Genomic DNA, 56,644 nt, shown 5'->3' on the forward strand with positions numbered 1-56,644 from the left:
CTACCAGGAGCAAAAGAGCAGCCGACTAACAGTCGGCTCTACCAGGAGCAAAAGAGCAGCCGACTAACAGTCGGCTCTACCAGGAGCAAAAGAGCAGCCGACTAACAGTCGGCTCTACCAGGAGCAAAAGAGCAGCCGACTGACAGTCGGCTCTACCAGGAGCAAAAGAGCAGCCGACTGACAGTCGGCTCTACCAGCAGCACAGCGTTCTGTCGCCCGCCAGCACCGGAGCACCGCCAGCCAGCCTTCGCCCGCCAGCTGCTCCACCGCCCGCCAGCCGACAACGAAAAAGCCGGGGATTGCCCCGGCTTTTTCGTGTCTGATCCCCGGCAAGGCGTGTCAACCAAGGTTGACACCCACCAGGGGCAGGGCCCCAGCCCTTATTCCACCGACAACCCTTCGACCTTCTGCCAGCCGCGCGGCAGCAGGTGGCCGCGGGTGGCGCGTGCGCCGAGGTAGGCGTCGAGCTCGTTGAACTTCAGCCCCATCGTGCGCTGCCCGCTGCGTACCTGCAGGGTCTGCCCCGGGCTGATCGCCACGATGGCAACCACGCGTTCGGTGGCGAGCTTGGCCTTCGGGATCTCGATGATCTTGTTGCCCTTGCCCTTGTCCAGTTCCGGCAGGTCGTTGGCGGCGATCGCCAGCAGGTTGCCCGAGCTGGTCACCGCCACGATGCGGTCGGTGGCCACGTTGGCGAGCACCGACGGAGTGAGCACCGACGAGCCGGACGACAGGTTCAGCATCGCCTTGCCGGCCTTGTTGCGACCGATCAGGTTCTCGAAGCGGGTGACGAAGCCATAGCCATGACTGGAGGCCAGCACGAAGCGGGCATCCGGCTCGGCACTGGCCAGGGTCACGAAGCTGGTGCCCGGTGCCGGCGAGAAGCGGCCGGTCAGCGGTTCACCGTTGCCGCGGGCCGAAGGCAGGGTGTGCACCGGCGTCGAGTAGGCGCGACCCTCGCTGTCGAGGAACGCGACCTGCTGGGTGCTGCGTGCGCGCACCGCGCCCTGCAGGGCATCACCGTCGCGGTAGGAGAGGGCGGACGCATCGACGTCGTGGCCCTTGGCGGCGCGGATCCAGCCCTTCTCCGACAGCACCACGGTCATCGGCTCGCTCGGCACCAGCTCGGTCTCGTCGATGGCCTGCGCCGCCTGGCGTTGCACCAGCGGCGAGCGGCGTGCGTCGCCGAACTTCTTGGCATCGGCGGTCAGTTCGTCGCGGATCAGCTTCTTCAGCTTGGCCTTGCTGTCGAGGATGCCGAGGATCTTCTCGCGCTCCTTGGCCAGCTCGTCCTGCTCGCCGCGGATCTTCATCTCTTCCAGGCGGGCCAGCTGCTTCAGCTTGGTTTCCAGGATGTAGTCGGCCTGTTCCTCGGACAGGCCGAAACGCGCGATCAGCGCTGCCTTCGGTTCGTCCTCGGTACGGATGATGTGGATCACCTCGTCCAGGTTGAGGAAGGCGACCAGCAGGCCTTCCAGCAGGTGCAGGCGGCGCTCGACCTTCTGCAGCCGGTGCTGCAGGCGGCGGGTGACGGTGTTGCTGCGGAAGGTCAGCCATTCGCTGAGCAGCATCTTCAGGTTCTTCACCTGCGGACGGCCGTCCAGCCCGATCACGTTGAGGTTGACGCGGTAGCTGCGCTCCATGTCCGTGGTGGCGAACAGGTGGCCCATCAGCTGCTCGGCGTCGACGCGGTTGGAGCGCGGCACCAGCACCACACGCACCGGGTTGGCGTGGTCGGACTCATCGCGGATGTCTTCCAGCCACGGCAGCTTCTTGGCGCGCATCTGCGCGGCAATCTGCTCGATCACCTTCGACGGCGACACCTGGAACGGCAGCGCCGTGACCACGATGTTGTTGGCTTCCTTGGTGAAGGTCGCACGTGCACGCACGCTGCCGTTGCCGGTCTCGTACATGTTCCGCAGATCGTTGGCCGCGGTGATGATCTCGGCGCTGGACGGGTAGTCCGGGCCCTGCACGTGCTCGCACAGGTCGCGCACGGTGGCCTCGGGGTTGTCCAGCAGGTGCAGCAGCGCGCTGACGATCTCGTTGAGATTGTGCGGCGGCACGTCGGTGGCCATGCCCACGGCGATGCCGGTGGTGCCGTTCAGCAGCAGGTGCGGCAGCCGCGCCGGCATCCAGGTCGGCTCCTGCAGGGTGCCGTCGAAGTTCGGTGCCCAGTCGGTGGTGCCCTGGCCCAGTTCGCCCAGCAGCACTTCGGCGATCGGGGTCAGCTTGGATTCGGTGTAACGCATCGCCGCGAACGACTTCGGGTCGTCGCTGGAGCCGAAGTTGCCCTGGCCCTCGATCAGCGGATACCGGTACGAGAACGGCTGTGCCATCAGCACCAGCGCCTCGTAGCACGCGCTGTCACCGTGCGGATGGTACTTACCGATGACGTCACCGACGGTGCGCGCGGACTTCTTCGGCTTGGACGCGGCATTCAGGCCCAGCTCGCTCATCGAATAGATGATGCGGCGCTGCACCGGCTTCAGGCCGTCACCGATGAACGGCAGGGCGCGGTCCAGGACCACGTACATCGAGTAGTCGAGGTAGGCGCGTTCGGCGTACTCGCGCAGCGGCAGTTGTTCGAATCCGTGGAACACGGGGCGGGCAAGTTCGGTCATGCGGCGTTGTTACCTGTTGTCGGGAGGCGGCGACGGCGGTCGCCGCTCGCAATCCTGTGATTATCCGGATGCGGCGGGGGATGCCAAGCCGCGCGCAGGGTCCAGCCCGGTTTCCAGGCCATGTCCGGCCCGCGCCAGGTAGCGCCCCGGCGGCAGCCCGAAGTGGCGGCGGAACACGGTGACGAAGGCGCTGGCGCTGCTGAAGCCCAGTGCATGGGCGATGTCGGCGACGCTGCGGCCGTCGGTCAGCTGGCGCAGGGCTTCGGACAGCCGGGCCTGCTGCCGCCACTGGGCGAAGCTGAGCGTGGTCTCGTCGCGGAAGTGGCGGGTCAGGCTGCGCGGCGACAGACCGGCCCAGTGCGCCCACTCGGCCAGGCTGCGCTCGTCGGACGGGTCGGCCAGCAACTGCGAGGCGATCTTCAGCAGGCGCCGGTCATGCGGCATCGGCAGGTGCATGCGCTGGCGCGGCGCGGTACGGATCTCGTCCAGCAGCACGTCGATGATGTGCTGGCGCTCGGGCGTGGTGTCGTAGCCCAGCGGCCATTCGCAGATGCGGTCGGCCAGCGCCTGCGCCAGCTTGGACAGGCCCAGCACGCAGGGATCGGCGGGCAGGGTGGCGCAGGCCGGTGCGGCCAGTGCCATGCCCCAGCCCCGCAGCGGACCGTCCAGGGTCACCGTATGCGGCTCCAGCGGCGGCATCCAGCCGGCCGAGCCCGGCGCCAGCGACCACGTCCCGTGCGAGGTGCGGGTGGTCAGCAGGCCGCGTTCGACGCAGATCAGCTGGGCGCGCTGGTGGTGGTGCCAGTCCACTTCCCGGACCAGGCCGAGGGGGCTGTCGAAGCGGAAGGCGACCACCGGCGGGCCGTCGTTGCGCTCGAACCAGTCCAGTGCGTCGTCGCGCAGCAGGCGTTTCGGAGGGGGGATTTCTGCCTTGTTCATCATATCCGCTGGCTGAAATGTGTCATCCATTGGCTTAATTGTACTACCGGGCCAGCTGAGCTGGCCATTAAGGTGTGCGCCGTCACTGATCCAGCCCACTGCTGCAACACAGCATTCGATGCCAGATCGAATATTTCCATTGAGAAATATTTTTTTTGGAAGAGAATGCTCCCCCATGATCTGTCCTGCAACCACTCCCCCCAGCTTTGGCCTGCTGCTGCGCCAAGTGCGCGACGGCCTGGTCCGGCAACTCGACGCGTCCATGGCTGAAGAAGACCTGGGTATCGGCTTCACCCACTACATCGGGTTGAAGGTGCTCTCGCACATGGCCCCGTGCACGGCCAACGAACTGGCCCAGGCCATCGACCAGGTACCCAGCGCGGTCACTCGCCTGCTGGACAAGCTCGAGGCACTGGGCTGCGTCCGCCGCGAACCGCATGCACAGGACCGGCGTGCGCTGCAGATCGTGCTGACCGATGAAGGCCGCGCGCTGTGGGCGCGGCTGAAGCTGCGCGGCGACGCGGTGATGGATTACGCGCTGCGTGATCTTTCCGCCGACGAGCGCACGCTGCTGCTGTCCCTCCTTACCCGAATCCGCGATTCCCTGACGACCCCATGAACCCGATCCCGCATTCCACTCTCCGCCGGTCCGGGCGCGCGCTGCTGGTGTCAGCGCTGGCCCTGGCCCTGGCCGCCTGCGCCAGCAGCCGTGGCCTCAACCCCCAGGGCCACGTGCTCGATGTGGACAGCCTGCACAGCGAACGCACCCTGGCCGACACCGACCTGAGCGCCACCGGCTTCCCGGCGCAGGACTGGTGGAAGGCACTGGGCGATGCGCAGCTGGACGCGCTGGTTGCCGAAGGCCTTGCCGGTCATCCGAGCCTGGATGCCGCCGACGCGCGCCTGCGCCAGGCCCAGGCCCAGGTTGGCACTGCGCGTGCCGATGAGCTGCCCAGCCTGTCGGTGTCCGGTGGCTACACCGGCCTGCGCCTGCCCGAGTCGATGGTCGGCAGCGAGATGGGCGGCCGCTACGGCGGCAGCAGCCAGGTCGCCTTCGACTTCAGCTATGGCGTGGACCTGTGGGGCGGCAAGCGTGCCGCCTGGGAAGCCGCCGTGGATGGCGCGCATGCGGCCACCGTCGAGGCCCAGGCCGCACGCCTGAAGCTGTCCACCGGCATCACCCAGGCCTATGCCGACCTGGCCTACGCGTGGCAGCTCAACGACGTGGCCGAGGAAGAGCTGGCCCGTTCGCAGAAGTCGCTTCAGCTGACCCGCCAGCGCCGCAGCGCCGGTATCGACAGCGACTTGCAGGTGCGCCAGGCCGAAGCCCGCGTGCCGGCCGCGCAGCAGCAGGTGCAGGCTGCGCAGCAGCGCATCGATGCCGCCCGCACCGCACTGGCGGCACTGGTCGGCAAGGGCCCGGACCGTGGCCTGTCGATCCAGCGCCCGCAGCCGCTGAATCCGATGGCGCTGCAGCTGCCGGGCGTGCTGCCCAGCGAACTGCTTGGCCGTCGCCCCGACATCGTCGCCGCACGCTGGCGCGTGGAAGCGGCCGACAAGCAGATCAAGGTCGCCAGGACCAAGTTCTACCCGAGCTTCAACCTCACCGCGCTGGCCGGCGTGGTCGCCCCGAACGTGGGTGACCTGCTGAAGAGCAGCTCCACCTTCGCCTACATCGGCCCGGCGCTGAGCCTGCCGATCTTCGAGGGCGGCAAGCTGCGCGCCAACCTGGCCAACACCGATGCGCAGTACGACCTGGCGGTGGCCAACTACAACCAGGCCGTGCTCGACGCATTGCGCGACGTTGCCGACCAGGTCAACGCAGTGCGTTCGCTGGCGCAGCAGGCGCACTCGCAGCAGCAGGCGGTGGACACCGCGCGTTCGGCCTTCGATCTGGCCCAGCAGCGCTACCGCGCCGGCATCGGCAGCTACCTGGACGTGCTGACCGCGCAGTCCACGCTGTTGCAGTCGCAGCAGCAGCTGGCCGGGCTGCAGTCGCAGCAGGTGCAGTCCTCGGTGCGCCTGAGCAAGGCGCTGGGCGGTGGTTTCCAGCCCGCTGACGCCGACCGCGCACCGATCGCCTCCCATTCCAATTCCTCGCATTCCTGAAGACGCCCGCCATGAGCCAGACCCAAGACACCGCGGCCCCGGCCGCCCCCAACCGCCGCGGCAACCTGCTGCGCGGCCTGTTCGTGATCGTCGTGCTGCTGCTTGCCGCACTGGCGCTGTGGTACTTCATGTTCGGCCGCTGGTTCGAAGAGACCGACGACGCCTACGTGCAGGGCAACCAGGTGCAGATCACCCCGCTGGTGGCCGGCACCGTGGTCGCCATCAACGCCGATGACGGCATGCGCGTGGAGCGCGGCCAGCTGCTGGTGCAGCTGGACCCGTCCGACACCTCGGTGGCACTGCAGCAGGCCGAAGCCAACCTGGCCAAGACCGTGCGCCAGACCCGTGGCCTGTACCGCAGCGTGGAAGGCGCACAGGCGGACTTGAACGCGCGCCAGGTGACCCTGAAGCGCGTGCGTGATGACTTCGCCCGCCGCAAGGACCTGGCCGCCACCGGCGCCATCTCCAACGAAGAGCTGGCCCACGCCCGCGACGAGCTGGCTGCTGCCGAAGCGGCCGTGGCCGGTTCGCGCGAGACCGTCGAGCGCAACCGCGCACTGGTTGACGACACCGTGATCGCCACCCAGCCGGACGTGCAGGCGGCAGCCGCGCAGCTGCGCCAGGCCTTCCTCAACAACGCCCGCGCCGGCATCGTCGCGCCGGTCACCGGCTACGTCGCCCGCCGTTCGGTGCAGGTCGGCCAGCGCGTGCAGCCGGGCAACGCCCTGATGGCGGTGGTACCGACCGAACAGATGTGGGTCGAGGCCAACTTCAAGGAAACCCAGCTGCGCCACATGCGCCTCGGCCAGGAAGTGGAGCTGAAGTCGGACCTGTACGCCGGTGACGTGAAGTACAAGGGCCGCATCCAGAGCCTGGGCCTGGGTACCGGTTCGGCGTTCTCGCTGCTGCCTGCGCAGAACGCCAGCGGCAACTGGATCAAGATCGTGCAGCGCGTGCCGGTGCGCATCGCCATCGATGCCAAGCAGCTGGCCGAGCACCCGCTGCGCATCGGTCTGTCGATGAAGGCCGAAGTGAGCCTGCGCGACCAGAAGGGCGAAGTGCTGCCGAGCGCTGCCGCCAAGGGCACCGTGTTCGACACCGATGTGTATGCCAAGCAGCTGCATGATGCCGACGAGGTGATCCACACGATCATCCAGGGCAACCTGCCGCAGCAGCAGGCGAAGGCGGGCTGAGGTCGCCATGTCCGCACAAGCTCCAGCCGCGCCCGGCGCTCCGGCGGCGCCGGGTGCGGCCTCCGGGTTCCTGCCGCCCAGCGTCGCCCTGTGCACCGTGGGCCTGGCGATGGCCTCGTTCATGCAGGTGCTCGACACCACCATCGCCAACGTCTCGCTGCCAACCATCGCCGGCAATCTCGGCGCCAGCTCGCAGCAGGCGACCTGGGTCATCACCTCGTTCGCGGTCAGCACGGCCATCGCGCTGCCGCTGACCGGCTGGCTCAGCCGCCGCTTCGGCGAACGCAAGCTGTTCATCTGGGCCACGCTGGCCTTCGTCATCACCTCGCTGCTGTGCGGCCTGGCGCAGAGCATGGGCATGCTGGTGCTGTCGCGCGCACTGCAGGGTTTCGTGGCTGGCCCGATGTACCCGATCACGCAGTCACTGCTGGTCTCGATCTATCCAAGAGAGAAGCGCGGACAGGCGCTGGCGCTGCTGGCGATGATCACCGTGGTGGCGCCGATCTGCGGCCCGATCCTCGGTGGCTGGATCACCGACAACTACAGCTGGGAATGGATCTTCCTGATCAACGTGCCGCTGGGCATCTTCGCCGCGCTGGTGGTGGGCAACCAGCTGAAGGGGCGCCCGGAGCACATCGAGAAGCCGAAGATGGACTATGTCGGCCTGGTCACCCTGGTGATCGGTGTCGGTGCGCTGCAGTTGGTGCTCGATCTGGGCAATGACGAGGACTGGTTCTCGTCGATGAAGATCGTGGTGCTGGCCTGCGTGGCGGTGGTGACGCTGACGGTGTTCCTGATCTGGGAACTGACCGACAAGGATCCGATCGTCGACCTGAAGCTGTTCCGGCACCGCAACTTCCGCGCCGGTACGTTGGCGATGGTGGTGGCCTATGCGGCGTTCTTCAGCGTGGCCCTGCTGATTCCGCAGTGGCTGCAGCGTGACATGGGCTACACCGCGATCTGGGCAGGCCTGGCGACCGCGCCGATCGGCGTGCTGCCGGTGATCATGACGCCGTTCGTGGGCAAGTATGCATCGCGCTTCGACATGCGCATGCTGGCGACCATCGCCTTCGTGTTCCTGTCGATGACCAGCTTCCTGCGTTCGGGTTTCAATCTGCAGGTCGATTTCCAGCACGTGGCCGGCGTACAGCTGATCATGGGTATTGGTGTCGCACTGTTCTTCATGCCGGTGCTGCAGATCCTGCTGTCGGACCTGGATGGGCGCGAGATCGCGGCGGGCTCCGGCCTGGCCACCTTCCTGCGTACGCTGGGTGGCAGCTTCGCGGCGTCGCTGACGACGTGGCTGTGGGCACGGCGCACCCAGGTGCACCATGCCGACCTGACCGAGCACATCTCGGCCTATCAGCCGGGCATGCAGGACCAGGTGACGGCGATGGGGCAGGGCGACCTGCAACATGGCGCAGCGGTACTGAACAACATGATCAACCACCAGGCATCGCAGATGGGCTTCAACGACATCTTCTTCCTGCTGGGCTGGATCTTCCTGGCGATCATTACGTTCCTGTGGCTGGCTAAGCCGCCATTCGGCGCAGGCGCAGGTGCGGCCGCCGGTGGTGGACACTGAAACTCCCTGGAAACACCGTGCTGTATTTTGACCCCGCCGCGAGGCGGGGTTTTTGTTTGTGCACCGCGGGTCACACGTGCCCTGCCATTAGGGGCGTGCGGCGGCGCAGGTTCAGCGCGTGCGATAGACGCGCTTGAACACCACCCGATCGCAGAACAATCGGGAAATGGCCCACATTCCTGCCACAAGTACGGCGCCGCATGTGAGCCAGCCAGCAGTGGCCTGCAATCGGCTGCCGACCAGGGCGCCGCAGATGATGGCGGCGACAAAGACCAGCATTACAGCCTCCTTCGACGCGCCGTAGTGGACCTCGGCCTGGCATCCCACGCAAACGCGTACGCCGTGGTTCGAGCCGGTATGGCAGTGAGGGCAGATGATGCTGCGCTGCATTGGTGCGTCCTTTGGGGAAGGGGGAGGGTGCTGGTCAGGTCGTGGCGATAGACCTGCAACCGGCTCCCGTAAATCTGCCTCCCACCGAAAAGGAATCGGGTGGATCTCGACTAGGAAAAGTACGAATTGAACGGGGAACGTGAAATGCGCCCCAAAAGGGGGCCGTTCAAGGTCTGGTGACGACGCGCCGGGAGGAGGTATGCACCAGCAGGCGACGCCTGGGTGGTGCGAGATACGACAGTCCGAGTGGCGGTTGCGATGCCAGGATCGCCAAACCCCGGAAACGAAAAAACCCGCTTTCGCGGGTTCGATCATCTTGAGTCGTGGTGCCCAGGAGAGGACTCGAACCTCCACGGTTTTACCCGCTAGTACCTGAAACTAGTGCGTCTACCAATTCCGCCACCTGGGCGACTCAGGAGATGAATTGTGCGGTACGGCAGAGAGTGTGTCAACAACATTTCACACTTTTTTCTGAGGCTGCACGCCCAGGTGATGCAGCAGGCTGCGCATCGCCGGTGACAGCTGCGCCCACTCGGCGAAACAGGCGCACAGGCGGCGTTGTGCCCACGCATCTGCAAGCGGCACCGCAATGGTATGCGTACTGCGTCGATGCTGGCGAGCAATGGTACGCGGCACGATACCGACACCAATGCCGTGGCCGGCCATGATGCAAACGCCCTCGAAGGTCTTCATGCGGATGCGCACGTCCAGCCGGCGACCGATGGCGCGCGCCTGGTCTTCGATGTAGGTCTGCAGTGCATTGCCATCGGCCAGGGCAACGAAGGTCTCGCCGGCAACATCGGCGAAGGCCACGCTGCGCCGCGATGCGAAGCGGTGGCCTGCAGGCAGCAGCATCACCAGCGGGTCTTCCGCGACCACATGCTGCTGCAGGCCGGTGGCGTCGACCGCATCACTGATGATGCCGGCCTCGGCCTGGCCGGCGCGGATCGCGCGCACGACTTCGGGGCTGGTGCGCTCCAGCAGTTCCACGTGCAGGCGCGGGCGTTCGGCCAGCCACGGCGCGAGCCGCGAGGGCAGGTAGTTGGTCAGTGCTGCGGTGTTGGCATAAAGATGCAGGGTGCCGCGCGCGCCGTGCGCGAACGCCTGCAGTTCACCGCGCAGCTGCGCCTGCTGCTGCAGGATCAAACGTGCATGGTGGGCGAGGGCGGCGCCGGCTTCGGTCAGGCTGACGCCGCGCGGATGCCGGTTCAGCAACGCGGTGCCGGCGTCGGCTTCGATCGTGCGCAGGCGTTCGCTGGCCGAGGCCAGGGCCAGGTTCGCCTGGGCCGCGCCGGCAGTGATGCTGCCGGCTTCGGCAATGGCCAGGAACAGTCGCAGGTCGGCGATATCCATCCGCATGTGATGCCCTCATCGCAACGCCTGCGCCTTCGGATCAGCCGAAGGCGAGGCCGGGAAGACCGCATTGTGCGCCGAGCGGCCGACCGATCCAATGAAGGCATGAATGAATCGATGTACTTCTACGTGCTGCTGGTGGTGGTGTTCGTGCTGGCCGGCGTGGTCAAGGGCGTGACCGGCATGGGGTTGCCAACCGTGGCGATGGGGCTGCTCGGCAGTACGCTGTCGCCGGTGGCGGCGGCGTCGATGCTGTTCATTCCCACCTTCGTCACCAATGCATGGCAGCTGTTGTCCGGGCCGTCGCTGGGCCACACAGTGCGGCGGCTGTGGCCGATGATGCTGGCGGTGGTGGTGGTGACACTGGGTTCGGCAGCGCTGCTGGTGCGGGTCGATCGCACCTGGTCGCGCGTTGCACTGGGCCTGGCGCTGGTGGTCTATGCCCTCTATGCCCTGCTTGCACCGGTGTTCCGAGTGCCGCAGCGGCGCGAGCGTTGGCTGGGGCCGCTGGTGGGGGCATTGTCGGGCGTGGTGACCGGCGCCACCGGCGTGTTCGTAATGCCGGCGGTGCCATACCTGCAGTCGCTGGGATTGCAGCGCGAGGAGCTGGTGCAGGCGTTGGGGCTGGCCTTCACTGTGTCGACGATTTCGCTGACCACCGGCCTGGTGCTGCACGGCGCATTCGGCATCCAGCAGCTGGGCCTGAGCGCACTGGCGGTGTTGCCGGCGCTGCTGGGCATGTGGCTGGGGCAGGTGATCCGGCAGCGCATCAGTGCGCGCGTGTTCCGCGCCTGCTTCCTCGGGTTCCTGTTGCTGCTTGGGCTGGAGCTGGTGTTGCGGCCGCTGTTCTGATGCCGGATTCCGGGCATGAAAAAACCCGCTTTCGCGGGTTTTTCTCATTCTCGACGTGGTGCCCAGGAGAGGACTCGAACCTCCACGGTTTTACCCGCTAGTACCTGAAACTAGTGCGTCTACCAATTCCGCCACCTGGGCGTCGAGGAGCGAGATTATGGGGTGCTGTGACGGGGGTGTCAACACTTTTTACTGCGATGGGGGCAGAGCCCTTTCCTCGCGGAAAGGGATCCGACCCCGGCGCCGATCGAAGCCGGGGGCGGATCCTGCTTCGCTCGCGAAACGGGCTCTGACCCCAGGGGCCACAACGCCGAACTGCGGGCAAAAAAAATCCCCGCCGAAGCGAGGAGTTTTTTCGTTGGTGCCCAGGAGAGGACTCGAACCTCCACGGTTTTACCCGCTAGTACCTGAAACTAGTGCGTCTACCAATTCCGCCACCTGGGCGTTCCAGAGGCGCAATTGTGAAGATGAATCCGGGGACTGTCAACGACTTCATGAAATTATTTGATCCAACGCCTCCAGGGCGGGCGCTGACCCGTTCTGCACGCCATCAACGGCTACCATGTAGGGCGATGACTACCAAAAAACCAAGCAAGGGCGGGAGCAAGTCCCGCAGCCAGGCCCCGAAGAAGGGCGCCAAGGCGGGCGCAGCCCGCACCACCAAGCCGGGCAAGCCGTTGCCGGGCTGGTTCCCCGAATTGAATGAAGGCGGCGCACCACCGCGCGGCCGCAAGGTCCGCAATACCGATGCCACTGCCCCCGGCCCGGCGCCGGGCCGCAAGCTGCCGCCGACCGGCAAGGTGATCGACGATCCCTACGCCGCGCGCGAAGCGGAGAAATACGAACAACCCATCGCCAGCCGCGAGGCCATCCTGGCCCTGCTGGAACGCTGCGAAGGGCCGCAGACCGCCGAGGAACTGGGCGCACGCCTGGGACTGACCGCACCGGACCGTGCCGAGGCGCTGTCGCGGCGGCTCGGCGCCATGGTTCGTGATGGCCAGCTGGTGCAGAACCGCCGTGGCGGCTTCGCCCCGATCCAGACCCTGAACCTGGTGACCGGCGTGGTGATCGCCAACCCGGAAGGGTTCGGCTTCCTGCGCCCGGTCGAGGGTGGCGACGATCTGTTCCTGCCGCCCTATGAAATGCGCAAGGTGATGCACGGCGACAAGGTGCTGGCCCGCGTGACTGGCATCGACCACCGTGGCCGTCGCGAAGGCAGCATTGCACGCGTGCTCGAGCGCGGCATGACCCGCCTGATCGGTCGCTTCAGCATCGAGATGGGCATCAATTACGTGGTGCCCGACGACAAGCGCGTGCAGCGCAACGTGCAGGTGCCGCCGGACCAGACCGGTGGCGCGCGTGACGGCCAGCTGGTGGTCTGCGAGCTGACCCAGGCGCCGGACAGCCGCCGTCCGCCGATCGGCCGCATCATCGCCGTGCTCGGCGACAAGCTGACCGCCTCGCTGGTGGTGGAGACCGCCATCCACGGCCACGAGCTGCCGTTCGAGTTCCCGCAGGAGGTGCTGGACGAAGCCGCCTCGGTGCCGATGGTGGTCGAGCCGGCGATGATCGGCGACCGCGTGGACCTGCGCAGCACGCCGCTGGTCACCATTGACGGTGAGGATGCCAAGGACTTCGACGACGCGGTGTACTGCGAACCGAATGCCGATGGCTTCCGCCTGGTGGTGGCGATTGCCGATGTCTCCAACTACGTTCGCCCCGGTACGCCGCTGGACGAGGAAGCGCAGAAGCGCGCGACCTCGGTGTATTTCCCGGGCTTCGTGGTGCCGATGCTGCCGGAGACGCTGTCCAACGGCATCTGCTCGCTGATGCCGAAGGTCGACCGCATGTGCTTCGTCTGCGACATGCAGATCGACCGCGACGGCCTGGTCACGCATTCGCGCTTCTACGAAGCGGTGATGAACTCGCACGCGCGCCTGACCTACACCCAGGTGTGGAAGGCGGTGGGCGAGGACGATGCCGATACCAAGGCCTGGATGGGCGACCTGCTGCCGCAGGTGCAGCGCCTGCACCAACTGTACAAGGTGCTGTCCAAGGCACGCGCCAAGCGCGGTGCCATCGAGTTCGAAAGCAGCGAAGTGCGCTTCGTGCTGGACAACCGCGGTGAAGTCACCCAGGCCGGCATGCTGGTGCGCAACGACGCGCACAAGCTGATCGAGGAATGCATGATCGCGGCCAACGTCGAGGCGGCGAAGTACCTGCTGTCGCGCCACGTGCCGGCCCCGTACCGCATCCACGAGAAGCCGCCGGAAACCAAGTACGCCGACCTGCTGGAGTTCCTCAAGGAGTTCAAGCTGAGCCTGCCGCCGTGGTCGAAGGTGCGCCCGGGTGACTACACCAAGCTGCTGAAGAAGATCCGCGACCGCCCCGATGCCACGCTGCTGGAATCGGTGCTGCTGCGCAGCCAGAGCCTGGCCATCTACAGCCCGGAGAATCACGGCCACTTCGGCCTGGCGCTGGAGGCGTACGCGCACTTCACCTCGCCGATCCGCCGCTACCCCGACCTGCTGGTGCATCGCGCGATCAAGCACGCACTGTCCGGCAAGCCGCTGGACAAGTTCACCTACAACGCCCGCGAGATGGCCGCGCTGGCACTGCAGTGTTCCGAACGCGAGCGACGTGCCGACGAGGCAGAGCGCGAGGTGGACGAGCGCTACCGCGCCGCGTGGATGGAAAAGCATGTGGGCGGCCAGTTCGACGGCGTGATCAGCGGCGTGACCAGCTTCGGCCTGTTCGTGGAACTGGACGAGTCGAAGGTGCAGGGCCTGGTGCACGTTACCCAGCTGCCGCAGGACTATTACAAGTTCGACGCCACCCGCAAGACGCTGACCGGCGAACGCCGCGGCAGCAGCTACCGGCTGGGCGACCGCGTGCGGATCCTGGTGCTTAAGGCCAGCATGGAAGAGCGCAAGATCGACTTCCGCCTGGTCGAACACAAGGGCGAGGACGAAGGCGATGGCCTGCCGCCGCTGCCCGAGCGTGGCAAGCCGGCCAAGCGCACCAAGAAGCAATATTGAATGGTGTGCCGACCAGCGGTCGGCACCTACCTCAGCTGGTGGGTGCCAACCTTGGTTGGCACATCCCTCACCCGGTAGGTGCCAACCTTGGTTGGCACGCCGTTACGGAGGAAAGCAGCAATGCAGGGCCAACCCGAATACAGCGGCGGCTGCCAGTGCGGCGCGATCCGCTTCCAGGCGCGCGGCGCGCTGACCGACAGTTCGATCTGCCACTGCCGGATGTGCCAGAAAGCCTTCGGTGCCTACTACGCGCCGCTGGTCTCGGTGCGCGGCGTGCAGTTCAGCTGGACCCGCGGCCAGCCGCGCTATTTCCAGTCGTCCAACGTGGTACGCCGGGGCTTCTGCGCCGACTGCGGTACGCCGCTGACCTACGAGGCCCCGGACGGCGTGGCGGTGGCCGCCGGTGCCTTTGACGAACCCGAGCGCCTGCCGCCGACGATCCAGTACGGAGTCGAGCGTAAGCTGCCTTTCGTCGATACGCTGTCCAGCCTGCCGGCCCGTCGTACCGAGGAGGACATCGCGGCCCTGGACTTCCTGGCGACGATCGTGTCCCACCAGCACCCCGACCACGACACCCCGCACTGGCCGCCGCGCACGCGCGGGTAGCGCCGGGCCATGCCCGGCGGCCGTTGGGCTGCCGCAGCACCCGGCCCGCCGATGCTCTACCATAGCCACCCCCTTTCCGGTCCCCGCCCGCATGAGCAAGAACAGCCAGTGGATCGTCGGCGTCAACGCCGTCGCCTCCTCCATCGAGAACGACGCCGACAACGTCCGCGAAGTGCTGGTCGAGGCCGGTGCGAAGAACCCGCGCCTGACCGAAATCGAAGAGAACGCCCGCCGCAAGGGCATTGACGTGCGCAAGGTGAACAGCCAGGCGCTGGACGGTGTCGGCGGTTCGGTGCGCCACCAGGGCGTGGCTGCGCGTTATGCCGCGGCCCGCACCTACAGCGAGAACGAGCTGGAAGGCCTGGTCACCGCCGCCGAGGGCAAGGCCCTGCTGCTGGTGCTGGACGAGGTGCAGGACCCGCACAACCTGGGCGCCTGCCTGCGCTCGGCCGCGGCAGCCGGTGCCACCGCGGTGATCATCCCCAAGGACAAGTCGGCCACGGTCAATGCCACCGTGCGCAAGACCTCGGCCGGTGCCGCCGATCTGATCCCGGTGGTGGCGGTGACCAACCTGTCGCGCTGCCTGAAGGACCTGCAGAAGCAGGGCGTCTGGATCTATGGCCTGGCCGGTGAAGCCACCGCCTCGCTGTACCAGCTGGACCTGAAGGGCAACATCGCCCTGGTGCTGGGCGGTGAAGCCGACGGCCTGCGCCGCCTGACCCGGGAGAACTGCGATGGGCTGGTCAAGATTCCGATGCCGGGCGAGATCGAGAGCCTGAACGTCTCCGTCGCTGCCGGTGTCAGCCTGTTCGAAGCCGTGCGCCAGCGCGGTTGACGGCACCCATCGGGGTCAGATCCCTTTTCCTCTGGAAAAGGGATCTGACCCCATGTTCGGCACCTTACCCCGCGCTGCCACCCAATGCCTTGAACAGGGTCACGTCGTTGTTCAGCTGCCCCTGGCGCACGCGCGCCAGCGACAGCTCGGCATCGCGCCGGGTCTGCTGTGCTTCCAGCCACGTGCGCAGATCGGTAGCGCCTACCCGGTAGCGCACTTCCTGCGCGCGCTCCACTTCCACCGCTTCGTCGTACGAGGCCTGCGAGGCCGCTACCTGGCGCGCCAACTGTTCGCGCGCGGACAACGCGTTGTCCACTTCAGAGAGCGCGGTGTACAACGTCTTGCGGAAGTTGGTCGCGGCGATCTGGTACGCGGTGCCGGCGATATCCGTATCCAGCTGCGCGCGCTGCAGGTTGAGGAAAGGCAGCGACAGGCCCGCACCCAGCGTGGCCACCGGGTTGCGCAGCACGTCGCCCAGCGAGGTCGCACTGGAGCCGAGGCTGCCGGTCAGGCTCAATGCCGGGTAGTACTGGGTGGCGGTCACCTTGATGGACTTCAGGCTGTTGCGCAGGCGGAGTTCGGCCGCGCGCAGGTCGGGACGGCGGCCGAGCAGGTCGGTCGGCAGGCCTTCGCTGATGCCCGGGCTGTGTGCGCCCAGCAGGTCCTGCGGTTCGTCCTGCTGCGGCCAGGGTGTGCCGTCCAGCAGCACGGTCAGGGCATTGCGCACCTCAACCCGCTGCTGCTCCAGCGCGCTCTGTGCCGAGCGCTGCGACTGCAGGTTCTGCAATGCCTGGCGCACTTCCAGCCGCGATACCGCGCCGGCGTCGAAGCGGGCCTGCACCAGTTCGCGGGTGCGCTCCAGGCGCTCCAGGTTGGCCTGGCCGGTGGCGATCGACTGGTTGAGGTAGGCCAGGTTCCAGTACTGGGTGATGGCGTCGCCGATCACCAGCAGCGCGGTGTTCTGGCGATCTTCCTCGCTGGCCTCGGCTTCCCAGCGGGCGATGTCACGCTGGGTGCGCAGGCGGCCCCACAGGTCCACTTCCCAACCCAGCGAGACGCCGGTGGAATAACTGCGGCGCCAGTCGTCGGCCTGGTCGGTGGCGCGGCTGGCATTGCCACTGACGCCGGACGACGAAGGCTGCGGCCACAGCGCGTTGCTGGCCAGCCCGGCCTGCAGGCGTGAGCGTTGCACGGCCAGGCCGGCGGCAGCGAGGTCGCTGTTGGCGGCCAATGCCTGCGCCACCAGACGGTCCAGCCGCTCATCGCCGAAGCCGTTCCACCAGGTGTCCTGGCGGATGTCACGGCCCGGTGTATCCAGGCTGCTGCGCGGGTCGTCGGCCGGTGCATTGAGCGTGGCATCACCACGCCCGTAGCTGGCCGCCACATCGGGGTCGTGCACTGGGTAGCGGCCGATCGACGCACAACCGGACAGCGCGAGCAGGACGGCGCCGGCCAGCAGCAGGCGCGAAGGAGCAGGGAAGGGCAATCGGGTCATCATCTTCATTCGCGGGCCAGGGCCTCGACCGGGTCGAGCTGCGCGGCATTGCGCGCGGGCAGGAAGCCGAACGCCACGCCGATCAGGGTCGAGCAGGCAAACGCGGCAACAATCGAAGCGGTGGAGAACAGCACCTGGAAGTCACTGGCGAAGCGGCCGATCATCGAGCCCAGCAGCAAGGCCAGGCCGATGCCGAGCACGCCGCCGAGCAGGCACACCAGTACCGCTTCGATCAGGAACTGCTGGCGGATATCACTCTGCCGCGCGCCCACGGCCATGCGCACGCCGATCTCGCGGGTACGCTCGGTCACCGACACCAGCATGATGTTCATCACGCCGATGCCGCCGACCAGCAGCGCGATGGCGGCAATGGCGCCGATCAGCAGGGTCATCGTGCGCGTGGTCTGTTCGATGGTCTCGCGGATCTCGGCGCTGTTGCTGAGGAAGAAATCCTCGGTGCCGTGGCGCAGGGTCAGCAGGCGGGTGATCGCTTCCTGTGCCGCATCCATCGGCGTGCTGTCGTCCACGCGCACGGTGATGCTGGAGACGTGGCTCTGGCCGAGCATGCGCGACATCACCGTGGTGTACGGCACCCATACGCTGAGGCTGGTGCTGCCACCAAAGCCGAAGCTCTGGCGCTTGGCCACGCCGACCACGCGTGCCGGCACGTTGCCGAGCAGGATCACCTGGCCGACCGGATCGACATCGGGGAAGAACTGGGTCTGGGTGTTCTCGTCGATCACCGCCACCTGGCCGAGGCCCTTCACTGCGTCACTGTCGAAGAAGCTGCCACTGAGCAGGGTCACGCCCTTGACCCGGAAGAACTGCTCGCCGACACCGCTGACCTGCGCGGTGGACGACTGGTTGCGGTAGCGCGCGGTGACCGAGGTCGACACGCTAGGGGTGGCGCTGTCCACGTAGCTCTGCTTGGCCAGGGCATCGGCATCGCTGGCTTTTAGGGTCTGCACGCGCGCCGATCGCATGTCGCCGAAGCCGCGGCCGGGATAGACGTCGATGGTGTTGGTGCCCAGCGCACTGATGTTCTGCAGGATCTGCTGCTGCGAGCCGTTGCCCAGCGCCACCACCGAGACCACCGAGGCAATGCCGATGATGATGCCGAGCATGGTCAGGAAGGTGCGCAGCCGATGCGCGTTCATGGCCAGCAGGGCCATGCGGAAGGCTTCGGTGAAACGATCCCGGGCCGCCCGCCAGCTGTTGCCGTGGGCAACGCCGGTACTGGCTTCGCGCTGCGCACGGTAGGTCGGCGCCTCCGGGTTGGCGCGGTCGGCGATGATCTCGCCGTCGCGGATCTCGATGATGCGCTGTGCGTGTTCGGCCACGCTCATGTCGTGGGTGACGATGATGATGGTGTGGCCTTCGGCGTGCAGCTCGCCGAGGATCGCCATCACTTCCTCGCCGGATTTCGTGTCGAGCGCGCCGGTGGGTTCGTCGGCCAGGATCACCTCGCCGCCGTTCATCAGGGCACGTGCAATCGACACGCGCTGCTGCTGGCCACCGGACAGCTGGCCCGGCTTGTGGTGCATGCGGTCAGCCAGGCCCAGCCGCTGCAGCAGCTGCTCGGCCCGCGCGTTGCGCACCGGGCCAGGGCTGCCGGCATACACCGCGGGGACTTCCACGTTGCCACGCGCGTCCAGGTCTCCCAGCAGGTGGTAGCGCTGGAAGATGAAGCCGAAATGTTCGCGGCGCAGTTCGGCCAGTTCGTCCGGCTCCATCCGGCCTGTTTCGCGGCCAGCCACCTGGTAGCTGCCGCGGGTAGGGCGGTCGAGGCAGCCGAGGATGTTCATCAGCGTCGACTTGCCCGAGCCGGACTGGCCGACGATCGCCACCATCTCGCCGGCGTGGATATCCAGGTTGACGTCGCGCAGTACGGCGATGACGTCATCGCCCGCCGGGAATTCACGTCGCAGGTCGCGCAGGCGCAGCAGCGGCGCCGTCGTGCTCATCGGCGCGGACCCATGCCCGGGCCGCCGACCCGCATCTGCATGCCGCCACGGTTCCCGCTACCGGCACCGGCCGCAGCCGCATTGGCCTCGCCGACCACCACGCGCTCGCCTTCCTTCAGCCCGGACAGGATTTCGGCCGAGGCGCCGTTGTTGATGCCGACCGTCACCTTGCGCGGCTGCGGCTGGCCCTTGTCGTCCAGTACCCGCACCATGCGCTCATTGCCACGGCGCTTCGGCCCCAGCGCCACCGCCGGCACCATCAGCACGTTCTTGGCCTGCCTGAGCAGTACCGAGACCTGGGCGGTCATGTCGATGCGCAGCGTGCCGTCCGGGTTTTCCACGTCGAACAGTGCGTTGTAGTAGACCGCGCTGCTGGAACTGGAACTGGACGAGCTGCTGGAACTGGAGGCGTTCTCGTTGGCGATCGAGGCCGGTGCCGGATTGATCTGGCGCAGGGTGGCGTGGTACTTGCGGTCCGGGTCGCCCAGCGTGGTGAAGTACACCGGCATGCCGGCCTTGATCTTGACCACGTCGGCCTCGGAGATCTCGGCGTTGACCGTGACCACGTCCAGCCGCGCCAGCATCACGATGGTGGGCGCGGTCTGGTTGGCGTTCACGGTGCGGCCTTCCTCGGCCACCACCGCCACCACGGTGCCATCCATCGGCGCGGTGATGCGGGTGTAGGCCAGGTTGGCGCGGGCGGTGCCCAGTTCGGTCTGGCGGCCCTTGATCTGCGCCTCGTAGGACTGCAACTGGGCGCGGGCGGTCTTCAGCTGGGCCTCGGCGGCATCATATTCCTGGCGCGAAGTGGCTTCGGCGGCCAGCATCTGCTGCTGGCGCGCGAACTCCAGTTCGGCCTGGCGCAGGGTGGCCTGCTGCACGGCACGCTGGGCGGTGACCTGGTCCAGCGAGGCCTGCGCGTTGAGCACCTGGTTCTGCTGGGTGGTGGCGTCGATCTCGGCGATCAGGTCGCCTTCCTTCACTGTGTCGCCCAGCTGCACCTTCAGCGACTTGATCTGGCCGGAGGCCTGCGCGCCGACGCTGACCAGCTTGTAGGCGTCGATCACGCCGGTGGCATCCACGGTCTGTTCGATGTCGCCGCGGCTGACCGGGGTGGTCGCCACGGCCGGGGCGGCGGGCTTGCGCAGCAGCCACCAGGCAGCCACGGCAACGATCAGGGCAAGCAGGGCGATCAGTATCAGGCGACCCCGGCGGGTCGCGGGCAACAGGCGGAACGTCACGTCGTGGCTTCACTCTCGGGGCCGCGGCGGCGGCGTTGGTGGGCATTGTGAAGACCGGGCGATGGACGGCTCAATCCTCGGGGTATGTCTCTATGTAACACTGTCGGTGAATACACGTAACCAGAGGTATCCCGCCTGCGGCTGGATACACTGGTACGCATTGCCCCGGATGCGGTTCAGCTGCCGACACGGGATGATCGCGCCATGGAGACTGAAAACACGATGCATCGACTGCTGATCGTCGACGACGACAACGACATCCGCACCCTGTTGGCCGAGCAGCTCGGCCGTGCCGGTTACCAGGTGAGCACCGCCGCCGATGGCACCGCCATGCGCCAGCTGCTGGACCGCGAGCACGTGGACCTGATCGTGCTCGACCTCAACCTGCCGCGCGAGGATGGCCTGACCCTGTGCCGCGACCTGCGCGCACGTTCGAACACGCCGGTGATCATGCTGACCGCGCGCGCCGAGCCGATCGACCGCGTGCTGGGCCTGGAAATGGGCGCCGACGACTATCTCGCCAAGCCGTTCGAACCGCGCGAGCTGCTGGCGCGCATCCGCAACGTGCTGCGCCGGACCGAGGCGCTGCCGGCCAATCTCGAGCCCCTGGCGGTGCGCCGCGCGCGCTTCTCGCGCTGGGTGTTTGATCTGGAGCATCGCCACCTGGTGGACCCGGACGACCGCGTGGTTGTGCTGTCCGGCGCCGAGTTCCGCCTGCTGCGGGTGTTCATCGCGCATGCCAACAAGGTGCTGTCGCGCGAGCAGCTGGTCGCGCTCAGCAGTGGCCGCAACTATGAGGCGCAGGACCGCGCGATCGACCTGCAGGTCAGCCGCCTGCGCAACAAGCTGGGCGATGACGGTGGCCCGGATGGCCTGATCAAGACCGTGCGCAACGAAGGCTACGTGCTGGCCTCCTCGGTGAACCTGGAATAAGCCGTCATGAAGCGCCTGCGCCATTTCCTGTCCTCGATGGTCGGGCGGTTGTTCGTCATCCTGCTGCTGGGCATGAGCGTGGCTGCGATCGGCGCGACCATGCTGGCTACCTCCAAACGCCAGCAGGAGTTCGAGCGGCAGAACCTGAACCGCATTGCCGACCGCCTGCAGGGCTACGTCAACCTGCTCGACGGCAATCCCGAACTGCGCGAGCGCCTGCTTGAAGTCGGCGGGCCCAGCGTGCGTGCGCTGCAGCCCGGCGCGCGCCTGGGGCGGGCGGATACCGCACTGATGGAAGTGCTGGACGACCGGCCCGGCCCGGTGTCGCGCGCGCATGTGCACTTCACCTCGTTCCGTTCCTGCATTCCCAAGCTGCAGGACCTGCTGCCGCCGCCGCCGCCGGGGCACCGGCGGCATCCGCGTGAGCGCGATCCGGCCTTCATTCCGCCCAAGTGCCGCGCGGTCGATGTGACGCTCAACGACGGTACGCTGCTGAAGCTGGCGCTGGATTCGCCGGCGGTGGCCCACAACGGCATTCTGGCCGTGGACCCGTGGTTCCTGACCTTGCTGGTGCTGGCCATCGCTGTGCTGGCCTACATCGTCGCGCGCATGGCCAGCGCGCCGCTGCAGGAGCTGGCGGCCGCCGCCGAGGATCTTGGCGACGATCTGCAGCGCGATCCACTGCCATTGCGCGGGCCGCGTGAAGTGCAGCGCGCCGCCGAGGCCTTCAATGCCATGCAGCACCGCCTGCAGCGGCACCTGGCCGAACGCACGCAGATGCTGGCGGCGATCACCCATGACCTGCAGACCCCGTTGACCCGCCTGCGCCTGCGCCTGGAGAACGTCAGCGACGAGGTGCTGCGCGAACGCCTGATCGGCGATCTGGCGGCGATGCAGGCACTGGTGCGCGAAGGCCTGGAGCTGGCCCGCAGCGCCGAGAGCGCCGAGCAGCGCGCCGCGCTGGATCTGGATTCGCTGCTGGAAAGCATCGTGGAAGACGCAGCCGAGGGCGGTGCCGACGTAGTCTTCGAAGGTGGCACCGGTGCGGTGCTGATGCTGCGCCCGCTGGCCATGCACCGGCTGTTCTCCAACCTGGTGGACAACGCCGTGATGTATGCCCACCGCGTGCGCGTGCGGGTGGAGCGCAGCGGCGGCGCGATCACGGCGATGGTGTCCGACGATGGCCCGGGCCTGGCGGAAGACCAGCTGGAGGCCGTGTTCGATCCGTTCGTGCGGGTGGAAACCTCGCGTTCGCGGGAAACCGGTGGCGCCGGGCTGGGCCTGACCATTGCGCGCGCCCTGGCCGAGAAGGATGGCGCGCGCCTGTGGCTGCGCAACCGTGCCGAGGGCGGTCTGGAGGCGGTGGTGCAGTGGCCGGCCAGTGCGCAGGTGGTGCCGCCTGGACGGGCCGGCTGAGCCTGCCGGCCACACGGCGATGACGCCGGGGCCAGGGTATGGCCTATCATCTGCGCATCTCCCCAGTTTCTCCCCGATGAGTCAGCCCGTTTCTGCCGGCACGCTGTTCCGCGTTGCCCGGTCGTTCCCGCTTGCTGCCATGCCCTGCAGCCGCCACCGGCCACTGCCGCCGAGCTGATGGGCAGGCCAGGGGACAACGGGTGCTGGGTGGAGCGCCGCGTTTCGAAAGCCAGGCAGGCGCTGCAGCGCGGCCTGCTGTGGCTGTTGCTGGTCCTGGCGCTGCCGCTGGCCGCGCAGGAGGGTGCGCCGCCGCTGCGCGACTACGCCATCGATGTGTGGACCTCGCGCAATGGCCTGCCGCACAACTCGCTGCGCGATATCGCGCAGACCCCTGAGGGGCACCTGTGGTTTGCCACCTGGGAAGGCCTGGTGCGCTACAACGGCCTGGATTTCACCGTGTTCGACCGCAGCACCCGCCCGGGGCTGCGCGACAACGGCATCGGCGCACTGCTGGTCGATCGGCAGGGTGGGCTGTGGATCAGTGATTCGCGCGGCAATGTCAGCCATCGCGGCAACGACGGCCAGTGGCGGGTCTGGGAGCATCAGGCCGACACCCCGCAGGTGCTGATCCAGTCCATGCAGATGGACAGCCAGGGGCGCCTGTGGCTGCTGTACGAAGGCAAGGGCATCGGCTATCTGACGCCGGACAAGGGCATCGTCTACCAGGCACCGGCGGCCGACCTGCCGATGGCGATGAGCTTCACCAAGCTGGTGGTCGACGCGCAGGACCGGGTCTGGGTCGGCACGCTTGACGGGCTGGTGCTGCGCGACAACGACGGCGTGCTCAAGCGCGCACCCGCGGCGTGGGGCCTGGGGGCCGGCACCGGCCTGTCATGGCCGTACCGGGCGCCGGATGGCGCGCTGTGGATCGTCGCCGGCGAGCGCCTGTACCGCGTGGAGGACGATCAGCTGGTGCTGGTGCACCGGCTGCCGGGACAGCTGCACATGACCTCGATGCTGCAGGACCGGCACGGCGACCTGTGGCTGGGAACCGAGAACCAGGGCCTGCTGAGGATCTCGGCGCATGGTCTGGAGCGGTTGCCGGCCGGCCTGAACCTGCCGGGCGGGCGCGTTGTCAGCCTGCGCGAGGATGCCGAAGGCAGCATCTGGGTGGGGGCCAACGGTGGCCTTTACCGCCTGCGCGAAACACTTTTCAGCAGCTACACCGAGCGCGATGGCCTCAGTGGCGACTATGTGCGCACGGTGCTGGAGGACCGCGACCGCCAGTTGTGGGTCGGCAGTGCCAGTGGCCTGGATCTGCAGACGCCCGATGGCCGCTTCCGTGCGGTTCCCCTGCACAACCGCGGTGGCAAGGCGCCATCGGTATTGAGCCTGGCGCAGGGGCCGGACGGCGACCTGTGGGTCGGTACGTTCGGCGATGGCGTCTACCGGCTGGGCCGCGATGGCAGCCTCCGCCACAACTATGCAGCCGCGGATGGCATGCCGGGTGGCAACATCCGCGCGATCAGTGTCGATCCGCAGGGCAGGGTCTGGGCGGGTACGCAGAAGGGCGTGGTACGCATCGACGGCGACCGGGTGCAGGTGCCCAATGCCCCGGGCATGCCCGGTGGCCTCATCACCGCACTCGAGCATGACCACCAGGGCAATCTGTGGATCGGCACCATCGAGGGCATCCGCGTGCTGCGTGGCGACCACGTGCAGTCGATCGACCTGGCACCGATGGGCGGGGGCCGCAGTGTGTTCGGCTTCCATCAGCTGGGCGATGCGATGTGGGTCAGCAGCGACCGCGGCCTGTACCGCTGGCTCGACGGAAAACTGGCACGCGTCGGCCTGGAGCAGGGCATGCCGGTGGATGCGGTGTTCCAGCTGGTGCCGGACCGCCTGGGCAATGTGTGGATCAGCAGCAACCGTGGCGTGCTGCGCACCGATATGGCCACCCTCAACGCCGTGGCCGATGGCCGCGCACCGCGGGTAGTGGTGGAGCGCTACAACGAGATCGACGGCATGGCCAACGCACAGGCCAACGGCAGCTCCGGACCGTCGGCGATCCTGCGCCAGGACGGCACGTTCTGGGTGGTCACCGCCGGTGGCCTGAGCACCGTCGACCCGCAGCGCCTCCAGCGCTTCCGTGAGCGCCCATCACCGCCGGCAGCGATCGAGAGCGTGCAGGTGGATGGCGCACCCGTGCATTGGGAGGGCCCGGATCGCAACTACATTCCCGGTGGCCGACGTCTGGCGGTGAGCTATGTGGGCCTGAGCTACCTGATGTCGGACCGGATCCGCTACCGCACGCGGCTGGATGGCCTGGACACCGGCTGGGTCGAGCGCGGCCCGCAGCGCAGCGTCGAGTTCGTCGGCCTGCCTCCAGGTGACTACACCCTGCATGTGTCGGCAGCGCATCCGGGCGGGGCCTGGGGCCAGCAGGAAGCCGTGTGGAGCTTCACGGTGGAGCCGTTCTGGTGGCAGCGCCGCAGCGTGCAGGTGCTGGGCGGGCTGTTGCTGCTGGCCGGGCTGGTTGTGCTGTACCGCCTGCTGCTGCAGCAGCTGAAGGCCAGCAACCTGCGCCTGGCACGACGCGTGGACGAGGCAACCTTCGACCTGCAGGCCAAGACCGTGCACCTGCAGGCGCTGAACCAGGAAAAGACCGAGCTGGCCGAGCGCCTTGCACGGCAGGCCGAGGCCTTCGAGCGGCAGGCGCGCGAGGATGCGCTGACCGGGCTGGCCAATCGCCGTGCCTTCGACGAAACGCTGGCGCGCGACTTCGCCCGCTCACAGCGCAGCGGCCACCCGCTGTGCCTGGTGGTGCTGGACATCGACCACTTCAAGGACGTCAACGACCGGCACAGCCACAGCATTGGCGATGCTGTGCTGGTGCAGGTGGCAAGGCTGATCGCCGCGGCCTGCCGCGACTCGGACCTGCCCGCGCGCACCGGTGGCGAGGAGTTCGCGCTGCTGCTCAACGACACCCGCCTGGAAGAAGCCGCGCAGCTGTGCGCGCGCCTGCGCGGCCTGTTCCATGACCACCCCGACTGGGCCGGTGTAGCGGGCCTGCGCGTGACCTTCAGTGCAGGCCTGGTGGAACTGGATGCCGATGACCGCACCCCGGCGCTGCTGTACCAGCGCGCAGACCGCGCGCTGTACCGCGCCAAGAGCGACGGCCGCGATCGCACGAGCATCGGTTGAATTCATCCACGCATGGCGTGGATCTACCGCGCGACCCGCTGCTTCTGACTTCGTTTTTTCTGATCTTTCCGTGGCGCCCAGCCATATGGATGGCGCGGCCAAGCCCCCAGGGATGGGTTCACGGCGTCCCCCGCGAATCCACCCCGCCCGGACTCAACCGGGATGCCTCATCCCGCCACGAGGGGCGCCGCCGTTGGCTGTCCTACCGCGGCCAGGCGTTGGCGATGGTGCAGAACAATCGTGCGGTCTGTTCGGTGTCGTACACCGCGCTGTGCGCTTCGTTCGCATCCCAGCCCAGCCCGGCAGCCGTGGCGGCACGCGCCAGCACGGTCTGCCCGTAGGCGATGCCGGCCAGGGTGACGGTGTCGAACACGCTGAACGGATGGAACGGATTGCGCTTGTGGCCGGTCCGGGCCACCGCGGCGTTGACGAAGCCCAGGTCGAAATGCGCGTTGTGGCCGACCAGGATCGCGCGCTGGCAGCCGTACTTCTTCATCGCCGCGCGTACCGGGGTGAAGATGTGGTCCAGTGCGGCCTTCTCTTCCTTGGCCAGCCGGAACGGGTGGTCGAGGATGATGCCGGTCACTTCCAGCGATTTCGGGTCGATCTCCAGGCCTTCGGCCGGTACCACGTGGGCACTGGCGGTCTGGCCGGGGTAGAGCAGGCCGTTCTCGTCCATCTCGATCGGCACCGCAGCGATCTCCAGCAGGGCGTTGCGCTGGCTGTCGAAGCCGCCGGTTTCCACGTCCACCACCACCGGCAGGAAGCCGCGGAAGCGTTGTGACATCGCGCGCTGCGCCTGGGGAACTGCGGAATCGGGAGCGGCGGCAGGTGCGGGAGTCGGGTCATTCATGCGTGAATTCTAGCAGAGCGACCCTGAGCGCCCGGCCAGCCTTCGGTGCATGCGTTCCCTGCCCCGGCGTGTGTCGACCAAGGTCGACACACGCCGGGGCACCGCGCGCTCAGGATTCCGTTAGGTGCCAACCTTGGTTGGCACGGTGCGCTCCGACCAAGGTCGGCATTTACCGGACTGCTGGCCGCGCAGGCGTGGCCGAGGGAGACCTCCGTGCCAACCACGCATCCAGGCTCAGCCTACCGGCGCCGGTGAAGATCAGCGGCAGCAGCATCGCCATGAACAGTACCGGCAGCTTGAAGTTGCCGAAGCCCTGGTCAGTGATCGCGTAACCCATGGCCAGGTCGGCCAGCGAGTTCCACTCCATCGGCCAATGCACCGCATAGGTGGCCACTACGGTCAGCACCAGCAGGCTGGCGGCGGCGAAACGCGTGCCGAAGCCCAATAGCAGGCAGGCCGCGCCGACCAGTTCGAACCAGGTCGCCAGCTGCCAGTTCAGCGCGCTCGGCAACTGGTCGAACGGGAACGGGAAGGCATCCTGCAGGTCGGCAAACCAGTTCTGACCATGCAGTTTCTCGCGGCCGGATTCGAAGTATTCCCAGGCCAGCAGCAGGCGCAGGCCGAGCGGGGCCAACCAAGGGGCGAGACGGTCCAGCTGGCCACGCGCAGTGGCCAGGGTCGGAAGCTTCATCGGTGGATCTCCGGGGGAAGGGGGTGTCAGCCGGTGGCCGGCAGTGGGCCGATCACGCCGGCCTGCAGGAACTGCTGCAGCAACGCGGCACCGGGTCCGGCCAGGGCGTCCTCGGGCAATCCATGCGCCGCGGCCAGCTGCTGCAGGTAGCTGCGGCCATCGAGGCCGGGTTGTTCGCCGATGCTGGACAGCAGGTACACCGCCAGCGGGCTGAGCGTGGCGAAGCGAACCTCGCCGTCGGCCTCGCGGCGCACAAGAAGGCCGGTCGGCTCGGCCGGCGGCTCGGTCGGTGCATCCTCGGCGCCGAGGCGGTGCACCGGCCACTGGTACAGCAACGGCCAGGCCAGCGGCGAGCGTTGCAGCGGCGCCCGCAACGGATCGATGTCGCCCGGCGCCGGCAGCGGTCCGGCGTCCAGCTGGTACAGCGCGGTTTCCACCCACTCGTAGTGGGCCAGCTCGGCCAGCGCCGGGTGTGGCAGCTGCGGCTGCGCCTGCAGCCATTGCACGAATTCAACGGCCAGTTCGGTGAACAATGGTGTCTGGCAGCGATGCGTGGCGAAGTAGTGGCGGACCAGCGTGCTCCAGGCCGGTTCGCCGAGCAGGCGCACGCAGACCGGGAAGCCGTTGCTCAACAGGCCGAGCAGGTTGTTGAACAGCAGCCGCTGGTACACCGCCACGCGGCGCGGTTCCAGCCCGGCCGGTGCAGCCACCGCCCGTGGATCGCGCAGGTGTGCGGTGAACGCGTGCTGCTGCGCGCGCAGCGTGGCGGGGGTATCAGCCATATACAGCCTCCGCGTGCGCGGCCTGCAGGCGGCGGATGGTCTGCAGTTCGCCGCGCAGTTCGGCGTAGGGCGGGAAATTGAAATCGCGCTCGAGCAGGGTGGGGCGAGCGCCGATGCGCGCATAGGTGCGTGCCAGCAGCTCCCAGACCGGGTCGATCACCGCACTGCCATGGGTATCGATCTTCAGGTCCGGTGCCTCGTCCAGATGCCCGGCCACGTGCAGGCAGACGATGCGGTCTGCGGGCAGGCCAGCGATGAACGCGTCGGCGTCGTAACCGTGGTTGCAGGCGTTGACGTAGACGTTGTTGACGTCCAGCAGCAGGTCGCAGTCGGCTTCGGCAAGCACGGCATTGGTGAAGGCCAGCTCGTCCATCGCTGGCTCCGGCGCCAGGTAGTAGGACACGTTCTCCACCGCGATGCGGCGGCCCAGCAGGTCCTGCACCTGGGCGATGCGCGCGGCGGTATGGTGCACTGCTTCATCGGTGAACGGAATCGGCAGCAGGTCGTACAGGTGGCCGTCGTCGCTGCAGTAGCTCAGGTGTTCGCTGTACAGCGGCACGCGGTGTTTTTCCAGGAACTGGCCGACCTGCTCCAACAGCTGCGTATCCAGTGGCGCACTGCCGCCCAGCGACAACGACAGGCCGTGGCAGCTCAGCGGATAGCGCTGCGCCAGCTCGGCCAGTGCGTCACCGGCAGGGCCGCCGACATGGATCCAGTTCTCCGGCGCGCATTCGAGGAAATCGAAATCGCCGGCCGGTGCATCGCGCAGCTCCTGCAACAGCGCCCGGCGCAGCCCCAACCCTGCGGCCGCCGCGCGAAGCGGCAACCGCGGGTTGACGACGCTGGCGCGGACGTCAGTGCTTGCCACCGCACTTGCCTTCGCCACACTTGCCTTCGGCCGCCTTCTTGTCGCCGGTCTTTGCCTTGGCGCCAGCTGCCGCACCGGCAGCCTTGCCCTTGTCGGCACCGCACTTGCCTTCGGCGGTCTTGCCGTCGGCACCACACTTGCCTTCGGCATGCTTGGTCGCGTCAGCGGCCATCTTGGTGTCGGCGGCCTTGGCGTCGGTACTGGCCTTGGCTGCCTGTCCGGCCACCAGGTAGCCCTGGGCGAGGTCGCTCATGCTCAGGGCCGAGGCACTGGCGGTCATGCCCAGGCCGGCGGCCAGGGCGGTAGCAGTCAGCAGGGACAGGGTCTTGTTGGAACTGCTCATCGGTCGTGCTCCTGGGTGGTGTGGGCGGGTGCCCGGGTGGCCGGCAGGGATGCCGGTGGAAACGATGGTGCAGCGATCCTACTCAACGAATCCTCGCCAAGAACTCAAATTTTCGTGAGGTTTGTTACAGAAGCGGAGAACGGTGGCCCGCGGCAGAGCATCCACGCATGGCGTGGATCTACCCCGACCGCCCGGCGGATCCACACCACGCGCGGACGAAGCCCCGGCAGATCCACGCCAAACGCCCTCCGGTAGATCCACGCCATGCGTGGATGAATTCACGGAGAAACCCAAAAAAGAAGGCCGCTGTCACCAGGACAGCGGCCACCTTGGACCCAACTCCGTTGTTGCAGTGCAGCGTCAGATCTGGCCGGTGCTGGAGGTCTCGTCGCGCTTTTCACGCGGCGGCAGCGGCTGCTCGCCGTGCACCAGGAACCACACGTTCTCGGCGATGTTGGTGGCGTGGTCGCCCACGCGCTCCAGGTTCTTGGCCATGAACAGCAGGTGGGTGCACGGGGTGATGTTGCGCGGGTCTTCCATCATGTAGGTCAGCAGCTCGCGGAACAGCGCGGTGTACTGCGCGTCCAGGCGGGCGTCGTCCTCGCGCAGTTCCAGCGCGGCATCGGCGTCGTTGTCACGGTAGGCGGCGATGGCACGGCGCACCTGCTGCGCGGCCAGGCGGCCGAGCGCACGCAGGCCCTGGATCTGCGGCAGCGGCGGCACCTTGCCCAGCGCGATCGAGCGCTTGGCCACGTTGGCCGCGTAGTCGCCGATACGCTCGATGTCCGCCGGGATGCGCAGGCCGGCGAGGATCTCGCGCAGGTCGCGCGCCATCGGCCCACGCAGCGCCAGGCGCATCACGTCGTGGCTGATCTGCTGTTCCAGCGCGTCGATCGCTTCATCATTGGCAATGATGCGATGGGCAGCGTTCTCGTCGCGCTTCTCGATCACGTCCATCGCCGCTTCGAGCTGGGCGACGGCCATCTCGCCCATGCGCACGATTTCGGCCACCAGGCGCTGCTGCTCTTCGTCGTAGCTCTTGACGATGTGGTCGTTGGGAAGATTCATGGTCTGCAATCCGGGTAGAGCCAGGCCATGCCTGGCTGGGACATATGGCGAAGGAACAGCGTCGATCAGCCGAAGCGACCGGTGATGTAGTCCTCGGTCTGCCGCTGCGACGGCTGCGAGAAGATCACTTCGGTGCGGTCGTGCTCGATCAGGTCACCCAGGTACATGAAGGCGGTGTAGTCGGACACGCGCGCGGCCTGCTGCATGTTGTGGGTGACGACGACGATGGTGTACTCGTGCTTGAGCTCTTCCACCAGCTGCTCGATGCGGCTGGTCGAGATCGGGTCCAGCGCCGAGGTCGGCTCGTCCAGCAGCAGCACCGACGGGCGCAGGGCCACGGCACGGGCGATGCACAGACGCTGCTGCTGGCCACCGGACAGGCCCAGCGCGCTCTGCCCCAGCTTGTCCTTCACTTCGTCCCACAGCGCGCCCTGGCGCAGCGCCTGCTCGACGCGGTCGGCCATGTCGGCCTTGCTCAGCTTCTCGTGGTGGCGGATGCCGTAGGCCACGTTCTCGAAGATGGTCATCGGGAACGGCACCGGCTTCTGGAACACCATGCCGACCTTGCTGCGCAGGCGGTTCATCGGGTACTTCGGCGACAGGATGTTCTCGCCGTCCAACAGCACCTCACCGCGCGCTTCCAGCTTCGGGTACAGCGCGTAGATGCGGTTGAAGATGCGCAGCAGGGTCGACTTGCCGCAACCGGAGGGACCGATCAGCGCGGTCACGCGCTTTTCCGGAATCTCCAGGTTGATGCCCTTCAGGGCGTGGAACTTGTCGTAGTAGAAGTCCAGTCCACGCGCAGCCAGCTTCACCGGCGACGGCGTGTGCAGGCTCTCGTGCGAGGACGGCACGGCGATGCGCTGCATCGGCACGGCGTTGGAAAGGTCGTTCATGGCGTTATCCACGGAAAGGTCAGTCATGGGAGATACGGTTGCGCAGCAGGATGCCGCGGGCGGCAAGGCTGACCAGCAACACGAAGACAGTCAGCACCAGGGCACCGGCCCAGGCCAGAACCTGCCAGGATTCATACGGGCTGCCGGCGAACTGGTTCATCACCACCGGCACCGAGGCCATCGGCTGGAAGATGTTGTTGTTCCAGTACTGGTTGCCGAAGGCGGTGAACAGCAGCGGGGCGGTTTCGCCGGAGATGCGCGCCAGCGCCAGCAGGATGCCGGTGATGATGCCGGCCGATGCACTGCGGTACAGCACCTGCACGATCACCTTCCACTGCGGGATGCCGAGCGACAGCGCCGCTTCGCGCATCTGCGAGGGCACCAGGCGCAGCATCTCGTCGGTGGTGCGCACCACCACCGGCAGCACGATGAAGGCCAGCGACAGGGCACCGGCGAACGCCGAGAAGTTGCCGCCGGTCTGCATCACGTACAGGGTGTAGACGAACAGGCCCAGCACGATCGACGGTGCCGACAGCAGGATGTCGTTGACGAAGCGGACCACGGTGCCGGCCTTGCGGGCGTTGCCGTACTCCGCCAGCCAGGTGCCGGCCAGCACGCCCAGCGGGGTGCCGATGCCGATCGCCAGCGCGCACATCACCGCGCTGCCGAAGAAGGCGTTGGCCAGGCCGCCTTCCTGCATCGGCGGCGGCGTCATCTTGGTGAAAAGATCCCAGTTGATGCCGGCCAGGCCCTTCGAGGCCAGGGTGAACAGGATCCAGCCCAGGAAGAACAGGCCGAACAGCGCGGTGGCGCAGGAGGCGGTGATCGCAACGACATTGCCGATGCGACGGCGCAGGTACAACGAATCAGCGGTGGTGGACATCAGTTGCCCTCCTTGCGGGACAGGCGCATCAGCATCAGGCGGGCGATGGCCAGCACCACGAAGGTGACGATGAACAGGACGAAGCCGAGCAGCAGCAGGGCCGAGCGATAGGTTTCAGTGGCTTCGCCGAAATCGTTGGCGATCAGCGCGGCGATGGTGGTGCCCGGCTCCAGCAGCGAGGGCGACAGGCGCACGCTGTTGCCGATCACGAAGGCGACCGCCATCGTCTCGCCCAGGGCGCGGCCGAGGCCGAGGAAGATGCCGCCGATCACCGCCGAGCGGGTGTAGGGCAGCACGATGTCCCAGCTCACTTCCCACTTGGTGGAACCCAGCGCATAGGCCGATTCCTTCAGGCGGGTCGGCACGGTCAGGAACACTTCGCGCATCACCGAGGAGATGAACGGAATGACCATGATGGCCAGCACGAAACCGGCGGTGAGCATGCCGATGCCGAGCGGCGGGCCCTGGAACATCGGGCCGATGATCGGCCATTCGCCCAGGGTTTCGTTGAGGAACGGGGTGACGTACTCGGTCATCACCGGCACCAGCACGAACAGGCCCCACATGCCGTAGATGATCGAGGGAATGCCGGCCAGCAGTTCGATGGCGGTACCGACCGGGCCACGCAGCCAGCGCGGCGCGACTTCGGTGAGGAAGAAGGCGATGCCGAAGCTGACCGGCACGGCGATGACCATCGCGATGAGCGCGGTGACCAGGGTGCCGTAGATCGGAGCGAGGGCGCCGAACTTGTTTTCGACCGGATTCCAGTCGGCGGAGAAGAAGAAGCTCAGGCCCTGCATCTGCAGGGCATGGCGGCCGCCCCACAGCATCGACAGCGCGGCGCAGGCCAGGGCGATCAGGACGAAGATGACGGTGCCGACCAGCACCCATCGGAACAGTTTGTCGTTGCGGGCATCACGCGCATCACGCGTGGACGGGGCGGCTACAGGCTGGGCGATGGCATTCATGGGGACGGCAGGGCCAGGAAGGGGCGGGGCGGCACGGCGTGGAAGCGGCGGTGCCCGCGCGGGGCGGGCACCGTCGTGTCCATCACTTCAGGTCGGACGCCCAGTAGGCCTCGATCTGCTTGACCAGTTCGGCCGGCAGCGGCACGTAGTGCAGCTCGTTGGCCTGGGCCTGGCCGTTCTCGAAGGCCCACTTGAAGAAGGCCAGGGTGTCCTGGTTGCGCTTGGCGTCCTTCGGCTGCTTCTGCATCAGCATGAAGTTGGTGGCGGTGATCGGCCACGCCTGCTCGCCCGGGGCATTGGTGATGACCAGGTTGAAGTCCTTGGCGCTGGCCCAGTCGGCGCTGGCGGCCGCAGCGGCGAAGGTCTCCGCGCTCGGCTCGACCCAGTTGCCGGCCGCGTTCTGCATGGCGGTGTACGGCATGCCGTTCTGCAGCGCGTAGGCCAGTTCGACGTAGCCGATCGAGCCCTTGATCTGCTTCACGTAGGAAGCGACGCCTTCATTGCCCTTGCCACCCACGCCGTCCGGCCACTGCACCGAGGTGCCTTCGCCGACCTTGCTCTTCCACTCCGGGCTGACCTTGGACAGGTAGTTGGAGAAGTTGAAGGTGGTGCCCGAACCGTCCGAACGATGGACCAGGGTGATCTTGCCGTCCGGCAGCTTCACGCCCGGGTTGGCGGCGACGATGGCCGGGTCGTTCCAGGTCTTGACCTTGCCCAGGAAGATGTCGGCCAGCAGGGCGCCGCTCAGGCGCAGCTTGCCGCCTTCCAGGCCTTCGATGTTGACCACCGGCACCACGCCGCCGATGGCGGAGGGGAACTGGGCCAGGCCGGCCTGGGCCAGCTCTTCGCTGCTCAGCGGCTTGTCGGAGGAACCGAAGTCGACGGTGCCGGCCTTGATCTGGGCGATGCCGCCGCCGGAACCGATCGACTGGTAGTTGATCTTGGCGCCGGTGCTGGCGTTGTAGTCAGCCGACCACTTGGAGACCAGCGGGAAGATGAAGGACGCGCCCGCGCCGGACACTTCGGCGGTCACCTTGGCACCGGCGGCGGCCGGAGCGGCGGCACCGTCGGCAGCCGGCTGCTGCGCGGCCTGCTTGTCGCCACCGCAGGCCGACAGGCCCAGGGCGATGGCCAGGGAAAGGGCGGCAAGGCCGGCCGAGTGCAGTTTCATGGTCACTCCATAGCGGGGAAGAGCCGACGTCGTCGGCGGATGCGGCTATGAAATGATGTTTTTGTTACAGCCGTATTACGACCATGACAGAGGTGTCCTGGATCACGTTACGACAAGGGTTTCACAGGGTTGGCCGCCCCCTGGCAGGGGCCCGGAGACCCCGGATCTGCGCACCGGTATGACGGTCGGGGTGCTGGGTAGAGTCGAGCCATGCTCGACTGCTCCCTGTCCTCTCGGTAGGTGCGGACCGTTGGTCCGCACGCTCCAGCACCCAGCCGAGCATGGGCTCGGCTCTACACGCGCTCCTGCCTTTGCTCCTGCCTTCCATGACCCCACCGCGCCCCCAATGAACTGTCGAGAGGCGGTGGGCCAGGGCGTGCAGGACCGTCCACGGCATGGATGCCGTGGCCGAGCCCCCAGGGACGGGTTTACGGCGTGTCCTGCACGCCCTGGCCCACCGACTCCCCCATGGATCAGCGCAGGCGCAACGCTCTTCACGACCAACCCCCAGAAAACAAGAAGAGCGCGAGATCTCGAGGATCTCGCGCCCGGGTGGGATCGGCGGGGGAGAGAGGACCCGCCGACCCCGTTCCTGCGGGGGAACGCTTACTTCAGGTTCTGCGACCAGTAGGTCTCGATCTGGCGGACCAGGCTGTCCGGCAGCGGCACGTAGTCCAGCTGGCGGGCCTGGGCGTCGCCGCTCTTGTAGACCCAGCGGAAGAACTCCTGGGTGGCCTTGCCGTTGGCAGCATTCTTCGGCTTCTTGTGCACCAGGATGAAGTTGGTGGCGGTGATCGGCCAGGACTCGGCGCCCGGGGCGTTGGTCATCACCAGGTAGAAGTCCTTGGCGCTGGCCCAGTCGGCGCTGGCGGCGGCCGCGGCGAACGACGCATCGCTCGGCTGCACGAACTTGCCGGCGGCATTCTTCATCGCGGTGTACGACAGCTTGTTCTGCAGCGCGTAGGACAGTTCGACGTAGCCGATGCCGCCCTTGATCTGCTTCACGTAAGCGGCAACGCCTTCGTTGCCCTTGCCGCCGATGCCGGCCGGCCACTGGACCGAGGTACCTTCGCCGACCGAGCTCTTCCACTCCGGGCTGACCTTGGACAGGTAGTTGACGAAGTTGAAGGTGGTGCCCGAACCATCCGAACGGTGCACGACGGTGATCTTGGCGCTCGGCAGGGCCACGCCCGGGTTCAGCGCGGCGATGGCCGGATCATTCCAGGTCTTGATCTTGCCCAGGAAGATGTTGGCCAGCACGGTGCCGTCCAGCTTCAGCGCGCCCGGGGCGATGCCGGCCACGTTGACCACCGGCACCACGCCGCCGATCACCGACGGGAACTGCGCCAGGCCCGAAGCAGCCAGCTCTTCCGGCTTCAGCGGGGCGTCGGAGGAGCCGAAATCAACGGTCTTGGCCTTGATCTGCGCAATGCCGCCGCCGGAGCCGATCGACTGGTAGTTGACCTTGTTGCTGGTGGCGGCGTTGTAGTCGGCCGACCACTTCGACATCACCGGGTAGATGAACGAGGCGCCCGCGCCGGTGATTTCAGCGGCGTTGGCGGCGAACACGGACGACGCTGCGAAGACGGCAACGGCAACGCGCGACTTGAAGGCGTGGATCACGGGGTGGCTCCTGGGTTGATTGGGATGCGGGGTTACCCGCCCGGCGCACATTCCATAACGGTTCGATGACAGCGCAGGGACCGTTGTATGACGCAACCGTTACAGCGCTGGCCGCTGCCGCTGCCGCGGTGTCCGTGAAGGTTTCGCGCGCGGTCGAAGGGCGGCGGGGTGGCGCGTCGCCAACCTCCATATGCCGTTGTCGGGGCCTCCGCGCTGACGCGCACGCATCCCGGGAATGGGCATCCGGCAGCGATGTCATGTCCTGCACAGGGATGCATGGGGCCGCGTTGCACGTTGAAGCGGATACATCACGCCATGTGCCGCAAGGCCTCGACACAGATGCCGGTGCAATTGCGTCGTCCGCATGACCGCACGAAGAAACCTGTGTTTGGTGCGCAGTTTGTCATTCGACTGTCATGGTTTTAACGGAACGTTCGCAAAACGCTTGACCGGCCTGCCGGCGTGGCGTTCTGCCCAAGCCATTCCAACCCTCTGGAGAGATCCAAAATGCGTTCCCATTTGCTCGCCGCCGCGGTCGTTGCAAGCCTCGGTCTGGTTTCCGCCGACGCCTTCGCAGCCCCTGCCAGCTCGGGCGTATCCCAGGCACAGCTGCAGCAGCTGCAGGCACAGATCGCCGCGCTGCAGGCCCAGGTCCAGCAGTTGCAGAACGATTCGCAGGCGCTGCAGGCGCAGTCCGACGCGCAGTCCGAAGTGAACATCACCCAGGCGCAGGCGCTGGAAGGTGCACAGAAGACCCAGACCAGCGTCGACAAGCTGGCCAAGCTGGTCAATGACAACAAGATCGGCGGTCGCATGTTCTTCGACCTGACCAACATCGACAAGACCAGCAACGGCAAGGACACCGCCGCCAGCGGCACCGGTCTGGACGTCAAGCGCTTCTACCTGACCGTCGACCACAAGTTCAACGACATCTGGTCGGCGAACCTGACCACCGACTTCCAGTACAGCTCGGCCATCGGCAACACCGAACTGTTCGTCAAGAAGGCCTACGTGCAGGGCAGCTTCGACCCGGCCTTCAACCTGCGCGTCGGTGCCGCCGACATGCCGTGGATCCCGTACGTCGAGAAGTTCTACGGCATGCGTTATGTCGAGAACACCCTGACCGACCGCCTGAAGTACGGCAACTCGTCCGACTGGGGCCTGCATGGCTTCGGCAACCTGGGCAACAACTTCAACTACGCCGTCTCGGTCGTGTCCGGCGCCGGCTACAAGAACCCGACCCGCAGCAAGGGCATGGATGTGGAAGGCCGCGTGGCCTACACCCCGAACGAGAACTTCGTGGTTGCCGTCGGTGGCTACAGCGGCAAGCTGGGCAAGGAAACCGACATCCAGAGTTCCGAGAACACCTACACCCGCGCCAACGCGATGGTGGCCTACGCCGACAGCAATTTCCGCGTCGGTGGTGAGTACTTCCAGGCCAAGAACCTCAACAACGTGATGACCGTTGCCACCGACAAGTCCAGCGGCTGGTCGGTGTGGGGCAGCGTGCGCGTGACCGACGGCGGCATCAACGTGTTCGGTCGTTACGATGACACCGACGTCAGCAAGACCCTGGACCCGACCCTGAGCGACAAGTACTGGAACGTCGGCGTCGAGTTCCCGGTCATGAAGAACCTCAAGCTGTCGACCGTGTACAAGTACACCCACCTGGCCAACGCCGGTGACAAGAAGAACGACAAGACCAAGGAATTCGGCGTCTGGGGCGACCTGTCGTTCTGATCCCCTGAAGCATGCTTGTCCTGAAACACAGACGGCGGGCCTTGTGCCCGCCGTCTTCGTCTGGTCACAACAGAGACTGCGTCACGCCTCGGCCGTGGTCTTTTCCTTGAACCGGCACAGATCGGCGATCACGCAGCCCGGGCAATCCGGCTTGCGCGCCTTGCACACATAACGCCCGTGCAGGATCAGCCAGTGATGCGCGTCGAGCAGGAACTCGGCGGGGATCACCTTCACCAGCTTGTCTTCCACTTCGCGCACGTTCTTTCCCGGGGCCAGTCCGGTACGGTTGGAGACGCGGAAGATATGCGTGTCCACCGCCATCACCGGCTCGCCGAACGCCGTGTTGAGCACCACGTTGGCGGTCTTGCGGCCCACGCCCGGCAGCGCTTCCAGCGCATCGCGATCGCGCGGCACTTCACCGCCATGCTTTTCCAGCAGGATCGCGCAGGTGGCGATCACGTTCTTCGCCTTGGCGTTGAACAGGCCGATGGTGGCGATGTACTGCTTCAGTCCTTCTTCGCCAAGCGCGAGGATCTTCGCCGGCGTATTGGCCACCGGGAACAGGCGGCGCGTGGCCTTGTTGACGCCGACGTCGGTGGCCTGCGCCGACAACGCCACCGCCACCAGCAGCTCGAACGGCGAGCTGTATTCCAGTTCGGTCTTCGGGTGCGGGTTGAGTTCGCGCAGGCGGGTGAACATCTCCACCACGTCGGCGCGCGGCATCGTGCCACCACGCCGCGCCGGAGCGCGTGCAGTCTTCTTCGTGGTGGCCATTACTGCTCCTTGCCGATGGCGCGGGCCTTGGCCCGGGCGAGGATGGCGGCCGCTGCGGCGGGCAGGGCGGGCTTCACGTCCGGCGCCGGGGCCGGGGTGCGCCGTGCGTCGCGTTCGGCTTCGCGGCGGGCCAGCCGTACCGCGCGGGCGCGGTAGCGTTCGCGTGTCGCCCAGGCGGCCTGAAGCTGCTGCTGGGCCTGCTGCAACCGCTGCGGGAGTTCCGGGTGGCCGGGCAGCAACTGCGCGTCGTCGGCGCGGGCGACATAGTCCATCAGCCCGGCCTGCAGGGCGCCATCGAGATCGTCTGCCTGGACCCGGGCGAACAGCTGCGCGGGGTTGGGTCGGGATGCCATGGCGTCAGCGGTTCTGGAAGGCCGGCGGGCGGCGCTGCAGGAAGGCGCTGGTTCCCTCGCGCATGTCCTCGGTGGCGAACAGCAGGCCGAACTGCGCGCTTTCGTATTCCAGCCCGGCTTCCAGGCTGCATTCGCCACCCACGTGCACCGCGTCCAGCAGGCCGCGCAGGGCCAGCGGCGCCGAGCGCGCCAGCTGGCGGGCAACGTCATTCACGCGATTGTCCAGCGCGTCGGCCGGCACCACCTCGTTGACGATCCCCAGTTCCAGCGCGCGTGCGGCGTTGATCGGTGCACCCAGCAGGCAGAGCTCCAGGGTGGCGGCACGGCCGCACAGGCGCAGCAGGCGCTGGCTGCCGCCGAAGCCGGGAATCAGGCCGAGATTGATTTCCGGTTGGCCGACTTTGGCGGTATCGGCGGCGATGCGCAGGTGGCAGGCCATGGCCAGTTCCAGGCCGCCGCCCAGCGCGAAACCGTTCACGCGGGCGATGACCGGCTTGGGCATGCGCTCGATCTGGCGCATCAGGGCCTGGCCCAGCAGCGAGAAATCACGTCCCTGAACCGCGCTGAGTGTGTTCATCTCGGCAATGTCGGCGCCGGCCACGAACGCCTTCGGGCCAGCACCGGTCAGCACCACCACGCGCACCTCCGGGTCTGCGGCGGCAGCACTGAAGGCCTCGGCCAGGGCCTGCAGGGTCGCGGCATTGAGGGCGTTGAGCTTGTCCGGGCGCTGGACGGTCACGGTGCGGATGGCGCCGTCGTCGGTAACAGCGATCAGGGCATCGGCCACGGGGAAACTCCTGGAACGTTAAAAAAAAGTGATATTGAACTCCGCGAACGCAGACGGGTCATAGCCTGCATCGTGAGTAGCGGTTACACGTTGCGCCCGTTATCCTAACCCGTCGCCTCAGGGCGGCGCAGAACGTCCCTGAGTTACCACCCCTGGAGAACTGTTTGATGAAGTTGCGTTCTATCGCGGTCGCCGTCGCGGCCCTGGCCCTGACGGGCAATGCCTTCGCCCAGGACGTTTCGTCCGAAAAGGGCAAGCTGAGCTACTACTTCGGTTACGACTACGGCAACAACCTGGCGGAGCTGACCGGTCGTGGTGAGCAGCTGGACATCAACTCGGTGGTGAAGGGCCTGCAGGATGCCTACGCCAAGAAGCAGCCGGCGATCACCGCCGAGCAGCTGAAGCCGGCCGTTGAAGCGTTCCAGAAGCGCGAGCAGGGCCGTGCCCAGGCTGCCAAGGCCGAGTACGAAAAGGCTGCTGCCGAAAACAAGACCAAGAGCGATCAGTTCATCGCGGCGAACAAGGCCAAGGCCGGCGTGCAGTCGCTGCCGAGCGGCGTCCAGTACCGCGTGATCGAAGCCGGCAAGGGTGCCAAGCCGACCCAGGCCAGCACCGTGCAGCTGGAAGTGGCCGGTCCGTTCCCGTACGGCCAGCGCCCGACCGAAGCCCGCCCGGCCCAGCAGATCCCGTCGATCAAGGTCAGCGAAGTCGAAATGAAGGCCATGCGCGAGACCCTGCTGCAGATGCCGGCAGGCTCGAAGTGGGAAGTCACCCTGCCGCCGGACCAGGCCTACGGTGCCGACCCGCGCACCCCGTTCCCGCCGAACGTGGCTGTGCAGTTCGAGATCAAGCTGGTCAGCGTCAAGTAAATCGAAGCAGCAAACCAAACGCGCCGGTGATCCCACCGGCGCGTTTTTGTTTGCGCAGTCCCTGACGGTAGAGTCGACCGTTGGTCGACTATCGCGCGCAGCGCGGGGTTCCCCGCAAGAAGATGGAAGAGCAGTCGACTGACAGTCGACTCTACCGTCCGGCCGGGCCACCCGCGCAAATCCCGCCCATTCGCGCTACTGTTGGCGGGTGCAAACAATGGAAGAAACGGCGCGTGTTGTCGCAAGTCCCTGCATCGGAGTGTGCACGCTGGATCCGCACCGGCAGTGCAGCGGGTGCGGGCGGCATATCGACGAAATCGCGCGGTGGTCGTCGATGAGCAATGACGAACGCAACCGCATCCTGCATCGCGTGCAGCCATTGCGCCAACAGCTGCAGCAGTCACTGCGCGGTTCGCTGGCCGACCACGAACGGCTGATGCGCGCGCTGCACCCGCTGGCCGAACCGCCGGCCGGTGATGGCTGGAACCGCAGCGAACTGATCGACCTGTTGCCTCCGGGTCCGCCGGTGGAAGCGGCGGTGCTGGCCGGCATCGTGCCGCGTGCCAATGGCGCGCAGGTGATCCTCACCCGTCGCACCGAAACCCTGCGCACGCACGGTGGCCAGGTCGGATTCCCCGGCGGACGCACCGAGCCCGACGACCGCGACGCACTGGCGGCGGCATTGCGCGAGAGCCAGGAAGAAATCGCACTGGCCCCCGGCCAGGTGCAGGCGCTGGGCTACCTGGATCCCTTCGTGACGATCACCGGCTACCGGGTCACTCCGGTGGTGGCGGTGGTCGATCCGGACTTCGTGCCGGTACCGCAGCCCAGCGAAGTGGCCGAGGTGTTCGAGGTGCCGCTGGACTACCTGATGGCGGCGGACAACCTGCGCCAGGTCGAAATCAATCATCGCGGCCGCATCCGTCACGTCCTTGAGTATGGCTGGCCCGGCCAGCGCATATGGGGCGCCACCGCGGCCATTCTCTACAACCTGCGTCGTCGCCTGGAGCAAGTGCAATGAACCCGATCGATCCGCCGTGGACCACCCTGGTCGATGTCGCCACCCTGGCTGCCGCGTTGGGCGAGGGCATCCGCGTGGTCGATGCACGCGCCACCGCCAGCACTGCGGTGCGGGTGGTCGATGCGCGTTCCTCGCTGGCCGACCCGCAGGCGGGAAGCGGCCAGTATCTGGCAGGTCATATCCCGGGTGCGGTGTACGCCGATCTGAATCGTGACCTGTCCGATCTGTCGCGCGTCGGCCACGGACGCCATCCACTGCCGGACAGCGATGCCTTTGCCGCAAAGCTGGGGCAGTGGGGCATTGGCCCCGACACCCAGGTGGTGGTCTACGACGGCAGCGACGGCAGCATGGCCGCGTCGCGCCTGTGGTGGCTGCTGCGCCTGATTGGTCACCACAAGGTGGCCGTGCTCGACGGCGGTATCGCCGCCTGGCAGACCGCCGGGCACGCGCTGGAAAGCGGCCAGAGTGACGTGGCGGTGCTGCCTGCCTACCCGGGCCGTTTCGACACCACCCAGATCGCCAACGCCGATGAAATCACCGCGCGCCTGAAACATGCACCGGGCTGGTTGGTCGACGCACGCGCGGGCGAACGTTTCCGCGGCGAAGTGGAGCCCCTCGACCCGGTTGCTGGCCACGTGCCGGGCGCGGTCAACCGTCCGTTCGCCTTGAACGTACTGGACGGCCGCCTGCGCGACGCACAGGAACTGCGCGCTGAACTGCAGGGCGTGATCGGCAACCGCGATCCGCAGCAGGTGGTGCTGATGTGTGGCTCCGGCGTGACCGCCTGCCACCTGCTGCTGGCGATGGAAAGCGCAGGACTGAGCGGTGCGCGCATCTATGCCGACTCCTGGAGCGGCTGGGTGAGCGACAGCACCCGCCCGGTCGCCACCGGCGCCTGACTCTATCGTCTCGATTTCCACGCAAAGGGCAGTCGAGCTACAAAAGCCCGTTCCGATCGCTTCAACGTCCATCCACGCATGGCGTGGATGAACCGTGTCGACCAAGGTCGACACCTACCAACAGCGGCGGAGATCTGTCGAAGGCGGGGTGGGGCCGGTTGCGAGGGTGTCCGCGGCATGGATGCCGCGGCCAAGCCCCCATGGATGGGTTTACGGCGTCCCTCGCAACCGGACCCGCCCCGCCATCCCACGGAATGCTGCTGTTGCACTTGCTTCGGCCGTTGCTTCTGCGGGTGCAGGGCGCAGCCCTGCCGCTTACCCAACAGGCTGCAACGGCACCTTCGCCAGCACCCGCGCCCACGGGAACAGCGGCCCCGGATCACGCTTGCGCGCCACCGTCAGCGTCGGGTCATCACTGGCCGGCACCTGCTCCAGGTCCAGCTGGTCGTGCCCGGCAATCCGCCGCAGCGACGGATAGCGCGCCACCAGCGCCAGCAGCAGCGCCTCCAGGGCCAACAGCTGCGCCTCGGTGTAGGCCTCGTCCATCGCCTGGTGACGGCTGTCGAACCAGTGCGGGTAGCGCCCGGTGTTGACCAGCTCGATGCCCAGCGTATGCGCGTTCATGCCGCGTACGTGGTGGGCCACCCGTTCCGGCGCCACGTACTGCACCACGCGGCCATCGCGGTCGATGTAGAAATGCCCGCTGTTGCCGGCGCCGCTGTCGTACAGCACGCGCTCGCCGTACTCGCGGGCCATCGCCAGATCGGGCAGCTCGGTGCAGTGGATCACCACCGTCTCCAGCGTGGCCGGGTCGCGCAGCGGCAGACGGTCTTCGTAGGGCAGGGGCTGCAGCTGCAGGCCGGGCAGGAGCGGGTTGGGCATCCGGCGATGCTAGCATTGCGGCATGAACCTGCCTTCCCTTTCCTTGTCGATCCGCGCGCACGGAGCCTGCGCGTGAGCCGCGGCCACTGCATCCTGTCCCACGGCTTCGAGAGCGGCCCGGAAGCGACCAAGGTCACCGCGCTGGCCGAGGTGGCACAGCGCCTGGGCTGGACCCACGAGCGCCCCGACTACACCGACCTGGACGCGATGAGCGAGGTCAGCCGGGTAGGCGACGTGCCGACCCGCCTGCGCCGCCTGGTCGAGCGCGCCGCCATCGCCGCCCGGCAGGGCCCGGTGGTGCTGGCCGGCTCGAGCCTGGGCGCCTATATCTCCGCCATCGCCTCGCTGCAGGTGCCGGTGGCCGGCCTGTTCCTGATGGTGCCGCCGACCACCATGGGCCCGATGCCGGCGCTGGATGCCGCCGCGGTGCCGACCACGGTGGTGCAGGCCTGGCACGACGATGTGGTCCCGGCCGCCGGGGTCATCGCCTGGGCGCAGGCGCGCGCAGCGCAGCTGCTGCTGGTCGATGACGGCCACCGCCTGGAACACCATGTGGAGGCCTCCGCGCAGGCCTTCGAGCGCCTGCTGCGGCAACTGTGAAGCCCGGGCGCACGGCGCGCCCGCCCGCTTTGACTACAATGGCAGCCCCGCCGCCCCCGGCGCGGGCCTGCTGGCCGTGCTTGCGGCCCTCCTTTCCGACCGGCCCGGCCCTTGTGCCGCGCCCGACCACCTGCGAACCGATCCCGTGAAATTCTTCGTCTCCTGTGCCAAGGGCCTGGAATACCTGCTTGCCGATGAACTGTCGGCCCTGGGCCTTGGCAAGGCCACTGCCACCATTGCCGGCGTCAATGCCGAGGGCGAACTGGAGCAGGCGCTGCGGATCGTGATGTGGTCGCGCCTGGCCAGCCGCGTGCTGTGGCCGATCGACGAATTCGAGTGCCCGGACGAACAGGCCCTGTACGACGGCGTGCGTGCGCTGCCGTGGCACGAGCACATCAAGCCGGAGATGACCCTGGCGGTGGACGCGCACGTGTCCGGCGACAAGATCACCCACGCGCGCTTCGCCGCACAGCGGATCAAGGACGCCATCGTCGACCGCATGCGCGATGAAGGCCTGGAGCGCCCGTCGGTCAACACCGACCTGCCGGACGTGCGCGTCAACCTGTCGCTGCGCAAGGGCCGTGCCTCGCTGTCGATCGACCTCGGCGGTGGCCCGCTGCACCGCCGTGGCTGGCGTGGTGCCGCCCACGAGGCACCGCTGAAGGAAAACCTGGCCGCCGCGCTGCTGCTGCGCGCGCAGTGGCCGCGCCTGCATGCCGCCGGTGGTGGCCTGCTGGACCCGATGTGCGGCAGCGGCACGCTGCTGATCGAAGGCGCGCTGATGGCCGCCGACGTCGCCCCCGGCCTGATGCGCCATGGAAGCCTGCCGCCGAGCCGCTGGCTGGGCTTCGACAAGGCCGCCTGGAAGGCGATCCAGAGCGAAGCGCGCGAGCGCGAGGCCGCTGGCCTGGCCGCGCTGAAGCCGGTCATCCACGGCAGCGACATCGACCCGAGCGCGATCCAGGCGGCACGCGAGAACGCGGAAGTGGCGGGCGTCGCCCACGCGATCCGCTTCACCCGTGCCGACGTGGCCGACCTGGCCGCACCGGAACAGGAGATCGGCGCGGTGGTCTGCAACCCGCCGTATGACGAACGCCTGGCCGCCGACCCGGCGCTGTACCGCGCACTGGGCAATGCCCTGCAGAAGGCGGTGCCGCAGTGGCGCGCCAGCCTGCTGTGTGGCAACGACGAACTGGCCTTCGCCACCGGCCTGCGCGCCGGCAAGAAGTACCAGATGTTCAACGGTGCGCTGGAATGCGCGCTGATCGTCTGCGATCCGATCGCTGTGCCGGGCCGCGATCCGGCGCAGCCGCGAGAGCTGAGCGAAGGCGCGCAGATGGTGGCCAACCGCCTGCGCAAGAACCTGAAGAAGTTCAAGAGCTGGCGCGCCCGCGAGGACATCACCTGCTTCCGCGCCTACGATGCCGACCTGCCGGAGTATGCGGCGGCCATCGACGTCTACGAGGAAGACGGTGGCAAGCGCCGCACTTTCCTGCATGTGCAGGAATATGCCGCACCTGCCGCGATTCCGGAGAACGACGTGCGCCGTCGTCGCAACGAGCTGCTGGCCGCCGCGCGTGAAGTGTTCGGTGTGCCGCCGGAGCAGGTCTCGATGAAGTCGCGCGAGCGCGGCAAGGGCGGCAGCAAGTACGGCCGCTTCGAGCAGCGTGATGAGTTCATCGTGGTGCGGGAGAACAACGCGCTGCTGCAGGTGAACCTGTTCGATTACCTGGATACCGGCCTGTTCCTCGACCACCGCCCGCTGCGCCGGATGATGGCCGAGCAGGTGCGTGGCAAGCGTTTCCTCAACCTGTTCTGCTACACCGGCGTGGCCAGCGTGCAGGCCGCCGTGGCCGGTGCCGCCAGCACCACCAGCGTCGACCTGTCGGCGACCTATCTGCAGTGGTGCTACGACAACCTGGCGTTGAACGGGCAGGGCGGCAACCAGCACCTGCTGGTGCAGGCCGATGCAATGGCCTGGCTGGAAGGCGACCGTGGGCAGTACGACGTGATCTTCTGCGATCCGCCGACGTTCTCCAACTCCGCGCGCGCCGACGATTTCGACGTGCAGCGCGAGCAGCTGAAGCTGCTGCGTGCGGCGGTGGCACGACTGGCGCCCGGCGGCGTGCTGTACTTCTCCAACAACTTCCGCCGCTTCAAGCTGGAAGAGAACGCCATCGCCGAGTTCGCCCAGTGCCGCGAGATCACCGCGCGCACCATCGGCCCGGACTTCGAGCGCAATGCGCGTATCCACCGCGCGTGGGAACTGAAGCGGTTGGGGTGATTCCAGCCGAAAGGGGATGCCGGCCAGCGGCCGGCACTCCCCACGTGCGCGCAGAACGGTAGCGCCGGGCCATGCCCGGCGAGCGTGGGTCCGGTAGATCCACGCCATGAGTGGATGGCGGTTACAGCAACGCCACCAGCAGCCCGGCCACGGGCAGCGCGATCGCCAGCGGCGCGATCCACGTCGGCCGGTACGGATACAACCCGAACGACAGCACCACGCCGCCCACCGTCATCGCGCCCAGCCACAGCACCGGGCCCATCGCCCAGCCGTGGTCGGCCACGCACAGTGCGAAGGCCACCGTCAGCAGCGCCCAGCCCAGTACCCGCCATTGCGTGCGCCGTGCCGGTGCGGCAGCGGCCTTGCCATGCAGGTCGTGCTGGTGCTTCTCCATCGCCAGCGACAGCGCGGTGAATGCAGAGAATGAGAGCGTCAGTGCCAGCAGCATCATGCGCTGGCCTCCGCTTCGGTCGTTTCTGCAGCGTCCACCGATGCCTTCGGTGCAGCCGCAGCGGCCGCACGTTTCTTCTTCTCGGCCGCACTCAGCGGTGGCGTCCAGCGCTGCATGCGCCAGCCGCACATCGCCAGCATCGCGCCGAAGGCAATCATCGACAGATCAACGCCGGCCAGCACCCAGTCACCGTTGCGCAGGGTGACGCCGAGGTGAGCATGCGTGGTCAGCGCGTTGACCACCGGCACCAGCGCGAACGCGGCCGCGCCCAGGTACAGCTGCCATGCCCACATCATCCGCTTGGGCCAGATGAAGGCGGCCAGCAACGCCGCGCCCCAGGCATAGAAGAACACGTTGGCCTCGGCGCTGGAGCGCTCGGCGATGTCCAGCGGCAGCAGGCGGTTGCCCCAGAAGTACGCTGCGAACGCGATCGGCAGGCCAGCCACGGTACCGATGTTCAGCGCATCGACCAGGCGCAGGCCGAAGCCGGTGCGTCCGCTCTTGGCATGTTTCGGCCGCTCCTTCACCGCCCACAGCACCACGCCGCTGGCCACCATCAGGCAGCCGACCAGGCCGGACAGGAAGAACAGTGCACGCAGGCCCCAGTCGGCGAAGCGCGCCAGGTGCAGGCCGTACAGCACGCCACGGGTGGCGGTGGCACCGCCGGAGGGCGGCGTCTCTTCCAGCAACGCACCGCTGATCATGTTGTAGCGCACGGCCGGGGTGTCGGTGGACAGGCGCTTGCCATCGCGCTGGCGGATGTCGATCACCGCATTGGCCGCGCCCGGATTGGACACGGTGAACCCGGCCACTTCCACGCCGTGCCAATGCGCGCGTGCGCTGTCCAGCAACCGTGCGATCGGCAGCGGGGTAGCGCGGCCTTCGGCCGGCGCGGTCACTTCCGGCATGCCGCCGAAGGCCTCGAAGAAGAACTTGTCCTCGTCCTGCGGGTAGGCCACCTTCACGCCCCACGGCAGGTACATGATCATCAGGGTGACGATGCCGGTGTAGGTGATCATCGCGTGGTACGGCAGTGCCATCACCGCGCTGACGTTGTGGAAATCGAGCCAGGAACGCAGGCCCTTGTCCTTGCGGAAGGTGAAGAAGTCCTTGAAGATTTTCTTGTGGGTGATGACGCCGGTGATGATCGCCACCAGCATGAACATCGCGCAGAAGCCAACCAGGTAGCGCGCCCACAGCACCGGGATGTAGTGCAGGTCGAAATGCAGGCGGTAGAAGAAGTCGCCGCCACGGGTCTCGCGCGCCTTCAATGCCTGGCCGGTGTTCGGGTCCAGCGTGGCGTCGCCGAAGCCACCACGGCGGCCACGGCTGGGGTCGGCCAGTTCCGGCGGCAACCGCCAGAACATCTGCATGGCCGGGTTGCGCGGTTGCGGCAGGGTGACGAACCAGTTCTCGGCCTGGCTGGCATTGGCCTGCAGGTAGTCCACCGCGCGCTGTGCGGCCACATCGATGCTGACCTTGTTGGCCGGCAGCTCCGGGCGCATCCAGCGGCTGATTTCCTCGCGGTAATAGCTGGCCGTGCCCGCCATGAAGATCAGCAGCAGCAACCAGCCGACCAGCAGCCCGGTCCAGGTGTGCAGCCAGGCCATCGATTGGCGGAATCCGTTCTTCATGCCCAGGCCCCCATCAGGTGCGCAATGCCTGCCATCAGCAGGGCCGGGGCGAGGATGCCCACCCAGGCGCGCAGTGCGCTGCGGGTGGCGAATGCCCACAGTGCGGCACAGGCGGCGACCAGGATCGCCAGCAGCATGCCGGTCAGCACGGTCTGGCCGCGCGCGCCGGGCAGCGCCACCGCGCAGAACACGCTGGTCACCGAGGCCAGCGCATAGCCGCCGAAGATCGCGGCCAACGAACGTGACAGCACGCCCCAGCGCGGGTTGGAGAAGAAGGTGCGGGGGCTGGCGGTTGCGGGCGAGCGGTCCACGGCGTTCCTGCAGGTTTCAGTGGAAGAAGGCCGGCGCACCGCAGTGCGCCGGAGGAGGCCATCCCTGGCCTGGCACCGGTCGCAGAACCGGTGCCATCCATCAGGGTCAGAGCTTCCAGCGCAGCGTCACGGTGACATTGCGTGGTTCGCCCCAGTACACGCCGTTGTAGAAACCGACGTTGTTGAAATACTTCTTGTCCAGCAGGTTGTTGATGTTCAGCTGGGCGCTGAAGTTCTCGTTGAAGCGGTAGCCGCCGGCGAGGTTGACCAGGTAGAACGCGTCCTGGGTGATCCTGGCCTTGCTGCGGTCGGGCTTGGTGCTGGTGTTCCAGATGCTGCTCTGCCAGGTCACGCCACCACCCAGCCAGAAGCGGCCGTCGATACCGCCAGGGCGCCAGCTGGTGTTGAGCCGGAAGGTATCCTGCGGGGCGGTGGTCCGCTGCAGCACGCCATCCTTGTTGCGGATGACGGTGTGGGCGAAACCGGCCGAGACGTTCCACTGCTCGCCGATGCTGCCCTGGGTTTCGATCTCCCAGCCCTTGACCTTGTTGCCCTTGCCGGTGGAGCGGTAGGCCTGGCTGCCATCGGGCAGCGAGTTCACCGGCACCGAATCATCGATCTCGGCGACGTTGTCCTGCTTGCCCTCGAACACGGCGGCCGAGGCATTGAGCAGGCCGCCGAAGAACTCGGCCTTGACGCCTGCTTCGTACATGTTGCCGACCACCGGCTCCAGGTAGTTGCCATTGCGGTCGCGGTAGTTCTGCGGCTTGAAGATGTCGGTGTAGCTGACATAGCCGCTGAAGATCGAATTGAAGTCGTAGACCAGGCCGGCATACGGGGTGAGCATGTCGTCCGGCCTGTAGCCGGTGCGGGTGGTGCGGTTGCGGTTGCCATTGGCATCGTAGCCATAGGCCCAGCTGCGGGTTTCCCAGCTGCCGTAGCGCGCGCCGACCACCGCCAGCAGCGGGTCGGCCAGGCGCAGCCGCGCGGCAACGTAGGCTGCGCGCTGGCGCAGTTCATTCTGCGAAGACAGCCTGCCCAGGCGGGTCACCGGCAGCACCGGCACATTGCCGGTCCAGTGGCGCCAGTCCGGCACCACGGCATAGGCATCGTCGTAGTCGAAGTCCATGCCTTCCGACTCGCCCTTGCGCACCGACTGGCCCAGGCCGAACACCAGTTCATGCTCGCGACCGAACAGCTGGAACGGGCCACCGACGTTGACGTCGAACACGTCCATCGTGCTGTGCTCGTTGAAGTGCGAGATGTAGGCGGTGACACCGGTTCCATCGGCACGCGGATTGCCGGCGGCGCCGTACCAGACGCTGCCGTCGGTATCACGCACGGCGTGGCTGATATTGCCCTTCACCGACCAGCCGTTGCCGAGCTGCTGCTCCAGCCGCGCGAAGCTGGTCTTCTCCACGATCGGCCAGGCGCTCCACGAGGCCGACAGGTTGGTCGAGCGAGGCAGGTTGGCTGGCGTGCCATCGGCGCCCCAGTACGGCACCACGCCCCAGGTTACGCCGGTGGTGCGCGGCGACTGGTATTCGTAGCCCACTTCGAACAGCGTGCTGTCGCTCAGGTCGGCCTGCACGATGCCGTAGAACACATCCTTGTCGAGCGAATAGACATCACGGAATGAATCGCTCTGCTGCTTGGCTGCGACCACGCGCGCACGGATGCGGCCGTCCCAGGCAACCGGACCACCGAGATCGGCTTCCAGGCGGCGGTTGCCCCAGCGTCCCACGGTGAGGTTGGCGCCCATCTGGAAGGTATCGGTGGGGCGCTTGCGGATCATGCTGATGGTGCCGGAGGGATCGCCGGCGCCGGTGGTCAGGCCGGTGGCGCCACGGATCACCTCGATGCGCTCGTAGATCACGTTGTCGGTGTTGGTCTTGACCGAGCCACCGAACGTGTTGAGCATGCCGTCGATCTGGAAATTGTCGATGGTGTAGCCGCGCGAGACATAGTTGATGCGCTCGCTGTCGGTGACCGACACGCTGACGCCGGTCACCTGGCCCATCACGTCCGACAGCGAAAACAGGCCCATGTCGTCCAGGCGCTGGCGGGTGATCACGGTCACCGACTGCGGCGTCTCGCGCAACGACAGGTCCAGCCTGGTCGCGCTGCGCGCGTTCTTCACCGTGTAGCTGTTCGGGATCTCGCCATCGGCGGTCACCTTCACGGTGTCCAGCGTGCGCGCGGAAGATTCGGCGGTGCCGTCGGCGTGTGCCAGCGGAGCGATCATCAGTGCGGTCACGGCCAGGGCCAGCAGAGAGGGACGAGGGAGGTTCAGCGGCATTGCCATCGGTGCGATTCCATGCAGGACGAAACAGGCGATGGAATGCGCAGACGCAGCAGCCGTGCGCTCCGCGCACGTCGCCCAGCGAGTCCCATCGACGGTGCGCCACCCGCGCAGTGCGGGCGACCCGGTAGTCGGGGGATGTACACGGGCGAAGGGGCGGGTGGGTGGGTGCTTCCGTGCCCCGCTTGGCTAAGCGTACAACCGATTAGCAAATGATAGGCATTCGCATTTCGTTAATCAAGCGTGACGGCGCCCGCTCCCGTGCAGGGAGGCTTCAGAAGCGGAAAAGGACCGTCGCAGCGTGCAGCAGCAGGCCGATCAGCCCGCCGACCAGGGTGCCGTTGAAGCGGATGAACTGCAGGTCACGGCCCACGCTCAGTTCCAGCTGTTCGACCAGGTGCCGCTCGTCCCAGCCCTTCACGGTCTGCGCGATATGCGTGGTGACGCCCTCGCGCAGGCGCCCGGTCAGGCGCTGCGCACCTTCCATCAGATGCTGGTTCAGTGCCTGGCGCAGCGCCGGGTCGGCCTGCAGGCTGGCACCGAGCGAACCCAGGCTGCGCTGCAGGTGGCCGACCAGCGCCGAATCCTCGCGCTGCAGGTCCGCGCGAAGGCTGGCGTGGATGCGCGCCCACAGCCCCTGCACGTACTCCTGCAGGGCCGGGTGGTCGATCATTTCCTGCTTGAGCTGCTCGATGCGCTCGGCCAGCGCCGGATCCTCGCGCAGGCGCTGCACGTAGTTCTGCAACCAGGTCTCGTAGTCCTGGCGCAGCGGATGCTGCGGCTCGGCCAGCACCTGCTGCAGCTCTTCCAGCACCGCGCGGGCCAGGCGTTCGGCCAGGCTGTCGCCGATCTCGTCGATCGGCTTGACCCAGTTCACCGTGCTCGACAGCGTCGGCCATTCGCGCTGGATGTAGCGCACGATCAGCTGCGAGGCGCGTTCCTTCACCTCAGGCTGTTCCAGCCAGCGGCCCAGCCGCTGCAGGCCCTCGTCCAGCACGCGTTGATGGCGGCCATCGGCGGTCAGCAGGGCCAGCAGTTCACCGGCAGTGGCAGCGGCATTCCACTGCCGCAACTGCTGCACCACGAAGGCATGCAGCTGCCGGCGTACGGCCGTTTCGTCGAAGAAATCCAGCGCCTGCAACGCCCAACCGCGGGCCATGTCGGCCAGCATGCGCGAGCGTGCCGGGTCGGCCAGCCAGCTGCCGAGGCGGCTGGCCGGATCGAATACCTGCAGCTTGGCCAGCAGCACACCTGGCTCCAGGAACTGGTCGCGCACGAACAGCGCCAGGCTGTCGCCGATGCGCTCCTTGCTGCGCGGGATGATCGCGGTGTGCGGAATCGGCAGGCCCATCGGCCGCCGGAACAGCGCGACCACGGCGAACCAGTCGGCCAGCGCGCCCACGGCCGCGGCCTCGCAGAAGGCCGAGACCCAGGCCCAGATGCCGCGTTCGCCCTGCCAGTGGCTGACCGCGAAACCGGCCAGCATCAACAGCAGCAGGCCCAGCGCGAGGGCTTTCAGGCGCCGCAGCTGAGCGCGGCGCGGATCGATGGCAGGCGTCATGCCGGAAGTCTAACCGCCACCGAATGAGCGCCGGGTAGTGCCGGCCGCTGGCCGGCATCTGCAGTTCACCCGATACGTTCATGGGGTTGCCGGCCAGCGGCCGGCACTACCCAAGGGGTCAGAGCGCTTCCAGCTGCTTGCGCAGCGCGGCCAGCTGCGCGCGCAGGGTGTCGTTCTCGCGGGTCAGGGCGACCACGCGACGGCGCAGGGCCGGTGCATCCTCGCCCAGCTGTTCCAGTGCGGACAGCACTTCGGCATCGCGGCTGGCGATCTCGTCCTCATCCGCCTCCTCGAAATCCATCTCGGCCGGTTCAGGCTTCGGCGCGCGCGGTTTGCGCTTGGACTCGCGCACGCGCTTGGCGGCCTGCTTCAGCTCGTCCTTGCCACCGGCGGCGGCGGCGCGCTGTTCTTCTTCAGGCAGGTCGGCCACGGCCGCGGCGGCGCTGATCGAGATCATACCGGCCTTCACCGCTTCCACCACCTCGGCCGCGGCCTGGGCGTGGATGCGTTCGATCATGCCGACCTGGCTGGTGCTCAGCTTGGCCTCGCGGGCCAGCTCGGCGCGGCTGACCTTCGGTGCCGGCTCCCACGGCGGGCTGTCTTCACCGCCTTCATCGGCCGTCTCTGCCGTGCCATCGCTCTCGCGCTGCAGCTGGGCCTGCTCGACCTGCTTGCGGGCGGCCAGGATGTCGCGCTTGCGCAGCGCCAGCACGCCGCGCTGGAAGTCGGACACGCTACGGCGCCCCAGGTGCTGCTCGATCATCCACAGGTGCACGTCTTCCATGCTCTGGAAGCGGGTGTTCTGCACGGTGTTGAACGGCAGGCCGTGCTTCTGGCAGATACCGAAGCGGTTATGGCCATCGACCAGCACATCGCCCCACAGCACCAGTGCATCGCGGCAGCCTTCGGCCAGGATGCTGCGCTCCAGCGCGTCATGTTCGTCCGCGGTCAGCGGGTCGATATAGGCCTTGAGTTCTTCTTTGACGACGATATCCATGGGCACGGCAGCGAGCAGGAGCGGAACCGCCCATTGTACCCGCTCGCCGCCGCCGGCCCGGGCTCAGGCGGTGGCCCGGATCATCTCGCCCAGCGTGCCGGCGATCTGGTCGATCTGCGCCTTGTCCACGATCAGCGGCGGTGACAGCGCGATGATGTCGCCGGTACAGCGCACCAGCAGCCCGCCGTCGTGGAAGCAGCGCCGGAATACCTCGTAGCCACGGCTGCCCGGAGTATCGCGGCGCGGCGCCAGCTCGACCGCGCCGACCAGGCCGAAGTTGCGGATGTCGATCACGTTGGGCAGGCCCTGCAGCGAATGCAGCCGTTCCTGCCAGTACTCGCCCAGTTCGATGGCCCGCTCAAACAGGCGCTCCTCGGCGTAGACCTCCAGAGTGGCCAGCGCGGCCGCACAGGCCAGCGGGTGGCCGGAATAGGTATAGCCGTGGAACAGCTCGATGGCCTGCGGCGGCGCCTGCATCAGCGTAGCGTGCACCGCATCGCTGGCCAGCACGCCGCCCAGCGGCACCGCGCCGTTGCTGACCGCCTTGGCGAAGGTCAGCAGGTCCGGGGTGACCCCGAAGCGCTGTGCGGCGAAGGGCATGCCGACCCTGCCGAAACCGGTGATGACCTCATCGAACACCAGCAGGATGCCGTGGTGATCGCACAGCTCGCGCAGGCGCTGCAGGTAGCCCGGCGCCGGCAGGATCACCCCGGCGGACCCAGCGATGGGCTCGACGAAGACCGCCGCGATGGTCGAGGCGTCATGCAGCGCGATCAGCCGCTCCAGATCGTCGGCAAGTTCAGCGCCCTGGCGCGGCAGGCCTCTGCTGAACGCATTGCGCTGCAGGTCCAGGGTGTGGCGCAGGTAGTCCACGCCGCCCAGCTGCAGGCCGAACGCCCTGCGGTTGTTGGGCAGGCCGCCTAGTGCCATGCCGCCGAAGCCGACGCCGTGGTAGGCCTTCTCGCGGCTGATGAAGCGCGTGCGCTGGCCCTCGCCGCGCTGGCGGTGGTAGGCCAGCACGATCTTCATCGCGGTATCCACCGCCTCCGAGCCGGAGCTGGTGAAGAACACATGGTTCAGGGGCGTTGGTGCCAATGCGGCCAGCCGCTGCGCCAGCGCGAATGCCGGCGGCGAGCCCATCTGGAAGGCGGGCGAGTAGTCGAGCGTGCGCGCCTGCTCGACGATGGCCTCGACGATGCGCGGCCGTGCATGGCCCGCGTTGCAGCACCAGAGGCCGGCCGTGCCATCGAGGATCTGGCGGCCGTCGACATCCTCGTAGTGCATGCCCTCGGCACGCACCAGCACACGCGGCGCTGCCTTGTACTGGCGGTTGGCGGTGAACGGCATCCAGTACGCCTCCAATGACTCCGGGCGTTGGGTAGCCAGATCGTGCAGGTCGCTCGCGGAACGCTTCATGCCAGCTCCATCGGGTCCGATGGGGAGAATGTAGCGCAGCCACGTCACGGCGGAGTCGCGGCCACGCCGGTATAACCGGGGAAACTGTTCCGAGGAGCCCGGCATGGCCGACTTTCCCGACCGCAGCCACTGGCAGGCACTGGCCCAGCAGCTTTCGATGCCGACCCAGGCATTCATCGATGGCCGCTACGTCTATGCTGCCAACGGTGCGCGCTTCGACTGCATCAGCCCGATTGATGGCCGCGTGCTGGCGGCGGTCGCCGACTGCGACGCAGAGGACGTGGAGCGCGCAGTGCGGGCGGCGCGGCGTGCCTTCGATGCGGGCCACTGGTCGCAGGCCAGCCCGGCCCATCGCAAGCGCGTGCTGTTGGCCCTGGCAGGGCTGGTGGAAAAACACGCCGACGAGCTTGCCTTGCTGGAAACCCTGGACATGGGCAAGCCGGTGCGCGATTCACGCCGCATCGACCTGCCCGGCGTGGTGCGCTGCCTGGCCTGGACCGCCGAGGCCGTGGACAAGCTGTACGGCGAAATCGCGCCGACCGGCCCACACGAGCTGGGGCTGGTCACGCGCGAGGCTGCCGGCGTGGTGGCGGCGATCGTGCCGTGGAACTTCCCGCTGCTGATGGCTTGCTGGAAGATCGCCCCGGCACTGGCGATGGGCAATTCGGTGGTGCTCAAGCCGTCCGAGCGTTCGCCCCTGTCGGCGTTGCGGCTGGCGGCGCTGGCCGCCGCGGCGGGCCTGCCGGACGGAGTGCTGAACGTGCTGCCCGGCCATGGTGCGCGCGTGGGCGAGCCCTTGGCACTGCATATGGACGTGGACGTGCTGGCCTTCACCGGTTCCACCGCCACCGGCGCGAAGCTGCTGGAGTATGCGGGACGGTCCAACCTCAAGCGGGTCTGGCTGGAATGCGGTGGCAAGAGCCCACACCTGGTGTTCGCCGACGCCCCGGACCTGGACGCAGCGGCCAAGGCCGTGGCGCAGGGCATCTTCTTCAACCAGGGCGAAGTCTGCACCGCCGGCTCGCGGCTGCTGGTGCAGCGCTCGATCCGTGAGGACTTCGTGCACCAGGTGATTGCCTATGGCCAGCACATGCAGCCCCGCCATCCACTGGAGGCCGATGCACCGATGGGCGCGCTGGTCGACGCCGCGCACCTGGACAAGGTGCTGGCCGATATCGCCCGTGCCGAAGGCGAGGGCGCTCGTCTGCTGCTGGGCGGCCATCGGGCCGAGGTGGAGGCCGGCGGCTGCTATGTGCAGCCCACAGTATTCGACCAGGTGCGTCCGGACCACGCGTTGGCACACGAGGAAGTGTTCGGGCCAGTGCTGGCCGTGCTTGGTTTCGACGACGAGGCCGAAGCGGTGCGCGTGGCCAACGACAGCCGTTATGGATTGGCGGCGGGCCTGTGGACGCGTGACCTGGGCCGCGCCCATCGTGTCGCACGCCAGCTGCGCGCCGGCAGCGTGTGGGTGAATGGTTGGGATGGTGGTGACATGACCGCCCCGTTCGGTGGCTACAAGCAGTCCGGCAACGGGCGTGACAAATCGCTGCACGCGTTCGACAAGTACAGCGAGATCAAGGCCACCTGGATCCAGTTGTAACGACGCGCTTGCCGAGCGCTTTTCGTAGAGCCGAACCATGCTCGGCTGCTGTTTGCTCTTTGTAGAGTCGAGCCATGCTCGACTGCTCTTCGCGAGAAGCAGCCGAGCATGGCTCGGCTCTTATCTCTTCCGACTCTGGCACCTTAGGTGCCGAGAGCCCGGCGCGGACGACCGTTCGGCTCTAGGTCTTTTCGATCGCTCTGTAGCAAGGATCTCCGCGCCGGTTTCTCCCTGATCCGC

47 protein-coding genes and 3 tRNA genes are annotated in these 56,644 nt (G+C 67.3%); 18 read left to right on the top strand and 32 right to left on the bottom strand.

Annotated features, from left to right (window positions below; translation table 11 throughout):
* Positions 1–380: 380 nt before the first annotated feature.
* Both parC and AC5P88_RS18665 read right to left on the bottom strand, forming a co-directional pair.
* Entirely contained in the window at positions 381–2,624 is a 2,244-nt protein-coding gene (parC, locus tag AC5P88_RS18660) for a DNA topoisomerase IV subunit A (RefSeq protein WP_106550637.1), read from the bottom strand.
* Positions 2,625–2,684: 60 nt separating this feature from the next.
* Positions 2,685–3,566 carry a helix-turn-helix domain-containing protein gene (locus AC5P88_RS18665; RefSeq protein ID WP_180849161.1) on the bottom strand — a complete coding sequence of 294 codons (882 nt, stop codon included), beginning with the start codon at positions 3,564–3,566 and terminating at the stop codon, positions 2,685–2,687.
* A gap of 172 nt (positions 3,567–3,738) precedes the next feature.
* On the opposite strand from AC5P88_RS18665, the gene emrR reads away from it, so the two are divergent.
* From emrR to emrB, 4 genes are read left to right on the top strand one after another with little or no spacing between them, the layout of a single operon-like run.
* Positions 3,739–4,182 carry a multidrug efflux system transcriptional regulator EmrR gene (gene emrR, locus AC5P88_RS18670; RefSeq protein ID WP_005408766.1) on the top strand — a complete coding sequence of 148 codons (444 nt, stop codon included), beginning with the start codon at positions 3,739–3,741 and terminating at the stop codon, positions 4,180–4,182.
* Complete coding sequence (gene emrC, locus AC5P88_RS18675) at positions 4,179–5,672, top strand: multidrug efflux transporter outer membrane subunit EmrC (protein WP_495225738.1); 1,494 nt, start codon at positions 4,179–4,181, stop codon at positions 5,670–5,672. The genes emrR and emrC overlap by 4 nt, the downstream gene beginning before the upstream one ends.
* Before the next feature lie 11 nt (positions 5,673–5,683).
* On the top strand, positions 5,684–6,865 hold the full coding sequence (emrA, locus tag AC5P88_RS18680) for a multidrug efflux MFS transporter periplasmic adaptor subunit EmrA (RefSeq protein WP_495225739.1): 1,182 nt from the start codon (positions 5,684–5,686) through the stop codon (positions 6,863–6,865).
* Positions 6,866–6,872: 7 nt separating this feature from the next.
* On the top strand, positions 6,873–8,450 hold the full coding sequence (emrB, locus tag AC5P88_RS18685) for a multidrug efflux MFS transporter permease subunit EmrB (protein WP_495225740.1): 1,578 nt from the start codon (positions 6,873–6,875) through the stop codon (positions 8,448–8,450).
* A 111-nt stretch (positions 8,451–8,561) separates the two neighbouring features.
* Here the strand turns inward: emrB and AC5P88_RS18690 are convergent, their stop codons facing one another.
* The 3 genes from AC5P88_RS18690 to AC5P88_RS18700 form a co-directional block, all read right to left on the bottom strand.
* Positions 8,562–8,840: a hypothetical protein gene (locus tag AC5P88_RS18690; RefSeq protein WP_106550641.1), complete on the bottom strand. Its 279-nt coding sequence runs from the start codon at positions 8,838–8,840 to the stop codon at positions 8,562–8,564.
* Between the two features lie 324 nt (positions 8,841–9,164).
* A tRNA-Leu gene (locus AC5P88_RS18695) sits at positions 9,165–9,249 on the bottom strand.
* A 50-nt stretch (positions 9,250–9,299) separates the two neighbouring features.
* Positions 9,300–10,199 carry a LysR family transcriptional regulator gene (locus AC5P88_RS18700; RefSeq protein WP_495225741.1) on the bottom strand — a complete coding sequence of 300 codons (900 nt, stop codon included), beginning with the start codon at positions 10,197–10,199 and terminating at the stop codon, positions 9,300–9,302.
* A 99-nt stretch (positions 10,200–10,298) separates the two neighbouring features.
* Here AC5P88_RS18700 and AC5P88_RS18705 point away from each other — a divergent pair, with 99 nt between their 5' ends.
* Positions 10,299–11,045, top strand: a complete 747-nt coding sequence (locus AC5P88_RS18705) for a sulfite exporter TauE/SafE family protein (RefSeq protein WP_106550643.1) — start codon at positions 10,299–10,301, stop codon at positions 11,043–11,045.
* A gap of 56 nt (positions 11,046–11,101) precedes the next feature.
* Here the strand turns inward: AC5P88_RS18705 and AC5P88_RS18710 are convergent.
* Together AC5P88_RS18710 and AC5P88_RS18715 are read right to left on the bottom strand one after the other, a co-directional pair.
* Positions 11,102–11,186: transfer RNA gene (locus AC5P88_RS18710), tRNA-Leu, on the bottom strand.
* A gap of 218 nt (positions 11,187–11,404) precedes the next feature.
* Positions 11,405–11,489, bottom strand: a tRNA-Leu gene (locus AC5P88_RS18715).
* 128 nt (positions 11,490–11,617) lie between these two features.
* Here AC5P88_RS18715 and rnr point away from each other — a divergent pair.
* The 3 genes from rnr (at position 11,618) to rlmB (ending at position 15,524) form a co-directional block, all read left to right on the top strand.
* Complete coding sequence (rnr, locus tag AC5P88_RS18720) at positions 11,618–14,083, top strand: ribonuclease R (RefSeq protein WP_286075392.1); 2,466 nt, start codon at positions 11,618–11,620, stop codon at positions 14,081–14,083.
* A 120-nt stretch (positions 14,084–14,203) separates the two neighbouring features.
* Positions 14,204–14,689: a GFA family protein gene (locus AC5P88_RS18725; RefSeq protein ID WP_099551089.1), complete on the top strand. Its 486-nt coding sequence runs from the start codon at positions 14,204–14,206 to the stop codon at positions 14,687–14,689.
* A gap of 91 nt (positions 14,690–14,780) precedes the next feature.
* Positions 14,781–15,524 carry a 23S rRNA (guanosine(2251)-2'-O)-methyltransferase RlmB gene (gene rlmB / locus AC5P88_RS18730; protein ID WP_495225742.1) on the top strand — a complete coding sequence of 248 codons (744 nt, stop codon included), beginning with the start codon at positions 14,781–14,783 and terminating at the stop codon, positions 15,522–15,524.
* A 64-nt stretch (positions 15,525–15,588) separates the two neighbouring features.
* Here rlmB and AC5P88_RS18735 read toward each other — a convergent pair whose 3' ends face one another.
* Genes AC5P88_RS18735 through AC5P88_RS18745 form a run of 3 tightly spaced genes read right to left on the bottom strand, consistent with a single transcriptional unit; the run spans position 15,589 to position 20,224 of the window.
* On the bottom strand, positions 15,589–17,028 hold the full coding sequence (locus AC5P88_RS18735) for an efflux transporter outer membrane subunit (RefSeq protein WP_495225743.1): 1,440 nt from the start codon (positions 17,026–17,028) through the stop codon (positions 15,589–15,591).
* Positions 17,025–18,983 (bottom strand): MacB family efflux pump subunit, encoded by a 1,959-nt coding sequence (locus AC5P88_RS18740; protein ID WP_495225744.1) that lies wholly within the window; start codon positions 18,981–18,983, stop codon positions 17,025–17,027. Before AC5P88_RS18740 ends, AC5P88_RS18735 begins: the two co-directional genes overlap by 4 nt.
* Positions 18,980–20,224, bottom strand: a complete 1,245-nt coding sequence (locus tag AC5P88_RS18745; protein ID WP_459047491.1) for an efflux RND transporter periplasmic adaptor subunit — start codon at positions 20,222–20,224, stop codon at positions 18,980–18,982. Before AC5P88_RS18745 ends, AC5P88_RS18740 begins: the two co-directional genes overlap by 4 nt.
* Positions 20,225–20,428: 204 nt before the next feature.
* On the opposite strand from AC5P88_RS18745, the gene AC5P88_RS18750 reads away from it, so the two are divergent.
* The 3 genes from AC5P88_RS18750 (at position 20,429) to AC5P88_RS18760 (ending at position 25,777) form a co-directional block, all read left to right on the top strand.
* The gene (locus AC5P88_RS18750; protein WP_005408779.1) at positions 20,429–21,157 is read left to right on the top strand and encodes a response regulator; all 729 of its coding nucleotides are present in this window, start codon (positions 20,429–20,431) and stop codon (positions 21,155–21,157) included.
* A gap of 6 nt (positions 21,158–21,163) precedes the next feature.
* Entirely contained in the window at positions 21,164–22,573 is a 1,410-nt protein-coding gene (locus tag AC5P88_RS18755) for an ATP-binding protein (RefSeq protein ID WP_049428723.1), read from the top strand.
* A gap of 177 nt (positions 22,574–22,750) precedes the next feature.
* Complete coding sequence (locus AC5P88_RS18760; RefSeq protein WP_106550649.1) at positions 22,751–25,777, top strand: ligand-binding sensor domain-containing diguanylate cyclase; 3,027 nt, start codon at positions 22,751–22,753, stop codon at positions 25,775–25,777.
* A gap of 202 nt (positions 25,778–25,979) precedes the next feature.
* Here AC5P88_RS18760 and rnt read toward each other — a convergent pair whose 3' ends face one another.
* From rnt to pstS (AC5P88_RS18815), 11 genes are all read right to left on the bottom strand, one after another.
* Positions 25,980–26,630 carry a ribonuclease T gene (gene rnt / locus AC5P88_RS18765; protein ID WP_495225745.1) on the bottom strand — a complete coding sequence of 217 codons (651 nt, stop codon included), beginning with the start codon at positions 26,628–26,630 and terminating at the stop codon, positions 25,980–25,982.
* A gap of 169 nt (positions 26,631–26,799) precedes the next feature.
* Positions 26,800–27,321, bottom strand: coding sequence for an HvfX family Cu-binding RiPP maturation protein (locus AC5P88_RS18770; protein ID WP_286075397.1), 522 nt, complete (start codon positions 27,319–27,321; stop codon positions 26,800–26,802).
* A gap of 26 nt (positions 27,322–27,347) precedes the next feature.
* Positions 27,348–28,103 (bottom strand): HvfC family RiPP maturation protein, encoded by a 756-nt coding sequence (locus AC5P88_RS18775; RefSeq protein ID WP_495225746.1) that lies wholly within the window; start codon positions 28,101–28,103, stop codon positions 27,348–27,350.
* On the bottom strand, positions 28,096–28,971 hold the full coding sequence (locus AC5P88_RS18780) for an HvfB family MNIO-type RiPP peptide maturase (RefSeq protein WP_495225747.1): 876 nt from the start codon (positions 28,969–28,971) through the stop codon (positions 28,096–28,098). Before AC5P88_RS18780 ends, AC5P88_RS18775 begins: the two co-directional genes overlap by 8 nt.
* Entirely contained in the window at positions 28,958–29,314 is a 357-nt protein-coding gene (locus AC5P88_RS18785; protein WP_049428737.1) for an HvfA family oxazolone/thioamide-modified RiPP metallophore, read from the bottom strand. The genes AC5P88_RS18780 and AC5P88_RS18785 overlap by 14 nt, the downstream gene beginning before the upstream one ends.
* A 360-nt stretch (positions 29,315–29,674) precedes the next feature.
* Entirely contained in the window at positions 29,675–30,382 is a 708-nt protein-coding gene (gene phoU / locus AC5P88_RS18790) for a phosphate signaling complex protein PhoU (RefSeq protein ID WP_049444209.1), read from the bottom strand.
* Between the two features lie 65 nt (positions 30,383–30,447).
* Complete coding sequence (gene pstB / locus AC5P88_RS18795; protein WP_495225748.1) at positions 30,448–31,278, bottom strand: phosphate ABC transporter ATP-binding protein PstB; 831 nt, start codon at positions 31,276–31,278, stop codon at positions 30,448–30,450.
* Positions 31,279–31,297: 19 nt separating this feature from the next.
* On the bottom strand, positions 31,298–32,161 hold the full coding sequence (pstA, locus tag AC5P88_RS18800; RefSeq protein ID WP_032127902.1) for a phosphate ABC transporter permease PstA: 864 nt from the start codon (positions 32,159–32,161) through the stop codon (positions 31,298–31,300).
* On the bottom strand, positions 32,161–33,129 hold the full coding sequence (pstC, locus tag AC5P88_RS18805; protein WP_008267250.1) for a phosphate ABC transporter permease subunit PstC: 969 nt from the start codon (positions 33,127–33,129) through the stop codon (positions 32,161–32,163). The genes pstA and pstC overlap by 1 nt, the downstream gene beginning before the upstream one ends.
* A gap of 82 nt (positions 33,130–33,211) precedes the next feature.
* Positions 33,212–34,300 (bottom strand): phosphate ABC transporter substrate-binding protein PstS, encoded by a 1,089-nt coding sequence (gene pstS / locus AC5P88_RS18810; protein WP_197595751.1) that lies wholly within the window; start codon positions 34,298–34,300, stop codon positions 33,212–33,214.
* Between the two features lie 606 nt (positions 34,301–34,906).
* Positions 34,907–35,923, bottom strand: coding sequence for a phosphate ABC transporter substrate-binding protein PstS (gene pstS / locus AC5P88_RS18815; protein ID WP_049431219.1), 1,017 nt, complete (start codon positions 35,921–35,923; stop codon positions 34,907–34,909).
* Between the two features lie 507 nt (positions 35,924–36,430).
* Between pstS (AC5P88_RS18815) and AC5P88_RS18820 the strand changes: the two genes are divergently transcribed.
* Positions 36,431–37,663, top strand: a complete 1,233-nt coding sequence (locus AC5P88_RS18820) for a porin (RefSeq protein ID WP_049431224.1) — start codon at positions 36,431–36,433, stop codon at positions 37,661–37,663.
* 81 nt (positions 37,664–37,744) lie between these two features.
* Here AC5P88_RS18820 and nth read toward each other — a convergent pair whose 3' ends face one another.
* From nth to AC5P88_RS18835, 3 genes are read right to left on the bottom strand one after another with little or no spacing between them, the layout of a single operon-like run.
* A complete protein-coding gene (gene nth / locus AC5P88_RS18825) occupies positions 37,745–38,437 on the bottom strand; it encodes an endonuclease III (RefSeq protein ID WP_106550328.1) in 693 nt (230 codons plus the stop codon).
* Entirely contained in the window at positions 38,437–38,790 is a 354-nt protein-coding gene (locus AC5P88_RS18830; RefSeq protein WP_495225749.1) for a hypothetical protein, read from the bottom strand. The genes nth and AC5P88_RS18830 overlap by 1 nt, the downstream gene beginning before the upstream one ends.
* 4 nt (positions 38,791–38,794) lie before the next feature.
* Positions 38,795–39,577, bottom strand: a complete 783-nt coding sequence (locus tag AC5P88_RS18835) for an enoyl-CoA hydratase/isomerase family protein (RefSeq protein WP_111204175.1) — start codon at positions 39,575–39,577, stop codon at positions 38,795–38,797.
* A gap of 167 nt (positions 39,578–39,744) precedes the next feature.
* Between AC5P88_RS18835 and AC5P88_RS18840 the strand changes: the two genes are divergently transcribed.
* From AC5P88_RS18840 to AC5P88_RS18850, 3 genes are all read left to right on the top strand, one after another.
* The gene (locus AC5P88_RS18840; protein WP_005408797.1) at positions 39,745–40,446 is read left to right on the top strand and encodes an FKBP-type peptidyl-prolyl cis-trans isomerase; all 702 of its coding nucleotides are present in this window, start codon (positions 39,745–39,747) and stop codon (positions 40,444–40,446) included.
* Positions 40,447–40,663: 217 nt separating this feature from the next.
* Positions 40,664–41,467: a CoA pyrophosphatase gene (locus tag AC5P88_RS18845; RefSeq protein WP_106550330.1), complete on the top strand. Its 804-nt coding sequence runs from the start codon at positions 40,664–40,666 to the stop codon at positions 41,465–41,467.
* A complete protein-coding gene (locus AC5P88_RS18850) occupies positions 41,464–42,366 on the top strand; it encodes a sulfurtransferase (protein ID WP_495225750.1) in 903 nt (300 codons plus the stop codon). The genes AC5P88_RS18845 and AC5P88_RS18850 overlap by 4 nt, the downstream gene beginning before the upstream one ends.
* A 315-nt stretch (positions 42,367–42,681) precedes the next feature.
* Here AC5P88_RS18850 and AC5P88_RS18855 read toward each other — a convergent pair whose 3' ends face one another.
* Positions 42,682–43,248 (bottom strand): N-acetylmuramoyl-L-alanine amidase, encoded by a 567-nt coding sequence (locus tag AC5P88_RS18855; protein ID WP_111112554.1) that lies wholly within the window; start codon positions 43,246–43,248, stop codon positions 42,682–42,684.
* Positions 43,249–43,320: 72 nt separating this feature from the next.
* Here AC5P88_RS18855 and AC5P88_RS18860 point away from each other — a divergent pair, with 72 nt between their 5' ends.
* On the top strand, positions 43,321–43,848 hold the full coding sequence (locus AC5P88_RS18860; RefSeq protein WP_106550333.1) for an alpha/beta hydrolase: 528 nt from the start codon (positions 43,321–43,323) through the stop codon (positions 43,846–43,848).
* 145 nt (positions 43,849–43,993) lie between these two features.
* Positions 43,994–46,132 (top strand): bifunctional 23S rRNA (guanine(2069)-N(7))-methyltransferase RlmK/23S rRNA (guanine(2445)-N(2))-methyltransferase RlmL, encoded by a 2,139-nt coding sequence (gene rlmKL, locus AC5P88_RS18865; RefSeq protein WP_495225751.1) that lies wholly within the window; start codon positions 43,994–43,996, stop codon positions 46,130–46,132.
* A 121-nt stretch (positions 46,133–46,253) separates the two neighbouring features.
* Here the strand turns inward: rlmKL and AC5P88_RS18870 are convergent, their stop codons facing one another.
* From AC5P88_RS18870 to aptA, 7 genes are all read right to left on the bottom strand, one after another.
* A complete protein-coding gene (locus AC5P88_RS18870) occupies positions 46,254–46,583 on the bottom strand; it encodes a DUF3325 domain-containing protein (RefSeq protein ID WP_495225752.1) in 330 nt (109 codons plus the stop codon).
* On the bottom strand, positions 46,580–48,217 hold the full coding sequence (locus tag AC5P88_RS18875) for a PepSY-associated TM helix domain-containing protein (RefSeq protein ID WP_495225753.1): 1,638 nt from the start codon (positions 48,215–48,217) through the stop codon (positions 46,580–46,582). The genes AC5P88_RS18870 and AC5P88_RS18875 overlap by 4 nt, the downstream gene beginning before the upstream one ends.
* The gene (locus AC5P88_RS18880) at positions 48,214–48,528 is read right to left on the bottom strand and encodes a DUF3649 domain-containing protein (RefSeq protein ID WP_495225754.1); all 315 of its coding nucleotides are present in this window, start codon (positions 48,526–48,528) and stop codon (positions 48,214–48,216) included. The genes AC5P88_RS18875 and AC5P88_RS18880 overlap by 4 nt, the downstream gene beginning before the upstream one ends.
* 106 nt (positions 48,529–48,634) lie before the next feature.
* Entirely contained in the window at positions 48,635–50,833 is a 2,199-nt protein-coding gene (locus AC5P88_RS18885) for a TonB-dependent siderophore receptor (protein WP_106550338.1), read from the bottom strand.
* A gap of 271 nt (positions 50,834–51,104) precedes the next feature.
* Complete coding sequence (locus AC5P88_RS18890) at positions 51,105–52,391, bottom strand: DUF445 domain-containing protein (protein ID WP_106550339.1); 1,287 nt, start codon at positions 52,389–52,391, stop codon at positions 51,105–51,107.
* A 118-nt stretch (positions 52,392–52,509) separates the two neighbouring features.
* Positions 52,510–53,388, bottom strand: coding sequence for a ParB N-terminal domain-containing protein (locus AC5P88_RS18895; protein ID WP_495225755.1), 879 nt, complete (start codon positions 53,386–53,388; stop codon positions 52,510–52,512).
* Positions 53,389–53,451: 63 nt separating this feature from the next.
* Positions 53,452–54,804, bottom strand: a complete 1,353-nt coding sequence (gene aptA / locus AC5P88_RS18900; protein WP_495225756.1) for an omega-aminotransferase AptA — start codon at positions 54,802–54,804, stop codon at positions 53,452–53,454.
* A gap of 103 nt (positions 54,805–54,907) precedes the next feature.
* On the opposite strand from aptA, the gene AC5P88_RS18905 reads away from it, so the two are divergent.
* Entirely contained in the window at positions 54,908–56,404 is a 1,497-nt protein-coding gene (locus AC5P88_RS18905) for an aldehyde dehydrogenase (protein WP_495225757.1), read from the top strand.
* Positions 56,405–56,644: the final 240 nt, after the last annotated feature.

The sequence above is a fragment of the Stenotrophomonas sp. YJH_SMC_8 genome (assembly GCF_059371315.1).

Coding starts and splice junctions, on each gene's coding strand:
- parC (WP_106550637.1), bottom strand. CDS start 2,624: ATGACCGAACTTGCCCGCCCCGTGTTCCACGGATTCGAACAACTGCCG.
- AC5P88_RS18665 (WP_180849161.1), bottom strand. CDS start 3,566: ATGATGAACAAGGCAGAAATCCCCCCTCCGAAACGCCTGCTGCGCGAC.
- emrR (WP_005408766.1), top strand. CDS start 3,739: ATGATCTGTCCTGCAACCACTCCCCCCAGCTTTGGCCTGCTGCTGCGC.
- emrC (WP_495225738.1), top strand. CDS start 4,179: ATGAACCCGATCCCGCATTCCACTCTCCGCCGGTCCGGGCGCGCGCTG.
- emrA (WP_495225739.1), top strand. CDS start 5,684: ATGAGCCAGACCCAAGACACCGCGGCCCCGGCCGCCCCCAACCGCCGC.
- emrB (WP_495225740.1), top strand. CDS start 6,873: ATGTCCGCACAAGCTCCAGCCGCGCCCGGCGCTCCGGCGGCGCCGGGT.
- AC5P88_RS18690 (WP_106550641.1), bottom strand. CDS start 8,840: ATGCAGCGCAGCATCATCTGCCCTCACTGCCATACCGGCTCGAACCAC.
- AC5P88_RS18700 (WP_495225741.1), bottom strand. CDS start 10,199: ATGCGGATGGATATCGCCGACCTGCGACTGTTCCTGGCCATTGCCGAA.
- AC5P88_RS18705 (WP_106550643.1), top strand. CDS start 10,299: ATGAATGAATCGATGTACTTCTACGTGCTGCTGGTGGTGGTGTTCGTG.
- rnr (WP_286075392.1), top strand. CDS start 11,618: ATGACTACCAAAAAACCAAGCAAGGGCGGGAGCAAGTCCCGCAGCCAG.
- AC5P88_RS18725 (WP_099551089.1), top strand. CDS start 14,204: ATGCAGGGCCAACCCGAATACAGCGGCGGCTGCCAGTGCGGCGCGATC.
- rlmB (WP_495225742.1), top strand. CDS start 14,781: ATGAGCAAGAACAGCCAGTGGATCGTCGGCGTCAACGCCGTCGCCTCC.
- AC5P88_RS18735 (WP_495225743.1), bottom strand. CDS start 17,028: ATGAAGATGATGACCCGATTGCCCTTCCCTGCTCCTTCGCGCCTGCTG.
- AC5P88_RS18740 (WP_495225744.1), bottom strand. CDS start 18,983: ATGAGCACGACGGCGCCGCTGCTGCGCCTGCGCGACCTGCGACGTGAA.
- AC5P88_RS18750 (WP_005408779.1), top strand. CDS start 20,429: ATGGAGACTGAAAACACGATGCATCGACTGCTGATCGTCGACGACGAC.
- AC5P88_RS18755 (WP_049428723.1), top strand. CDS start 21,164: ATGAAGCGCCTGCGCCATTTCCTGTCCTCGATGGTCGGGCGGTTGTTC.
- AC5P88_RS18760 (WP_106550649.1), top strand. CDS start 22,751: ATGGGCAGGCCAGGGGACAACGGGTGCTGGGTGGAGCGCCGCGTTTCG.
- rnt (WP_495225745.1), bottom strand. CDS start 26,630: ATGAATGACCCGACTCCCGCACCTGCCGCCGCTCCCGATTCCGCAGTT.
- AC5P88_RS18770 (WP_286075397.1), bottom strand. CDS start 27,321: ATGAAGCTTCCGACCCTGGCCACTGCGCGTGGCCAGCTGGACCGTCTC.
- AC5P88_RS18775 (WP_495225746.1), bottom strand. CDS start 28,103: ATGGCTGATACCCCCGCCACGCTGCGCGCGCAGCAGCACGCGTTCACC.
- AC5P88_RS18785 (WP_049428737.1), bottom strand. CDS start 29,314: ATGAGCAGTTCCAACAAGACCCTGTCCCTGCTGACTGCTACCGCCCTG.
- phoU (WP_049444209.1), bottom strand. CDS start 30,382: ATGAATCTTCCCAACGACCACATCGTCAAGAGCTACGACGAAGAGCAG.
- pstB (WP_495225748.1), bottom strand. CDS start 31,278: ATGAACGACCTTTCCAACGCCGTGCCGATGCAGCGCATCGCCGTGCCG.
- pstA (WP_032127902.1), bottom strand. CDS start 32,161: ATGTCCACCACCGCTGATTCGTTGTACCTGCGCCGTCGCATCGGCAAT.
- pstC (WP_008267250.1), bottom strand. CDS start 33,129: ATGAATGCCATCGCCCAGCCTGTAGCCGCCCCGTCCACGCGTGATGCG.
- pstS (WP_197595751.1), bottom strand. CDS start 34,300: ATGAAACTGCACTCGGCCGGCCTTGCCGCCCTTTCCCTGGCCATCGCC.
- AC5P88_RS18820 (WP_049431224.1), top strand. CDS start 36,431: ATGCGTTCCCATTTGCTCGCCGCCGCGGTCGTTGCAAGCCTCGGTCTG.
- nth (WP_106550328.1), bottom strand. CDS start 38,437: ATGGCCACCACGAAGAAGACTGCACGCGCTCCGGCGCGGCGTGGTGGC.
- AC5P88_RS18830 (WP_495225749.1), bottom strand. CDS start 38,790: ATGGCATCCCGACCCAACCCCGCGCAGCTGTTCGCCCGGGTCCAGGCA.
- AC5P88_RS18840 (WP_005408797.1), top strand. CDS start 39,745: ATGAAGTTGCGTTCTATCGCGGTCGCCGTCGCGGCCCTGGCCCTGACG.
- AC5P88_RS18845 (WP_106550330.1), top strand. CDS start 40,664: ATGGAAGAAACGGCGCGTGTTGTCGCAAGTCCCTGCATCGGAGTGTGC.
- AC5P88_RS18850 (WP_495225750.1), top strand. CDS start 41,464: ATGAACCCGATCGATCCGCCGTGGACCACCCTGGTCGATGTCGCCACC.
- AC5P88_RS18855 (WP_111112554.1), bottom strand. CDS start 43,248: ATGCCCAACCCGCTCCTGCCCGGCCTGCAGCTGCAGCCCCTGCCCTAC.
- AC5P88_RS18870 (WP_495225752.1), bottom strand. CDS start 46,583: ATGATGCTGCTGGCACTGACGCTCTCATTCTCTGCATTCACCGCGCTG.
- AC5P88_RS18875 (WP_495225753.1), bottom strand. CDS start 48,217: ATGAAGAACGGATTCCGCCAATCGATGGCCTGGCTGCACACCTGGACC.
- AC5P88_RS18885 (WP_106550338.1), bottom strand. CDS start 50,833: ATGGCAATGCCGCTGAACCTCCCTCGTCCCTCTCTGCTGGCCCTGGCC.
- AC5P88_RS18890 (WP_106550339.1), bottom strand. CDS start 52,391: ATGACGCCTGCCATCGATCCGCGCCGCGCTCAGCTGCGGCGCCTGAAA.
- AC5P88_RS18895 (WP_495225755.1), bottom strand. CDS start 53,388: ATGGATATCGTCGTCAAAGAAGAACTCAAGGCCTATATCGACCCGCTG.
- aptA (WP_495225756.1), bottom strand. CDS start 54,804: ATGAAGCGTTCCGCGAGCGACCTGCACGATCTGGCTACCCAACGCCCG.
- AC5P88_RS18905 (WP_495225757.1), top strand. CDS start 54,908: ATGGCCGACTTTCCCGACCGCAGCCACTGGCAGGCACTGGCCCAGCAG.